Consider the following 56628-nt stretch of genomic DNA (forward strand, 5'->3'; position numbering starts at 1 on the left):
AACCTCAACGAAGACGCCGAATAGATTTGAGCAAGCCCGAAACATCGTTGAACCCAGCATTGCAAAAATGGGGGCGACCATAGATTCTGACTAACAACAAACAGGAAGTGATGGAAGTGTTGACGGGGCCGGAGCGCCAGCGGCGATGGTCAGCCGATGAAAAGCTGGCGATGGTGAGAGAGAGTTTCGAGCTGGGCAAGTCGGTCTCGATGGTTGCACGCCAGCATGGCGTCAATCCGAATCAGCTGTTTCACTGACGCAAGCTGTATCAGGACGGCAGTTTGTCAGCAGTTAGCGCCGGCGAGGAAGTGGTGCCCGCTTCCGGGTTGAGCGATGCACTGAAGCAAATCAGGGAACTGCAGCGCTTGCTGGGAAAGAAAACCATGGAGAACGAGATTCTTCGTGAGGCGGTGGAGGTGGCGAAGTCGCGAAAATGGATTGCGCGCTCGCCCTCATTGCCGGGGGACGAGCAGTGAAGCGGGTCTGCGACGTTCTCGGTGTAGCGCGCTCAAACGTGGCAGCAAGGCTGGCGCGTCCGGATGACTGGCAGGATGGACGCAGCGCCAGGCAGACGGACGATGCCGGCCTGGTCGAAGAGATTCGGCTGACCGTCACTGACCTGCCGAGCTACGGATATCGCCGGGTCTGGGGCATGTTGCGCCGTGAAAGGGAGCGCCGGGGTATCGCTCCAGTGAACGCCAAACGCGTGTATCGGGTGATGCGCGTTCACAGCTTGCTGCTGCAACGCAGACCTTCGCCACCACGGCCGCAGCGTCGGCACGATGGCAAGGTCGCGGTCGCGAAGCGCAACCAGCGCTGGTGTTCTGATGGCTTTGAGTTTCGCTGCGACAACGGTGAGCCATTGCGCGTGACGTTCGCTCTGGACTGCTGTGACCGTGAAGCGATGAGCTGGGCGGCGACGACAGGCGGTCACAGTGGCGATGTGGTGCGCGATGTAATGCTCGCAGCCGTCGAGAACCGATTTGGAAATGTCTTGAAGACGCCGGCTGAAATCGAGTGGCTGACAGATAACGGCTCAGGCTACACGGCGCACAGGACCAGAAGCTTCGCGTCGTCCATCGGGCTAAAGCCGTTGACCACACCGGTCTGCAGCCCGCAAAGTAACGGAATGGCGGAGCGCTTCGTAAAGACGATGAAGCGTGACCATGTCGCCTTCATGCCGAAGCCCGATGCAGCGACTGCGGCGCGCAATCTTGCCGTCGCGTTTGACCACTATAACGAACATCATCCTGACAGCGCGCTGAAGTACCGCTCGCCACGCGAGTTCAGGCGCAGGACCGATTCATCAACTCAAGTGTGAGGCGGTGTCCGGAGGTACAGGGGCAAATCCAGGGTGCGGCCCGCCAAGTAAATGTGAGGTTGACCACATAGCCGCGAGAGAATTTGCTCTAGTGTGTCTTTATAGCAAGCGCGTCGGCCAGTCGATCGCACGGCAAGCGTACAGCGAAACGTTGGCGATTGACTCCTCGTCGCGTCACGACCAACTCCGAAGCTAGCAATTTTGTCTTAGATGGCTCTATAACGTTTGTTTCAATCGTGAGGCTTGCGTTATGAAGGTTATTGTTGATGGCGGTTCACAAGATGTAAGGTCGGCTTTACCAGGAGGAATTTCTCTTCCTCCAAGTCTAATTAATATCGACGCGGGTGAACTGGGCAGACGAATCAATCAGGCGATCAAGGAGATATCAGATCCTTTGATACTCGCATCTGAAAATCTGTCCTCCGTTGAAATTGAAAAGATAACTCTTTCTCTAGCCATCACTGCAACCGGCGAAATCGCATTACTTTCTCTTCTGAAAGGCGGTTCGTCGATCCAGTCGACGATCCAGGTGACCTTGATACCGAAGAAGAAATCGCAATGAGTGATGCCAGAGAGTTCCTGTTGGAATTGGTTGCGTGGTACAAAAATGATCCTAAATATCGAGACTATTATGAGATTGTTACATCTGACAAAAAAGCCGTTTTGGAAAACATTGATAGAACCACTGCGAAGCAATTAGGTGCTCACAGTTACACAGGAAAATACCATCTACGATCACTCGGTGCGAGCGTTACATTAAAATATAAAAACTCATTTAAAAAACTATTATCTGCTTATCGCAAACATGTAGAGGAAAATATTGATGAGCTTACCGATTGGTCCTTGGGTGATCCAGAGCTTCACGCGGTTTTCACACGAATAATAGAAATTATTGTTAAAAATAATGCATTTCTCGGATCGGCTGAGAATTACTTAGACTTTTGTTTCCTGCCAGTTCCGATTCCAAATGCATGTGCCTTTCTCACTCCCATTGATCGGCGGCCGGTAATGGCTTTTCAAGAAGGCATGCCGTTATTTTTGCATAAGATGTCGAAAATAGTGATTGAAATTTGCATGAGGATGCCCGTGGAGGCGTACGATAAGATCGCCAACCAAGCGCTTTCCTCTGATCAAGCCACTGCTTCCGATGCGACACAAAAGCTAGCTGGCCTGGTCGACAAAGCCGTAAGAGAAAGCGCAGATATCGGCGCCATATTTGTTACGACTGTTGCGGCACTGGTGTTCAATGGAACATTGAGCGGAACGGGGTTTATTCCAAGCAACGAGTTCACCGTAGTTCCTGGAGGGACGCTGCTACAGGGCATGGAAACATTCTTGGTCGGCCATGAAATAGCGCATATTTTCCACGGCGATTTAACGCGGAGCGAAAAGCAAGAAGAGGTAGTGATCGATGGCCATGAAACCGATCTTATTATCCCGGCTTCCGACGACGAGCTGGCGGCGGATATTCTCGGCTTGACATTACTATGGAATATCGTGGCCAAGGAAGGTCGGGATGGATGGTTCGGAGATACGAACAGCGCAATAATGCTAAGTGCGCCAGATGTATTTTTTTCTTTGTATGATATGTTATATATTTTTATCGAAGCAGCTGCTGGGTTCTCTGTCTGTGAAAGGTATGATTCCCATCCTTCGCCGATCAGGCGGAGGGAGGTCATTCGGCAGTATCGACAAGTGCTTTTTGCGAAATCTGGGGCAACTGAAACGTCCTTATCACATTTTTTGGGTTTGAAGTACGATTACGTAATTAAGTCGTTAACCTATTATTCAATATCAATTTTCAGAAATATGCTCGCTGACGGAAATAAAATCTCCCCCGTCTGGGTGCCAGAATGGAATTCTTAATTCTATTTATCCAATAATTTACTGCGCGATCGCTAAGAAGAGCGATAGACAAGTTTGATGAGCTATATCGCGGGCACGAATGAGCCTCAACAGTCACACGAGAAGCGACTGTATTCGAATCCCCGGCGGTTGTTTTGACGCATCAGAGCAGCATCTTTGCGAATACCGAAACAGTGGAAATTCGCGACGAGATGCCCCGTCGTGCGCTAGCGTGTCCTATTTCTGCGTCTCACTTATCCGTCAAGGTGATCGGTCGAACGGTAGATGAGTTTTCAAACTTGCCGTCCGGCGCTCGAATCCGACCCGAAGCATCCGTTCATCGACGATCCATTCGCGCGAATGGCCGCTGTGGTCTGATTCTGTTGAAAAACTAGTTTTCGTTGGAAACGAAGCCAGTTGGCTAAAAATCGACCTCTGAGATCGCGCTACAAACCGCTCGTAATTATCGGTCGAGGGTAAGAGGACCCCTGAAACACCGGCTGAACCCTTCTGTGAAGAGTTTATCAACAAAATCGTCTCGAAGCTGCCGGGCAGTGAGGTCAAATCGTTGTCCGCTCAGAGTCGAAACTGTGAGTTGGCGGATGCAGGAAACGCCCGTCCCCACTGCGCGACGCCTGCACGGTCAACACCCGCCACATTGCTGGCGTCCAAAAGAACCTCGTCGAACGTCGGCTTACGACGCGTCGGCGAGGACCGGGAGCGACTGGCCGTTGCACTTCGATCACAGCCATTGGCAACGAGAGGTCGCGCTGTCTGAGACCAAACTGACGTTGACTGATTAGGTTTCGACTTATACACCTGAGTATTTTGTGTGACGGTATCGCGGTTCCGCCGCTGCATGTTTCGCTAACTGCAGTGAAGCGTTGGCGGCCGGGACCGCGAAACGACAACTGGCATTCGACCACATCTACGTGACGGTCTGCGGCAATGCGATGCGAAAGAAGATTGGGAAACGTGCGTACGACGGGGCTTTGTCCTTCCATGTGTCTGGCTCCCGGTCTATTGGACCTCATCGGCACTGTAGCGAGAACAGCGCATGGAATGTCATGCTAAATCACACGTCTCTTCTGTTTATCCTGCTTTCGATGTCGGCGCATGTCTGCATGAGTTGATCGAAGGGGGCAGCATCCACGAGCAATATTGAGTCGTCCAGCATGGCGGCGTAGTCCTCCGCAAGGGCTTTGCGCGCATCGTCTTCAGGGACCAGCCGTAGCCGTCCCTGTGCTGCGTTGGCGTAGTCGATGACTGTGCCATTAGCGTCTTTCTCAATGAAGAAGATGGACTTGTGTTGGGCGACCATGGTCGCGACAGCGCGATCGGCAACGACTTCGTCGAAGTGCGGACTGCGCGCAATCGCCGCCAGATCATGCCAATGCCGGGCATAGCGTTCGCCACGGATGCGGCCTTGTGCGCAGTACACATGCGCTGCAGTCGCTTTCTCCCAAAAAGTCCGCGCGAGGCTCATGACCAGCGGCGACGCTGTTGGAAACGACACCTCGGGGACATACCCGTCCATGTCGCACGTGACCGACATGATCTGATGAGGTTCTCCAGTAGCACGGGCGCCAAATTCCAGGGTGATCACCGGTGCCACGTAGCCAGTCCCCTCGGCGAGGGGAGGGTAACTCAAGAGCAGTTTGTCGTTATCCTGTCCCCCAAGCTCAACCCGTGCATTCAGCTGATCGTGTTCCAGCGATGCCTGAATGACGGGCTGGACGTTCGTTTTGATCCAGTCAGGAAGCCGGTGGCGTACGGCTTGCGTCCATTTGCTGGCTTGGCTGCGGCTGGATGGCAGTTCGCCACCGTCGTTGATCAGATCCGGTATCAGCTTGCGAATGTCGTAGGTCAGGTCAATATCTTCGGAGAAGCGATCGATGATCTTGTAGGCCTTGGACAAGGACGTACCACCTTTAAAGGTGAGATCGGCGGACAGGCTCGACTCGAAGAGCGCGCGGAGTGTCCACACGACCCACACGTCTTTTTCAAGCAGATGCGCAGGGCGCCCCGTTTGATCGCGGGCGTATTCCAGCGCTTCGCGCCGGTCGTCCGTGCTGAGACTGAAAAAGTTCTCAGCCATGCGCGGCTTCCTGACCGATCGCCTGAGCCATCCACGACGGTAAGATGGCTCGGGCGGACGTCAGCGTTTGCCATTCCGTTTCCGGAAGGGTGCGGTGCAGTGCCGCTAGAGAGCCACTGGCATGCGTCGGTCCCATCCAGGCCAGTGCGCGGATCGCGGCGCCAGCTGGCCCGTTACCCAAAGCCAGCATCCAGCAGGGGGCGTGTTTGACCAGCAACTCCGAGCGACCGAGTTTCAACTTCCGGGTACGTCCTGACGTCAGATAGACCTCCCGGGTCGGTACCTGCTGGGTCAAGCCGAGTGCATTCGCAGCACTGGCGCCGTGCGGGGCGATGGTTTCGCCGCTCAGCTCCGCCATGGCCTTTACGACCTTCTCCGACGCAGGGGCGCGCGAGCCGAACCGGCTGGAAACGGGGGCCACATAGGTTCCACGCGCTACGCGTATAAGCTTGCCGGCTTTGCTGAGGCGCGAAAACGCCTGGTCAACCGCAGCGCGGCTTCCCAGATGCAGGAATTCTTTGGGCGACAGCACGCCGCCCTCGGGGAGGGAGCGGGAGTGGAGCAGTATGGCTTCGGGGAGCGTGTTCATGGATACCTCGCATGTCAGAAATTATACTTTATTTCTGACATGCGAGCAACGCTGCCGCCGTGCATGGGGGCAGCGGGTGTTGTGGAGGGGCTACCGGGGATCTCTGCCGGTGGGTAACAAATCTTCCGCCTTTTGGCCGGTTAGCTGATGAGGGTGGTGAGCAGCTAAATTGGTATCGTTGGTTGTACGCTGACGGTGCGGCACGCTCATACGAGGCGAGAATACGGCTCGTGACTCCGTCGCCCCGGCTCTGCGACAATAGGATCTCGTCGCCCCATCACGCTCACCATGAAGCATTCGGATTTCTATATCGACCTCGAATTTCTCGGTCCGGCCGGCTTCCGTTGGCGCTGCTCCGATGTCGGTACACGCACGATCGTCGCTGTGCGTCTCGAGCACGACGATCCGAACTGGTATCGCGGGCCACCGTACGTCGCGACGGAAGAGGTGTTTGACGAACGGGAGATGGAGCGTTGCCATCTCACGCCGGAGGATGCAATTCGCGCGGCAATCGAAGAGGCGGATACGTCGGGCCATCCTGGCTATCCACATGACGTCGTCAGTCACATGATGCATGCTCGCTTCGAAGCGGCAAGTTCCTACCCGAACGGGGGCGTGCTGCGCTTCGATCGGTGCGGATTCGATGGCGAGATCCTGCACCCGTACGCTGGACGCAAAGATGACGAACAATGGATCGTGCAGCTCTATCTGCCGTTCCAGCAGGCATTCCTCGAAATGTCGGAGCGGGAGTTCATCGCCTTGCCGATCGCCACGGCTGCGAATGTGCGGGAACGCGCCAATCGGCAAGCCATTTGACCAGAAAACGTCGACGACTGTGGCCTTTCGCACTCGGCCGCGAGGGACATCACACGCGGCGACCGCTCGCCAGTGAGTCCCGTGGACGCAGGGTTGGCGACGTGTGTCGAGTTATTGCGTCATCTGTACGCTGAATCGACTAGATAGACGCCGCCTCTCGCGAAGGTTCGACTCGGTCGGTCCCGGGGCTGACAGGGGGCCGTGCCTCAGCTGGTGCTGTATTGATGTAATCGCACCAGGCCTGCATCATTTCGCGTCGCTTCTCGAACATATCACTGCGGAAGTAGGCAGCTTCTGCCTTGTTGCTCAACGTATGCGCGAGCGCTGCTTCAGCGAGCTCGCGAGGGTAGGTGGTCATTTCGGCGCACCAGTCACGGAACGTCGACCGGAATCCGTGAACCGTCAGGTCTGAATAGCCGACCTTGCGCAGAAACTGAAGCATGGCCATGTTCGAAAGACCCGTTTCCGCTTTCCATCCTGGGAAGACAAAGTCGCTCTTGCGTGTTTTCTTCATCTGCCTCAGAAGTTCGACCGCGCGATTGGACAGGGGAACCCGGTGTTCGCGCTTTGCCTTCATCCGCGTTTTGGGAATGATCCATACTGCCTCGCGCAGATTGATCTCCTCCCAGGTGGCAGCGATGACTTCACCTGTGCGTGTCGCAGTCAGGATGGTGAACTCGAGTGCTTGCGCGGTCACGCCAGGCTGTGCCCGCAGCTCAATGACAAACGAGTGGATATCTTTGTACGGCAGGGCCGCGTGGTGTTGCTGCCGTTGTACCGATGTGGGTCGGGGCAAGAGGGTATCAAGATGATTGCGCCAGGTCGCTGGATTGTCGCCCGTACGCAGGCCGCGGGTTTTGGCCCATGCGAGCACCCGTTCCACGCGACCACGGATCCGGGATGCCGTCTCGTTTTTGCTGAGCCAGATCGGTTCAAGGATCTGGACGATATGCCGGGTATCAACGAGGGCGACATCAAGCGTGCCGATGATAGGCATCGCGTAGGTTTCGAGGGTATTTGTCCACTGGTCAACATGCTTTGGGTTTTTCCACCCAGGACTATGCATGGCGATGTACTGTTCCGCGCACTGCGCGAACGTAAGCTTGGCTGCGACAGCTGCCTGTGCCGCGATGCGGAGGGAGAAAGGATCCTCGCCGCGTCCGAGCACATGGCGCATCCCCTCGGCCTTTTGTCGGGCGGTGGCGAGAGGGACGTTCAGATAGGAACCTACAGCCGTTGCGACTCGTGGAGGTCGTGACAGGACTGGCGCTCTACCAGCCTGTCCCGACCATCGCGGCAGAGCCCGGTTACCAGAGTTCGAACGCATTCATTGCGATGTTCAGGAAAACGTCTGGAGACACGCCACAGCGCTATCTGAAACGGGGAACAGGAGAGGACGCGCACTTTACATTCATATAATTGATTATAAAGGGAGTTTTTGGTTGGCTTGAAGTGGGGTGTACTCATTGATGTACTTAATGGACGTTGGCTCATAACGGACTTAGCGAACGGTTGTGGACATGCAACGCAACGGGCGCTGACGTTTGACCGGCAGGTGGGCGAAAATCGGACGCTAGGTGAGCGTACGGCAGCACTTATCTGTCGAATGGCCGGCGTCATTGCCCCGAGAGCAAGTTCGACTTACACTGTCTATTAATGGATGTTGTACGAAAAACGTTAATGGAGGTGGCGATGAGCTTGCGAGCGTGTGATGTGGTGCCGATTAGTGAAGCGCGGGCGCGGCTGACCGAATTGGCCGACGAAGTCGTAGGCGGTGCGGAGAAGGTCCTCACCAAAAACGGCACGTCCTTTGTTGCGCTCGTCGATGCCAAGAAGCTTGACTACTACCATGCGCTGGAGGTTGAGCACGCGAACTTCGTGCTGCTCGATGAGGCGGAAGCAGGTTTGCACGAGTTGCTGGGTGGCCAAGTGGTCGGTACCGATGACTTGATGCGCGCGTTGACGACGCCGACGAAGCTGTGACGGTCCGGGCAGTTGTCGAGGCGGCGCCCAACTTCCTTGTTACGCTTGATGAAGCGCGACGTTTCCTTGTCGAGCAGGATGTGGACACGGCATCGAGACGTTTTGCGCGGCTCCAGGCGGAGCTTGTTGAGATGGTTCAGATGCTCGGTTGGTCGCCGGGATGTGGTCGTCATGTGCGGTTCCTGGCTGCGCGCTCGGCCCAGGCGAGGTTGCGCCTAGCACGCGTGCAACGCCTTGCGGCCGAGGCCGCGTTGCCGGATCTGCGTGAATTTGTCCTGGAGCAGTACGTGGTGCTCTATGCGCACTCATCGGAGCGCGTCGCGCTGTTGGCCATCAAGCATCAGCGTCAGCTTACCTATTTCGCGTGAGACGTCAGGAACGCGAGGACGTTTCAGGTGCCCCGAAAAGCAAGAAGCCCGCAAGAGCGGGCTTCTTCGCCAACATTATTCAGAAAAATGATCTGGATCTGGCCATGACACAGAATATACGTATTTGTATACGCAAAAACAGTAGATTTCTCAGGACGATGTCAGTACTGAATCGTCGCCTAAGGCAAGTCCGATCTGCTCGATGAATTAATCAGTGGCAAGGTCACGGGAAATTTAGAGGACGCATGGGGCAGGCGGCATCATTCGCGTGGCACCTTAAGGTTTAAGTCGACTGCTGAATACTTTTCGATACCTCACGGGCGATAGCGAATATTGCTTCTGGAACTGATGCCGCATGGCGGAGGTAGATGCATACCCAGCAATGCGCGCAATTTCTTCCATAGAAACATCGGTATTCTCGAGGAGATCTACCACCTTGGAAAGACGCTCGGCATTCAACCATTTCGCAGGGGATGCACCTACTGCTGTTTCGAAGCGCCGCAAGAATGTGCGTTTGCTCATTCCCGCCATTTCCGCCATGACAGTGATCGAGTAAGTCACGGTAAGATCAGAGCGTATTTTATCGAGCAGTGCTCCGAGTTTCCCGCTTTCATGCATGGGTGAAACAGCACGGTCGATAAATTGCGCTTGTCCACCGTCACGGTGTGGTTGCACGATCAGTCGACGCGCAACCATATTGGCTGCTTTGGTGCCGAAGTCGCGTCGAATCAGATGGAGGCAAAGATCGATTCCAGCCGCACCGCCTGCGGAAGTCAACACGTCGCCGTCATCGACATAGAGCACATCAGGCATGACGGTAACGTTAGGGTAACGCTCGGATAAGTACGGCGCGTCTTTCCAGTGAAGCGTCGCCTTGCGACCGCTGAGTAGTCCTGCAGCAGCCATGACCATGGCTCCCGAGCAGATCGACATGATGCGCGCGCCATTTCGATGTGCGGCGCGCAAAGCGTGGGTGAGATGGTCGGGTACGGGCACATCGAGTCCTTTCCATCCCGGAACGACGACTGTCCCGGCTTTCTCGATCAACCGGCAATCTCCATCAGCAAGAAAGCGAATTCCGGCCGTGCCACGCATAGGTCCCTGATCTACTGCAGCGACGGCGAACCGATACCAGTTCGCGCCCATTTCCGGGCGTTCGAGCCCGAATATTTCCACTGCGATAGCAAACTCGAACGTACATAGACCGTCGTACGCAACGACGACAACCAGAGGGTTCGGAAGCTCTGGCAGATCAACGGACATTGGCGTGAATCTGCCAAAATTTGGCACTAAGCTCACTTTTTTAATCTTCCTGCTGAGGATAAAATTATAAGAACGATATGTATAGAAAGTACTGCTTCCATTTAAGATTATTATGAATTCTAGTGGATAAAGGCTGATTGCACATTAATATTTTGAGATGGCGATGACTGGGTATGGTGGTTCATTGCATCACTTGTTTTTTTGTGCTTTCGGATTATCGGCTCTTAACATTGAAGGCGAGAATTCATTGGCTTAAAGATAAAAAATTGACGAATGGTGAGTGATGCCTTGGTCGTGTAATTAAAATGAAAAATATGATGCGACTGATCTTGCGGTAATCTTATTGATATGCAGGGGCATATTTTACATGCATAATCGTGCGGTCACTGTTTTAATGAGTTATTAGAATAATATATAAATAACTATTTCTATGGCCATAAAATGTGTCCCGAATTCGTTTTTATTTTTACAATAGTGATGGCTATGGGTCTGGCAGTCCTGATCGGGGTAAGAATAGGGCTTAGGCATTTGCGAAGGAAGACTTTCTCGCATGAAGCGACACGTCGGCTGGATCTTGCAATTGAAATGACGAGGCATGCCAGTTGCTGTCGATGCGCGCAGGCGCCGGTAGGATCGCCAAGCGCATGCGACCCGCATGAGGTTCATTGCGGGGGGGACACTGAGTTGGCATCGTCCGGTGAATCGAAGGCAAATATGCTAATTGTGCGAGCTCCAGGTACAAGGCTTCCTATCACATGAAGGGAAATATGTAATGCTCGCTCGTGGTTAAACCCGGTACTTGTCGTTTGCTTACTACTGGTTGCCAGCCTCGCGTCCTACACCGCTCTGGATTTGCCTTGGAGAATTGCTACCGCAAAGAGGCAAGCCGCATAGCGGTGGCTTGCCGGCGGCGCATTCGCATGCGCACTTCGTTGACATGCTGGCGTTCACCATGTCGATTCCGCAGGTCTGTGACCCGGCGATCACGCTGCTGTCGCCGCTGATCGCTATTGCGTCTTCGGCCTTCGCACTGCGGCTGGTCTGCCAGAAAACGCTGCCATGGTCGCGGCTCGGAGTCGGTGCGTTGCTGATGAGGCCAGCCATCCCCAGCACGCACTATACGGACATGGTCGCAATGCGCATGACTCCGGGTATCGAGTATGACTTGCTGCTCTTTGTACCGTCCGTCGTGATTGCTATCACCGCATCCGATGCAGCGCCGTGGACTGTGTTCCACCTGCGGCTGGAATCTTGGACCGCAGTACGGCAGCATATCTATGATGCGTGCCAGCACTATGACAGACAGCGGATCCAACAACGGAAAAACGGGAGTACAGCGTGAAAGGAATCGTCTTCAACCTGTTGGAAGAGCTGGTGCGCCGCGAGCACGGCGAGGACGCATGGGATGACCTGCTTGACGCGGCACACGTGCAAGGCGCCTATACGTCGCTCGGCAGTTATCCCGACGCGGAAATTGCGAGGTTGGTCGCGGCTGCCTCCGTACGACTGGCATTGCCGCCGGCAGACGTGCTTCACTGGTTCGGGCGTCAGGCGATGCCGCTGCTGGCGGAAAAATATTCGGTGTTCTTTGCTGGGCACAACACGACTCACAGCTTCGTGCTGACGCTGAACAGCATCATTCATCCGGAAGTATGCAAGCTGTATCCGGGTGCCGTCACACCCGTATTCGACTTCGACACCAGCACGCCGGGAGTGCTGACGATGGGTTACCGGTCGCCGCGCAGGCTGTGTGCGCTCGCACACGGCTTCATCGAGGGCGCGGCCGATCACTACGGGGAGCGCCTCGTATACCGCCACGTGCGCTGCATGCACCACGGCGATGACCAGTGCCTGTCTCACTTGCAGTTCGAGCCCCATTCACACTGAGTCGATGATGACGGAGTTCGTATCCATAGACGAGAAAATTGCACGCCTGACACGTCGGCTCGAACGCGAGCGCCAGGCGCGCGTAGAAGCCGAAGCGATTGCAGAGCGCGGTCTGCGCGAGCTGTACCAGCGGCAGCAGGAAATCGGCTTGCTGGAGACAGTCGCCACGGCCGCCAATCAGGCGTCCGGAATCGACGATGCGCTGTCGCTGGCGGTCCGTGAGATTTGCGGCTACACGCAGTGGCCGGTCGGACATGCGTTTCATGTACATCGCGATCACCGAGATGCGGTCCCGGCGCCCGTTCCGTCCCGAATCTGGCATCTTGCAGAGCCGTCGCGGTTCGAATCGTTTCGCGACGCGACCGTCGTGCTGTGGGATGCGGCAATGCACGGGCTGCCGGGCCGCGTGCTGGCGAGCGGCGCGCCGGCGTGGATCCCCGATGTCGCCGGCGATGCCGATTTCCCCCGCGCCGCTGCGGCCCGGGCGGCCGGGCTGTGTGCGGCGTTCGGATTTCCGGTGCTGGTGGATACCGAGGTGGTCGCGATTCTCGAATTCTTCTCCGAACAGGTGGCGGAGCCTGACGAGGTCCTACTGCGCGTGATGGCGCAGATCGGCACTCAGCTTGGCCGGGTGGTCGAGCGCCAGCGCGCCCGTGATCGGCTGCTGCACGAGGCGTTCCACGACGCACTGACGGGACTGGCGAACCGAGCACTCTTTCTCGAGCGGCTGGAGCTGGTACTGGACCACAGCCGTCACAACCCGGATTACCGCTTCGCGGTGCTATTCCTCGATCTGGACCGCTTCAAGTCAGTCAACGACAGTCTCGGGCACCTAGCCGGCGATGCCCTGATCGTCGAGACCGCGCGGCGGCTGTCGTCATGCCTGCGGCGCGACGACACGCTTGCGCGTGCCCCTCGGCTCACGCACGGAGAGAGGCTGTCGGCCGCCGATGAGGGCATGGTCGCCCGGCTGGGCGGCGACGAGTTCACCGTCCTGCTGGAGGGCATTCGCGACGCCAGCGCCGCAGTGCGCGTGGCCGAGCGTCTCCAGTGCGCGCTCGCGGCGCCCTTCGTGCTGGCCGGTCAGAAGTTGTTCACCTCGGCGAGTATCGGCATTGCGCTGAGCACGACGGGCTATGGCGCCGTGCATGACATCCTGCGCGATGCCGATATCGCGATGTACCGCGCGAAGGCAGGTGGCCGGGCCCGTCACGCAATGTTCGATGAGGCGATGGGCGCGCAGGCTAGCGCAGCGCTGAAGCTCGAGGCGGACTTGCGGGAGGCAATCGTCAACGGCGAATTCACTCTCGTCTACCAGCCCATTGTGTCGCTGCAGGACAGTGCGATCCACGGGTTCGAAGCATTGCTGCGCTGGCGCCACCCAACCCGCGGCATCATTTCTCCCGCAGCGTTTCTGCCAGTCGCCGAGGAAACCGGCCTGATCTGCATCATCGGCCGATGGGTGCTGGAAGAGGCCTGTCGGCAGCTCCGGCGCTGGCACGATGACTTCCCGTATCAGCCACTGCTAACCGTCAGCGTGAACGTATCAGCCAGTCAGTTCTCCGAAGCGGATTTCGTCAGCCATGTCGTGCAAACGTTGCGGACAACGGGTATCCCGTCGGGCTGCCTGAAGCTGGAACTCACGGAAAGCACAGCAATGGTGGATACCGGGCGCACCGTGGCGCAGCTTCTCGAACTACGTGCGCTGGGCATCCAGATCAGCCTCGACGACTTCGGTACCGGCTATTCGTCGCTTAGCTACCTGCGTCGCCTGCCGATTGACACGCTCAAGATCGACCGCTCGTTCGTCAGTGGCATTGAGACGAATCCGGAGAACCGGCATATCCTTGAGACGATCACGCTGCTGGCCCGCACGCTGGGGATGGAGGTGGTTGCAGAAGGCCCCGAGACCGCTGATGAGGTCGCGAGCCTCCGTGCGATCGAGTGCGGGTACGCACAGGGCTATTACTTCTATCGCCCCTTGGACCCGGCTGCTATCGCGACCGCCCTGCGCGCCCAGACCACCGAAAGCGGTTGCGACCGCACGCTCCACCCGAGCGCTGTAGGGCATGACCAACCAGCGAAAACATCATGAACGAACCTGTCCGTACGACAAGTGCTGAGGGCGCGAGCCATAAACTCAGACCGGATGACGTGCCAGTCGGTACACCGCTCGCGTGGCCAGTTGTCGATACCGATGGCGCTCTGCTGTTCGGGCAGGGGACGACACTCATCGATACGGCAGAGCGCGAGTTTCTGTTTAAAAACTTCCAGCCGCAGCGCGGCGATTTACCAGTTTCGCGTCCAGTTTCCGCCGCCGCCGGGCCAACTGCACACGTCGGGCAGCCGATCACGCCTGCTGAGATGAAACTAGGAATTGGTGCGCTGCTTGGACTGCGGCCGCAGATCGGCATGGGGCGCGCGATGCATTCGAGCCGGGTGATCGGTTTCGCGCCGCATCAGGCGCTGTTCGTGACACCACCCTGGTCGGACGGCCAGCCGGTACCGCTCGCCCGGGGCGAACAGGTCGAGGTGGTCGCAATCGCCAGCCACGCGGTATTCTGGTTTGTCTGCACAGTGGACGCGGTGTGCCGGGACCCGTTCAGCTATCTCGTACTGTCGCCGCCAGGTACGATCCGGCGGCTGCGCGAGCGCCGCGCGCAGCGCGTACCTGTACGGCTGGCCGTGCGCTACGGCACCGATGTCGCCAGCGCCAGTTGCGACAGCGTGGGCGTCGCCCGTGATCTCAGCGTGCTCGGGATGTCGCTTGCAGCATCCCGTTCTCTCGGCGAGCCGGGTGAGCGCCTGTGCGTGGCGTTCCGGCTCCGCATGGATGACACCGACGTCGAGATCCAGACGGCCGCTGTTATCCGCAATGTGCATTGGGACGCGTCGAAGCCGGGCGATGAAACAATCCATGGCCTCGAGTTCGCATCGCTCCAACCGTCGCAGCAGACGGCACTGAAAAATTTCGTGTTCGACCGGCAGGACGTAGTCTCCGTGCATGGGCCGGGACTAACCGGATGACGCTGAAGGGCGTTGTCACGTTAGCGGGGTACTCGCCTGACATATAGCGCAATGGAGAAGACGAAATCGCGCTATCACAGTCACCGATTCTCGGTGGGCGTCATCTCTCAAATGATGCGCAGATATTTCCGGTTCCAGCTCAGCCCGCGCGATATCGAAGAGCTGCTGTTCGAACGTGGCGTGATCGTTAGCTATAAGACGATCGTTTCAACTGCCGCTTCACGCGGCTTCGGGGAAAACTGTAGTCGCCGATTCATGTCTGCAATGTACATATAGCGACGAATCAATTGACGGACCATAAATCACCGATGCAGAAGGCGATTTGATCGCTGCGCGCATGACAACATGATCGTTGATCACTCGAAGTTTTAGCTCAAGGTCTAACGCTTTGTTCGGGGTTGGAGTGGCGATCATGCGGGGCAGTGCGGCTGTGCCCCGCGGGCATCGTTGAAACTCAGGGTGCGGTGGGCTGCCAGGACGGATCAGGATCGAACGCCCTGATTGCCGCCGCGATGCGCGCGCCGTTCGGTCCGAGATTCTTCTGATACAGCTTGCCGTCCTGGTTGACGATGAAGCTCATCACACCGGTCTTGCCATAGTCGGCCGGCTACGCGATCAGAGCGAAGCCGCCTTTGAGCTGTCCGTTTCCGGCATAGCTGCGCGCGCCGCCCTCCGCATGCGGGCCCTGCGCCGTGAGGATGCGGAAGTGGTAGCCGTGATAACCCTCCTTCGGCGTCACCTTCGCGTCATGCGGCATGGTGGCCGCGAGCGGGTCGAGCGGGCTTTCGGTTTCGCCGGACCCGGCCGGCCAGTAGAGTCCGTCATGCGTGCCGGGCGTGCTCATGAAGCGTTGCGCGTAGTGTTGCATCATGCCGTGATACTCCTTCTGCGCATCGACATAGGCGAGCGAGGTGAGCATCGCGGCGCGCTCGTTGCGGCCGATGCGGCGTGTGAGGATCTCGCCCGCGTCCTCGCGCGGGTCGAAGCTCCAGCCGTGCGCGCCCTGCACGATCGGCGTCGCGTTTATTGCCGATAAACTGGGGCGCCGCAAGGTGTTCGTGGGTGCGCTGCTGTGTTACACCATCGCGGCAGCCATCATGTCGTTGCAGACGGACCCGGTCTGGATCGTGTTCTGGCGCGTGATCGCGGGCATCGTCGTGGGCGCCGAACTCGTCACGATCGACGCATACGTGTCGGAGTTTGTCCCGGCGCGCATCCGCGGGCGCGCGTTCGCCTTTCTCCAGACCATCCAGTACACGTCCATTCCCACTATCGCATTCCTTTCATGGCAACTGGTACCGATCGCACCGTTCGGATTCGACGGCTGGCGATGGGTGGTATGGATCGGTTGCGCGGGAGCGATTCTCGTCTGGATCGTGCGGCTCGGATTGCCGGAAAGTCCTCGCTGGCTGATCCAGCAAGGTCGTGGCGAGGAGGCCGCGAAGATCGTCGCACGGATCGAGGCGAAGATTAAAAAGATAACCGGTGAACCGTTGCCTCCGGTTCCTGCCACCGTACCGCCGGTCAAGGCAGTTGCGTCCGATGGAACCATCGGCTCGTGGTACGCCCGGTATCGCAAACGCACCATCGTGCTGCTCGTCTTCAATTTCTTTCAATTGATCGGATACTATGGATTTGCCAGCTGGGTACCGACGCTGCTTGCCGAGAAGGGCGTGGCGCTGACTCATAGCCTGATGTATTCCTTCATCATTGCGATTGCCAGTCCGTTGGGCCCGCTTGTCGCGATGCTATTCGCCGATCGCGTGGAGCGGAAATGGCTGATTGCAGGATCTGCCGCCAGCATGGCGGTCCTGGGAATCATCTTTGCCCAGCAACGCGATCCTGTGATCGTCGTCGCAATGGGGCTGTTGATGACGTTGGCTTTTTCATACAGGCCTTATCAGGCGGAGCTGTTTCCCACTCACATGCGTGCACGCGCTATCGGCATGGTCTATTCGGCCAGTCGTGTCAGTGCCATGTTGTCGGGGTTCCTGATTGCGTTCTTCCTCCGACACCTCGGTGTGCTGGGCGTATTCTCGCTCATCGCGGGTTCCATGCTGATCGTGTTCATTACGATCGGCGTTTTCGGCCCGCGTGTGCGCGGATTGAGTCTCGAACAGATTTCGCAGTGAACAGCTCCGGCAACTATCTCCCCGTTCGCGAGGCGTGGCTCGAATCCGGCGCTGAGGCCGCGCTCGAGCCCGACCTGCCCATCGTCGACGCGCACCATCACTTCTACGATCGCAAGGGATGGACTTACCTGCTCGACGAATATCTTGAAGATGCGCGGTCTGGACACAACATCACGGCGTCGGTTTATATGCAGGCGCTCACGCGCTATCGACGGTCGGGTCCCGAGGAGTTCTGGCCCGTGGGCGAAGTCGAGTACGTTGCTGAAGCGACTGCCCACATGCAAAACACAGGAATCCAGGTCGCAAAAGGTATCGTTGGTTATGTCGATCTTCGACGCGGTGCGGCGTTCGGGACGTAATCGAGAAAGAAGTTGAACGAAGCGACAGGCGTTTGCGCGGAGTGAGGCATCTGGTGGCCTGGGACCGTGACCCGACTCTCGTGAATCCGTTGTCCGCCGCGCCGCGCGGTCTGCTGCTCGATCCACACTATCGGGCAGGTGTGGTGCAACTGGGCTCGCTCGGTCTGTCTTACGATGCATGGCTCTTTTTTCCGCAACTTCCCGAAGTTTCGATCTGGCTAAGGCGCATCCGGATATTCCAGTCATCATCAATCACTGCGGCGGGGATCGTGCGAATATCCAGCTATCGCGATCGTCGCAAGGAAGTATTCGAGACTTGGGCGAGATCGATGCGGCAACTGGCTCGATTGCACAACGTGTATGTGAAGTTGGGCGGGTTGGGTATGCGTATCAACGGCTTCGACTTTGAAAAAGGCGAGCGTCCACCGTCGTCGCTGGAACTCGCGGAAACCTGGAAGCCGCGGATGCATACCTGTATCGAAGCTTTTGGCGTAAATCGCCGTATGTTCGAGAGCAATTTCCCGGTGGACAAGGGCTCTTATCCCTACAGCAACGGCTGGAATGCGTTCAAGCGGCTCACCAGGCAAGCCAGTGCGGAGGAACGCGCGGCCCTTTTCCGAGGCACTGCAACGACGGTCTATCGTCTGTCTTCGCCCGTGTAGACGCTGGAGGGAATGCGATTGCAGCTGCAGAATAGGACGCCAATCTTGGTCTGCCGGTAGCGTCCGCAGTGTCTGCGGAGCGCGTCATAGGCCGCAATCTGATCTTGTGCGACGAACTCTTACAGGGCGGTCAGAAGCCGGAACGTCCTTCGGTCAGCCGAAGGACGCAATGGTCGCGCTTTTAGCGGGGCGCCGTTGAGACATCCCTCAGTAACGCCGGATGTGCGATTACTGAACGACGTTGACCGGCCCGTGGTCGTCGCAATGATTGCCATGAGAATGATGGAGGTGATCGTCGACCAGATAGTCGACGTGATCGCCGTGAGGCACGGCTTCGTGTCCGCAACCAGGACCGTGCACGTGTCCCGGCGCGTGTCCACTGCATTGGTGATCGGGCGTGCAGCGATCCGGGTTGGTTGCGGTGACCTCCAGACGGTGTTCGTCCACGTGATCGCCATGCGGGTGATGGAGATGGCCGTCGTGGAGATAGTCAACGTGGTCTCCGTGCCGGATAGCCGTATGGCCGCAGGCCGGGCCATGCTGGTGATCATGATGGGCGTGATGCGGTTCATTGCAGGTTGTCATGGCTTTTCCTTCAGGATGTTGATGGACTATCCCTGCTCGGCGGCGTGTGCCAGCACGCTGTTGAGCAGTGTCAGAACGTGGTCGTCGGACAGGGCGTAAAAAACATGTTTCGCTTCCCGCCGCCGCTTCACGAGACGCGCGGCATACAGGACCTTCAGCCTCGCCGAGATACTTCCCAGCTTCGCTTGCTCGGCTTCAACCAGTTCCGTGACGTTTCGCTCGCCTCGCGACAGCAGAATGAGCAGCCGCAGTCGCGATGGATCGCGTAGTGCGTGAAACATCGTGCCCGCCACCTCAAGCTGGGCAGGTGAGGCGACGACGGTAGGTGGAGCAGAAACGCAGGGGCTACCGGTAGGTTTCATTCTCTATCATTCTAAAGTTTTATTGAATGATAGAAAGATTCACAGCTCTGTCAAGTGGACGCTGAACGGCGCGGCCTGACTGCCTGTGTCAGGATTCGGGATTTTCCACAATCCAAATTAATGCAACATGGTTGCGTTAACTGGTATATTGCAACTATGTTGCGATATTGATGATATTTGATATCGATCCGGATCTCCTGGCGACGGTCCTCTGCGAGGTCATGGATAGCCAGTTCGAGAGGGTGCGCGTCGATGTCACGACACAGAGGACCTGTCTGCCGGCGACGCACATCAGGACTTGGTGCTGATCGGCGTTGATATGGACGAGCTAGGATTGCGCCAGCACCTTGACGCCTGTCTGCTTACCGATGCGGAAATGGCTGAGGGTCCGCAGGCATGGACCCGGTACGACGATCCTTTCCCTGCATGGGGCGGCCGTCTACCCGAGGCAGAAGGTACGGCATGAGTCCGAGGCCTGACGCGGGCGCCGGCCGGGCATCGCGAAGACGGTGCAACTGCCGGATCCTGGGAAGCTGGATCAGCGAGATCAACGAAACGGGGAGTGTGCGATGGACATGATACCTGTCACCCTGCTGACGGGGTTTCTCGGCAGCGGCAAGACGACGATGCTGAACCGGCTGGTGCAGCAGCCGGAAATGGCGGATGCGCTGGTGCTGATCAACGAGTTCGGCGAGATCGGGCTCGACCACCTGCTCGTCGCGCACAGTCGTGAAGACATCGTGGTCGAGATGAGCAGCGGCTGCCTGTGCTGCACGATTCGCAGCGATCTGGTCCGCACGCTCAAGGACATCCACTGGCGGTTCGCGCGCGAGGGTCGCCGACAGTTCAGCCGCGTGGTGATCGAAACCACCGGGCTTGCGGATCCAGCGCCCATCGTGCATACCTTGGCGACACACCGCGACCTGCGGGATCGCTACCGGCTCGATGGGCTGGTGACGACGATTGACGTACGCAACGGCGAAGCGACGCTCGACGAACATGTCGAGGCGGTCAAGCAGGCCGCGATGGCCGACAGACTGCTGTTGACGAAGACGGATCTCGTGGATGCCGACGCATTGGAACGGCTCGCCAGCCGTCTGCATTCGATCAATCCGGCCGCGACGCTCATCCGTGTCAGCCATGGCGAACTGGCGGTGAGCCGGATACTGGATCTGGGTCTTTTCACGGCGGACGGCAAGATCGCGGACGTGGAACGCTGGCTTGCCGAGGAAAGATACCGTCAGGACGATGACGAGCATCTTCATGGAGAAGATCATCACGATCATGACCACGGTCATGACGATTCGCATGCGGAGGCACAAGGCCACGAACACGGTTATCGCGATGCACATCATGATGGTCATGCGCACACGTACCACCATCACGGGCACGGGCACGAACACGACGTCAACCGTCACGACGACCAGATCCGGGCGTTCTGCTTCACGGTCGACGAGCCGATTCCCGAGCAGGTGCTGACGGACTGGCTGGACGTTCTGCTGTCGCTGATGGGCCCTTCGATGCTGCGAATCAAGGGGATCCTGAACGTGCAGGGCGAGGACAGGCCGATTGTGATCCACGGCGTGCAGCACGTGTTCCATCCGCCTGTGCCGCTCGATGCGTGGCCGGGCGAGGACCGGCACTCGCGGATCGTCTTCATCACGCGCGCCGTCGAACGCGAAACGGTAGAAGAAACGTTCCGGCTGTTCAGCGAGGTGGGCGCGATCCGTGCACAGGAGGCCCGGTCCGGATGACGCTGCCTACCATCATGCTGTACAACACGCTGACCCGTAGCCGGGAGCCGTTGCGAACCGGTGTGCCGGACGCCGTCACAATGTACGTGTGCGGCCCGACGGTCTACAACTATGCGCATATTGGCAATGCCCGGCCGGCGGTCGTGTTCGACGTGCTCGCCCGATTGCTGCGCAGGCGTTACCGGTCCGTGCTGTATGCGCGCAACCTGACGGACGTCGACGACAAAATCAATGAGGCTGCGCGTCGCGACGGAGTACCGATCGCGAACGTCACGGCGCAGTACATCGATGCATACCATGCGGACATGCAGGCGCTGGGCGTTCTCCCGCCGGATATCGAACCGCGCGTGACCGCACATATTCCGGAGATCATCGCGCTCGTCGAGACTTTGATCGAACGTGGACATGCTTACGTCGCGCAGGGGCACGTGCTGTTCCACGTGCCGTCCTTTCCGGAATACGGCCGGCTGTCAGGGCGCCGCACGCAGGAGATGATGGCCGGCGCCCGCGTCGAGGTCGCGCCGTTCAAGCGCGATCCGCTCGACTTCGTGCTCTGGAAGCCTTCCACCGATGATCTGCCCGGCTGGGCCAGTCCGTGGGGCCGTGGGCGGCCGGGCTGGCACATCGAATGTTCGGCGATGATCGGACGTCATCTGGGCCGCACGGTCGACATTCACGGCGGTGGCCAGGATCTGATCTTTCCACACCACGAGAACGAGATCGCGCAGGGCGTCTGTGCCCACGGTGGCGAACCGTACTGCCGGATGTGGATGCACAACAGCTTCGTCACCGCCGACGGGCAGAAGATGTCGAAGTCGCTGGGCAACGTGCTGCTGGTGCGGGATCTGCTGGCACAGGCGCCAGGGGAGGCAATCCGGCTGGCATTGCTGTCGGCTCACTATCGCCATCCGCTGGACTGGAGTGCCCAGCGGCTCGATGCAGCCCGCAGGACGCTGCAGCGGGCCTATACGGCGCTTGCCACCGCTTCGCAGGTACCGGACGTGGAAGTCGAACCGGACAGCGAGGTGGAAGCGGCGCTGGCGAGCGATCTGAATGTGCCGCGCGCGATGGTTCGCCTGCATCAACTGGTGGCGGATCTGGAGAAGGCGGCAGACGGGCCGGCGCAGCAGGGCGCGAAGGCGCGGCTGCTGGCGTCCGGGCAACTGCTCGGTCTGCTACAGCAGGCGCCGGCGCAGGCGATGGACGCATTGCGCCGGCACGCCGGTGAACGGCACGCACCGGACGACGCATGGGTGGAATCGCATGTAGCCCGCCGTACCGAAGCACGCCGTCGGCGAGCCTTCTCCGAAGCCGATGCGCTGCGCGACGAACTGGTGCGCGCGGGTATTCAGATCGAGGATACGCTGCAGGGAACGGTCTGGTATCGGAGTCAAGGAGTACCGGCATGATCCGCAAGAATCCACGAGGTGATCTGCCGGTCGTCCACGAAAGTGCATTTGTCGATCCGACGGCCATTCTCTGCGGGAGGGTGATCGTTGAAGAGAACGTGTTCATCGGCCCGTATGCGGTGATCCGCGCGGACGAGACAGATGCCACGGGCGGCATGGAGCCGATCCATATCGGCGCGCACTCGAATATCCAGGACGGTGTCGTGATTCACTCGAAGTCCGGCGCCGCGGTGACGATCGGCTGTCATACGTCGATTGCTCACCGCGCGATCGTTCATGGCCCGTGCGAGGTCGGCGACCGGGTATTCATTGGCTTTAACAGCGTGCTGTTCAACTGCACGGTCGGCGAAGGCTGTGTCGTGCGCCACAACGCCGTGGTCGACGGTTGCAGCCTTCCGCCGGGCTTCTACGTGCCGTCCACGCAGCGCATCGGTCCGGGCACCAACCTGTCGGGCATTCCGAAGGTGACGGCGAGCGCATCCGAGTTTTCGGAGGACGTCGCCCAGACCAACGTGAAGCTCGTTCAGGGATACCGCCGCATCGCGAACGAACTCTGACATTACTGGAATTCCCATGCTTATCCGCAAGCTCTTTTCATTCGAAGGCGCACATGTTGTGCGGCATGCGTCGTCGCACCGTTGCGCGTGGTCGATCCATGGCCATTCATACCGGGTCGAGATTGTCCTGGAGGCCGATGCACTGGATCACGGCCAGATGGTCTATGACTTTGGCCTGCTCAAGGGTGAGGTCCGCGAGATCGTCGACGCGTTCGATCACACACTTGTGTTCTGGAACAGCGACGATCCGCAATACATCGCGATGTGCCGCAGTCATTCGCAGCGCTGGATCTCGCTGCCCGTATCGCCAAGCGCGGAGCAGCTCTCTCGCGTGTTCTTCGTGCTGGTCGATGCAGTGATGCGCGCGATGCCGATGCGTAACGGCGAGAAGGACGTGAGGGTCCACTCGGTCATTGTGCACGAGACGGCGACGGGCTACGCGCAGTGCTTCCGGCGCGATGCGTACAACGCGCGCATGGGACGGGTCAGTCCCGGTGCGATCGAATTCTCCGAGGCTGTGCGCCGCGAAGCGGCAAGCGGCATCGTCGACGAACTGGCGAGTGCCGCGGTGTGCGTGCCAGCATGCTGACGAGAACAATGGACGCGCTCGGGCGTCATGCCGACCTGCTCGTTCGAGGCGGCACGGTGGTGACGCCGCAAGGAAGTGGAAAGACGGACGTGGCCTGTGTGGACGGCCGCATCGTTTGCCTCGACGCGCATGGCTGGAGTGCGGACCAGATCATCGACGCGAATGGCCTGCATGTGCTGCCGGGCGTCATCGATACCCAGGTGCATTTCCGCGAGCCAGGCCTTGAGAACAAGGAGAACCTGGAAGCCGGCACACGCGGCGCGGTGCTGGGCGGCGTGACGGCGGTCTTCGAGATGCCGAACACCGACCCGCTGACGTTGTATCGAGCTGACCTCGAAAGGAAGAGTGCGGCAGCATCGGGCCGTGCCTGGTGCGACTTCGCGTTCTACGTGGGTGGCTCGGCACTCAACGCTGGCGAACTCGGCCATCTGGAGCGGTTGCCGGGATGTGTGGGCGTCAAGGTGTTCATGGGCAGCTCGTTCGGCGATCTGCTGGCGGACGACGATGCCGTGCTGCGCCGGATTCTCGCGCACGGCCGGCGGCGCGTGGCCGTTCATGCGGAGGATGAGGCGAGACTGCGTTCACGCAGACGGATCGCGGAGGCATCGGGCGACGTGCGGGATCATCCGCACTGGCGGGACGTGGAAAGCGCCCTCAATGCGACGCGCAGGATTGTCACGATGGCCGGCGAAACGGGACGGCCGCTGCATGTCCTGCATGTTTCGACGGCGGAGGAACTCGCGTTTCTGGCGTCGTACCGGAACCGGGTAACGGTCGAGGTGCTGCCGCACCACCTGACCCTGTGCGCGCCCGAATGCTACAAGCGGCTGGGCACGCTCGCGCAGATGAATCCACCCGTTCGCGACGCCCGGCACCGGGAAGCACTGTGGCACGCGCTGCGCGAAGGCAGGGTGGACGTGCTCGGCAGCGATCATGCGCCGCATACGCTGGAGGAAAAAGCGCGGCCGTATCCGCAGTCGCCCAGCGGCATGACGGGCGTGCAGACGCTCTTGCCGGTCATGCTGGACCACCTCAGCCACGGGCGATTGTCACTGCTGCGTCTCGTGGAGCTGACCAGCTCCGGTCCGGCGCGAGTGTTCGGAATTGAGGGGAAGGGACGGATCGCGGTGGGCTATGACGCCGACCTGACGCTGGTTGACCTGAAGGCGCAAAGGGAGATCACGAACCGGTGGATCGCCAGCGTCTGCGGGTGGACGCCGTACGACGGCCTGCACGTGACCGGCTGGCCAGTGGCCACGATCATCCGGGGTCACGTCGTGATGCGCGACGATGCCGTGCTGGCGCAGCCGGTGGGAAAGCCGGTCCGGTTCAGCGAGGAGATGGCCGTCACGTCGGCATGATGCCGACCGTCTCAAAGCCGTGTGGGATTGGACACGTCGCCGTAGACTGCAATCGGGTCGAAGGTCTTTGCACTTTCCGTGAAGCGCAGTGACGTATTCGGCAGATTGACTGCCCGGTAGAAGCAGCTATGGTAGCCAACATGGCAACTGGCGCCATTGCCGTCCACCTCGACGCGAATCCACAGCGCGTCCTGGTCATCGTCGATGCGCATCTCGACCACGCGCTGTGTGAGGCCACTCGTAGCGCCCTTGCGCCAGAGCAGCTCCCGACTGCGACTCCAGTAGTGGGCAATGCCCGTCTCGATCGTGCGCGCGAGTGCCTCACGGTTCATGTAGCCGACCATCAGGACATCAGCGCTTCCTGCATCGCTGACGACACAGGGGATCAGGCCGTCGGGGCCGAATTTGGGTGCGAACGAGTCGCCTTCCTCAACCTCGGCAACGGACGTACGGGGCGCAAAAGCAGACGGAGAAGTCATGGCGGCAGGGTTTCCAGAGAAGGGCAGTCTGGTGGGCGCGCGGGCGTCAGGTTTCACGCGTGAACGGATGTGTTTTCCAGGGCCCGGGAGAACCAGTCCAGCACACGCTGCCTGCGCGTTTCGCCGTACAGGCGCACAAACCGGTGCGTCTCGGCATGGTCTGCATCGCCGAGCACCGCCAGACGCTCGCGGATGAAACCGGGCATCAGCGGGATACCACACTCGTGCTCGATGCAGTGCTGCCAGGCATCGAAAGTCTGCGGGATCGGTGCAGTCATGGGTACTCCTTGTACTCGAACAGGGCTTCATGTTAGCGAGGTCAACCCATTAATGCAACACAGTTGCGTTAATGGGTTGATATCCGCAGCGGTGCTGGATACTGGGAATATGCTGATCAACGTCTGCGCTGGCAGGTCTGGTACGAAGGCGACAACGGGGCAGACCATGCGTGGCTACGCGGTATTCACGCGCCTTCGAGAAAGACGACGCGCGCGATGGCAGTGACGGTCAATGCCGCGCGGTGAGGAGCGTCGGGGCGCCGGTTCCGGTGCCTCAGCAGCGGGCGGTTGTTCCAGCCTGTGGGTTACGTGCTGTGGCTCGAGCAGTCCCGGCAGGTGCCGTGGATGGTGACGGCGGAGTTCGTGCTGTGTACGCCACGGCGACTCAGCTTGCGCTCGATGCGCGCCAGTACACCGGCCAATTCCGGATCCGCGGGTAGTGCGGAAATACTGTGGCACTGGTCGCACTCGAAATAGCCGCTCGCGCCCTGGCGCTGTGCGAGCGCATGGCGCCAGGTGCGGTCCGATCCCTGGAGACGGATGAGCAGCCCGGCTGCGGTGAGCCGGTCGAGAATCCGGTACAGCGTCACGCGGTCTACCTTTTCTCCGTTTGTTGTGGCGGCCAGATCCCGCGCGAGTTCATCGTGTGACCGCGGCAGGTCGATCCGTTCGAGGCATTCGAGCACGGCAACGCTGAGTGCCGTCGAGCGCAGTCCCGCCTCCCGCAGCCGGGAAGGCCAGTCGGTAACAGGTTGCGGCGCGGACGGACGGGCAGGGCGGCGGGTCGGCATGGATAAAGGTAACGGGATACGGGCTGATAGCGAAATCATACATCGTCACGCCGGCGGAGCGGGGAAGGCTATCGTCAGGCAGCGGGGTCGGGTTACGCACCAGCGTCCTGAATGATTCGAGGTCGGTAGCCATGCCTTGCTGTCCAGGTATATCCGAATTCATGGCCTGGTTCATCGTGTAGTGTCATGACGCGATCGGCGCCAGCATCGTATGCCGGCAATTCCACGAACGGCAACGGCACAGGTAATTGCGGCGGTCTTCGTCCGTGGCCGGGCGATCGAGCTGGAGACGGTAGTCGAAGCTCAGTTCCTCGCCTGTGCGGATTCCGCGTTTCGCGTGGAGATACACACGCAGGACACCCTCACGGCCGCGTTCCTGGGGGCACAGCGGTGATTGATCCAGCGGGCCGCGTTGCCACCGTTGCGCGCATCGATGCAGTAGCGACCGTCGCTCAGGGCAAACAAAAACGTGTGAAACGGATTTTCGGGATTCGCGGGATGCTGGCGCAGCGCCGTGATGTGGGTGATCCGCGCACCCTTGTACTCGATGATGCGTGTACCCCGTGGAATGTCGACAAGGGCAAAAACACCCTTGCCGTGGATGGGACTGCGCCGGACCCTAGATTCGACGGGGCATGGGAGAAGGTGGGCTGACGTAACGTGATCTTTGCTGACAGTATAACGCCGTCGGCGGATATTAATGCAACAATGTTGCATTAAAGTTTGATCATGAAAAGGACAATACGGCTGGCTGCCAATATGACCGTCACCGGATCGGTCCTGCGTTCGCTGATCTGGCGTTATGCGAATCATTCTGGGGCTCTGCCGCGAGAATGTGCAGCCGGATCCTGCCGGCCATGATCGCGATGGTTGCCCTGGCCATGTGCAGCGGAAATGCGAGCGCCGTATCGCCAGGCGAGATCAAGGCAATTGGCGTGGAGAACGAGTATGCCGACCTGATTTCGCAGATCGGCGGCAAGTACGTCCAGGTGATGGCGATCGAGACGGATCCGAACACCGAGTGCATACGACTTCAGTGAGGGGAACGAGATGCGGGGGATTCCACCAGTGTGTGTCGACGAGGCGAAAGCGAGCCTGCTCGCCGAGGTGTGCGCCGATTTCGGTTATGGGGATGACAGACGTATTGCTCGCAAGAATCGATCAGTGCACAGTGAGTACGTTCTTGGAGTTCGAACTTCAATGTACTCAAAAACGTACTCATTTAACGACGGCTTATCCTTTAAAGTGTGAATCTGCCGGTGCCTGGAATGCAAAAAAGCCCACTAAAAAGTCGGCCTTGAACAATTCGTTTCGGCGCGCGGATGCGGTCAGGCTGCCGACGGCATAACGGTTTTGAAGCCGAGCGACGCGACGAGAATCAGCGCGTAAAAAAGCCGCAGCTTCCGGAGAATCATCCTCAGGTTGTGGCCTGCGCCGCACCGCATGGATCGCATCACCCAGCGTCCCTTTCAACCAGTTCCGATCGAGCTTGCCGTCGGCCTTCATATGACCGATAACTGGCTCGATCGCGCTGCGTCGCCGGATCATCGCGCGCAGGCCGCGCGTGATGCCACGTCGCAAACCCGGGTGATAGACCTTTACGCCATCGACGGCAACGCCCTTATAGCCGTGGTCGACGACGGCGATCTCCGCTTGAACGTCGCTCAGGATCGCCGCCTGTTCCAAGGCTTCGGCCAGCGTATGCCCGTCGTACGGATTGCCCGGCATCGAGCGCGCTCCCACCACCAGGCCCTCCCGGTGCGTCGTCGTGATCGACACCTTGACACCGAATTCGTAGGGCTTGCGCGCTTTGCCCTTCGCCGGGCACTCGACTTCCGGCGAGTGCAGCGCGTACAGCTTGTTCTTGTCCTTTTGCTTCTGCGACAGAATCCGCTTCGTGCGGCCGATCAGGTCTTCCAGTGCCGCGCGGCTTTGCTGCGCGACGTCATCGAGTTGCCGTTCGACGTCACGCATTACACGGCCCACACGCGAACGCAAAGTCCGCAGCGCCTTCCTCATCCGCTTGTACTGCTTCGCGTGTGCGTAGCGACCAATCTGGCTCTCCAGACGGGGCGCCTCGCGGTTGTAGTTCTGCCGCAGCTTCAGACCGTGCCGGGCGGCTGCCTTCACCAGATGTTCACGGCAGCGCTCCAGCAGGCGCGAATCGGTCGGATGCGCGATTGCCTTCTCCATCACCGTCGTGTCGACAATCACGTGCTTCAGGCTTGCGCTCTTGATGACGTTCGCCCGTTTCGCCACTTCGATCGTCTCCGCCAGCAGTTCTTCAACGCCGGCTTCACCGAGCCGCTTGCGCCAGCGCGTCAGACTCGACGGATCGATCGGTGGCTTCGTTTGCAGGTACGTCTCGCCGGTGAACACCTGCCAATACGGATTCTCGAGCCATTGCCAGACCACGTCTTCGTCCGACAGGTCGAATGCGTGCTGCAAGTACAGCAGTCCCGCAATCAGGCGCGGCGAGGTCGCCGGCCGGCCCCGCTGCGAGACAAAGCTCGCGCTCATCGCCGTGCCCAACCGATCCCAGTCGATCAGATCGGTCAACCGCACCAGCGGATGCTTCAAGTTGATCTGCTCGCGCAGCGGTTGGCGGAAGAAATCTCCCTCGGTCACAGGCGTCTTCGGACCCATCCAAACCTCGTCGAAATTTGCAGGAAACTCGCACCAATATGCCTGTGCCTTGCAAATCCCACAACACCGTTTCAGCTCATCAGCCTTGATGCATAGGCTTCGGCAGATTATTCAGGGCCGACTAAAAAGCGGGCTTTTTTGCATACATAAACTGACCAAATGATCTAGTGCTAATTTTATGGCGCCTAGGAGAGGACTGGAATTTAAGTTTTAATTGATTGATTTAAAACATATTTTTATATTCTGTCTATTAGCAATGTACATCATTGATGTACTTGCCTGCGGTTGCCTTGAAAAAAACGACGGCCTGTCGTATAAGCGCAACTCCGCCGTGACGGCGACACCCGATGTTGTGATGTGACGTCTCCGCCAGTAGGCGGTCCGGGAAAATCCGCCCGGTTCCATCAGACCCCCAAAGCCCTGGAACAGCAAGGTTGGGGGCTTGTTGCTGCTTTCGCCTCATACCGACGGAATCAACCCATCAGGTCGGGGTGAAAGTGGGGGGAATTGCGGAATCTCAATCTAGGCAACTTCATCGGCTGTCGACACTGCGCTCCGCCAAATTGGTCGATTCCGGTTATTACGCTGACGGCGGCGGCCTTTATTTCCAGATTTCCAGTTACACATTTATGCGGAGCGGGGCAGTGCGGCTCCACTCCGCAAGCATCGTTGAAACTCAGGGCGCGGTAGTCTGCCAGGACGGATCGGTGTTGATTTGCACGGAATCCTGACCCACGGGCTGCCTTAGGTTTTCCGCTTATTGCCCCCTCTTCGTGTCCGTGGCATTCACTACACGGCACTACAAGCAGCAAATTGTTCAACGAACTTCTAACTCACGACACTGGAGATGGGGTTCAAAACCCTGAGGAGGAGATGCAGTTGAAACTGTCCGGATGCCAGCTTCGCCAGTCTCAAATGGTCGGTGTTGAGGGGGGTTCGTTGCACAATGGTTTAAGCGTGGATTGAGGGGGTTCGTTGTACAATATGGTGCAACGAACCCTCTGGCCCACTGATAAAATCCGAACACGTTGCCTGATTCGTCGACGGGATTCGCACTATTTATTATGTCGCCTTCGGCGACCAATTTTACGCTCGAGAAACCATCTTGACAGTAGTGTTGTCTCTTATGTTGTCCCCGTCGCAGCCTGACGAACGGCCGCTACGAGCGCCTATGTACACTGCACAATGCACATATCGCAATGCGCAGTGTACATATCGCATTGCGCATAAGACAATGCCACCAATCTCCGTGAGCATCACGGATCAAAAAGAACACGTACTGATAATGTAAAAATAGATTTCCGATACAGATTATTAGTTGGGTTAATTTATAATTTAGAAAACCGTCACTGGCGCAAAACCATACTCCACCCGGACAAAATCCGATTCATGCAGTGCCTCCAGCAGGCAGCCACCTATCAGTACTTCTTCTACACCTCGGGCCGAACCGATCTTTCAGGTTTCGAGCGCCGGCGAAGAAATTCGCCGATGCGTATGGTACGGATCCCAGCCGCCAGACCAAGCACAAACGTCGACGGGTAAGTGTTTAACGCATGCGTGGCCTGCGCTGATTTCTCGCCATATCTTTACTGTTTCCACGCAACGTTCGAGCAGGAATACACACTTGTGCAATGAGGCGAACGTGACCTCAGGGGAGAGTGGAATTCAATGCAAAATGAATCGGAAACCTCAAAAAAATCCTCGCGCTATCGTGTCGATCTACGCTATAAATATTAAAAAGGGTCGGCATTAACGGCTTACGTCGAGCGACGCAAGGAGACGAGATGGATAATGCGTTTGTGAATTTAGTGAATTCATGTGGACCATCTCAGGCCGATACGCAATTTTCATGCAATGCGTATCGAATCGCGTGCTCAGTCGAGATACTCTCATGGTAAATTTCAATGCTGCTATGCATGACTATATGCATGATCCATAGCAGGTAATCACTAGCTCGAAATACGTCAAGCCTTTCAATTGCAACCGGAATGACTGGAGAACAAGGATGCTTTTCTTTAATGATGGTTTCACCTTCCCGAATTTCCTGGCCGACGTTTTTTCCATCTTCATGTTTATCCTGTGGTTCTGGCTGCTTATTACGGTCTCGAGCGACCTGTTCCGCCGCCACGATGTTTCGGGATGGGGCAAAGTTCTCTGGGTGATTTTCCTGATCATCCTGCCGTATATCGGCATCTTCGCGTATCTGCTCACGCAACATCGCGGCATGGCCGAGCGCGATCAGGCGCGTGCCAAACAGGTGCGCGAAGACCTGCGCCAGGTCGTCGGCTTCAGTGTGGCGGACGAACTGGAAAAGCTCGACAAGCTCAAGGCGTCCGGTTCGATTTCGGCTGAAGAGCACGCGCGTCTGCGCGCCAAGCTCGTGCAGTAAGCCTCGCCTGCTGCATAACCGCCATGGGTGCGCGGGGGTTCTTCCTGTCATTCATGGTGGGGTTCGTTGCCGGCCTCGCGCCGTGCCAGCGCGATCGTCGAGGGCCGTCATGAGGCCTAGCACGAGACCTGTCAGGTGGCGTGACTTTCACACACATCACACGCCTCTCATGCGCGATCTGCATGACTGAGCGTAACGGGAGAAATCCATGTCGATCCGCCGCCTTGCCCACGTTCCCGACTTTGTCACGCGTACCGCGCGCGCGTCCGTGACTTTGCGTCGCGCGGCAGTGACGTGCATGGCAGCGTTGCTGCTGGCGGCCTGTGCGCAGCCGTGGCAGCAATTCGAGGCCGGTCAGGATCAGTCCGCGATCATTGCGAGGATGGGGCCGCCGCGCGAAGTCTATGAGTTGCCGAATGGCGGCCGCCGGCTCATGTGGCCGACGCAGCCGATGGGCTCGACCACCGTGGCCGCCGACATCGACGCATCGGGCAAGATCGTGAACGTGCGTCAGGTCTCGCAGATTCGCGAATTCAATCGCGCGGAAATCGGCAAATGGACGCGCGACGACGTGCTGATCAATTTCGGCCGGCCCGTGCAAACGCAGTTCTTCCGCCTCTCGCAACGCGAAGTGTGGTCGTACCGTTACACCGAAAACAACATTACGCAGCTGCTGTTCAATTTCTCGTTCGATACCAGCGGTGTTTTGCGCGAAACGGCGCGCACGCCTGACCCATTGCGTGATCCCGATGTGCGGCGCTTCTGAGCGTTCGTCATGATTCTCGCGATGCAGCGGTTCAGTGATGATTCAGAGGCCAGGCATTTGGCGAAATGCCTGGCTATATTGATGATGATCCATCGCGCTCGTGCATCTCGCTGAGTCTTTCCGCGAGTCTCTGCGCCGCTGCTATAGCAGCGATTCGATCGGCAGAACCGATAGCATCCACACCCCGAGCCGGCCATACCAGGTCGTATTCGGCTCGACGTCATGGCGGATTTCGGTGTCGCTGTTGCGTTCGATCCAGTAGAGCTTGCCGTTTTCGTCGAGCTTCACGACGTACGCGACTTTCGGCAGCAGCGCGAGAAACGTCTTGTCCACCTGAGCCGCCAGTTCGGGGCTGTCGATCACGAGACCGAGTTCCGTGTTGAGGTAAGCCGAGCGCGGGTCGAAATTGAACGAGCCGACAAAAACCCGTTGCGAGTCGACCACGAAAGTCTTCGCATGCAGGCTCGACCCCGAGCTGCCGAATGGCCCCGGTGACGGTTCTTTCTTGCTGGGCGTGCCCGGCACGCGCCGCAATTCGTACAGGTGGACGTCGTTCTTCAGCAATTCGACGCGCCGCTTCATATAGCCCGAGTGAACGGCGGCCACATCTGTCGCTTCGAGCGCGTTCGTGAGCACGCGCACCTCGACGCCTTTCGCGGCGAGGTCGGTCAGATACTGTGTGCCGGTACGCGCCGGCACGAAATACGGCGACACGAGGTCGATTTCCCGCGAGGGCTCGCCGAGCACTTCACGCATCTGATTGGGAATCAGGGCTTCGGGCGGCGCGTTGTTGAGACCTTTCGCGGGGTCGTCGCTGATCATGTGCGTTTTCGCCCAGTCGAATCGCAGCGTGTCGTCGAGCATCTTCTGCACGACGTGCGGGCCGCGCAGCGCGTCCATGTAGGCGGCCGCCGCGGGTTGCTGCTCGATGGCGTGTGCCTTGCGTTCGAGTTCGGCCAACTGGTCGACGCTCTCGTGCGGCAGAATCCGCTCGACCGGATAAGCCGACGCGCTCGCCCAATAGCGGTCGAAGTCGCGGGAAACGTCGGCCGCGGCCGGCCCGACGGCTAGCACGTCGAGGTCCGCGAAGACCACGCCGTCGGTTGCATCGAAGTACTCGTCGCCGATATTGCGGCCGCCGAGAATCGTGGCGGTGCTGTCGGCCGTCAGCGACTTGTTGTGCATGCGCCGGTTCGCGCGCGAAAAGTCCGTCAGAAAGCCGAGAAATTTCGGGCTGCGCACGACGAACGGATTGAAGAGCCGCACCTCGATGTTCGGATGCGCGTCGAGCGCCGCGAGCGTCGGGTCGAGCGCGGAAGGAATGCCGAGATCGTCGAGCAGCAGCCGCACGCGTACGCCGCGGTCCGCGGCCTCGTGGATCTGTTCGAGCAGCAGCGTACCGGTCAGATCGTCGCGCCAGATGTAGTACTGGATGTCGAGCGTACGCTGCGCCGAGCGGATCAGGTCCATGCGGGCAGCGAACGCCACGTGTGCATCCTCTAGCGGATAGATGCCTGCGAAGCCAGCATGCGCGGCCAGCTCGGGAGCAACCGCGCGGCCCAGATCGGTTGCGGCAGCTTGCGTGGGCGTCAACGCGCTCGATTCCGTGCGGTTGTCGAGCGACGGCAACGCACAGCCGCCGAGCAGACTCGCACATAGCAGGAGCGTGGGCATGACGCCCGGCCAGTGACGAGACGGGCGGCGCGAATAGGACGGGTCATGTTTCTGCCGTTGCATGGAGTTCAGGGATTCCTCTGGATCATCGTGACCCGCTGGTTTTACACATGAAAACATCGCGCCAGCACTGCCTGCCGCACCCGGCGCCTTGCATGCATGTTCCGCATGCCGTCTTGCCGGGAACGAGCAGAATACTATGGCCGCAGAGCAATCGGTGCCGGCAAAACGGTCTTGTTGCGCGGACCGGTTTGTCCGATGATACGGGCAGGCCGTGCGAATTCGAACGGGGAGCAACCCAGGTAACGTTCGAGCCGCTGCGCGTCAATGTTTGCGTGAGCGTCCATCGAGCGTTTCGCCCATTCCGGAGTCGAGCAACGTGAAGATTTCCCGCTTGCTGCTTGGCAGCGTCATGCTATTCGTGGTGGGCACGGTGTTGCAGACGATATGGCCGCTCGCGCAGCCCGCCGCCTATCACCACTTTGCCGATCAACGTTCGCTTGGCTCACTGCATAACGCATCGGACGTATTGTCGAATCTCGTCATTCTGCTCGCCGGCATTCTTTGTCTTGGCTGGGTGAAGCGGCATGCGTCGAATCAGCCGGCGCAATTCCCCGGCATGGTCGTCGCCGCGTTCGGGCTGCTCCTGACGGCATTTGGTTCGGCCTACTATCACATGGCGCCGACCGATGCGACGCTTGTGTGGGACCGTCTGCCGATGACGATCGTGTTCGCCGGCATCCTCGCGATGCTATGGACCTCGGCCACCGGAGAGCGCGTGGGCTGGACGCAGATGCTGATCATGGTCGTCGTATCGCCGGCGACCGTTGCCTACTGGCTCGTCTTCAGCAGCCTGTGGCCTTATGCGATTCTGCAATTCGGCGGGCTCATGCTGATCGTCGGCATGACGCTCACGCGCAAGGTGAACGGTGTGTTCGCGTGGATGCTCGTGATCGTTTTCTATGGCATTGCGAAAATTTTCGAAAGTCTCGATTGGCAGATCTGGGAGCTGACGCATCACATGATCGCGGGCCATGCATTGAAGCATGTGTCGAGTGGGCTTGCCGGTGCATCGATGATTCTGGTCGCGAATGTCGCGTCGCGTTCTGCCACGGGGATCGGCTCGCGGCGTCCGGGCGGCATCGGTCGCACGGGCCCGCCGCGTTGATGCCGCGCACGGTCGCCACGCGCTCGGCCACGCAATTTGCGGCGTAATTCGCCGGGCTTTTGCCCTCGAGCGCGTCTTGCGCACGCCTTTGCGCCCGCAGCGCGGCGGCGAGTTCGCGATGACGATCGCGCGTCGGCGTATCGGGTACGGCTGACGTTGCGGCATCGTGTACTCCGTGCCGTGTCCGTCATCGTTATATGCGAATATCGGTGCTGTCCGCCGTTCGACAGCCATGCGAGCCGATCGTACCGTGGACCCCGAAGCGAACCATTTGCGGATCAATGGAGCACTGACCGATGACCGACAGATTGCAGGCGTCCGTATGCGTGGTGGTGCTGCTGCTGATTGTGGGCTGGGTGCTGTATATCGGCCGCGCGGTGTTCGTTCCTATCGTGTTCGGCGCAATCGCGGTCTATGTGGTCGTCGATTTCACACGTCTGCTGCAACGCATTCCGGTGATCGGCCCGCGCTTGCCGGTGCAGTTGCGCTACGGTCTTTCGATGTTCCTGATCGCGGCGGCGATCTTCTTCGTGGTCGACATGCTCGTCGCGAATTACGATGCGCTCGTCGCATTGGCGCCGCGCTACCAGGACTCGGTTCTCGTGATGATCCACAAGATCTCGGTGCTGCTGCAACTCGACAGCGAGCCGACCTGGGAGTCGCTGCGGCGGAACATGCTCACGCAGCTGAACATTCAGGCGGTCGTGACCGGCATGCTCACGTCGCTGTCGTCGGTCATCATCGACCTCTTCGTGATCGTGCTGTATGCGAGCTTTCTGCTGGTGGAGCGCAGCACGTTCGGCGAAAAGCTCGCGAACATGACCGCGAATTCGACCAACGCGGCGCGGATCAGGGCCGTCGTCACTGACATCAACCGGCGCATCGGTGCTTATCTCGCGCTGAAGACGTTTCTCGGCGTGCTGCTCGGCGTGATCTGCTGGTTCGCGATGCGCAGCGTCGGCCTCGAATTCGCGGGGCTGTGGGCTGTGCTGACCGCGCTGCTCAACTACGTGCCGTATATCGGCTCGGTACTCGCGATCGTGTTTCCGGTGCTCATGTCGGTGCTGCAGTTCGGCGATCTGAACTCGATACTGATCGTGTTGCTTTCGCTAACCGCGATTCACTTTGTGATCGGCAACATCCTCGACCCGTATATGACGGGCAACTCGCTGAACCTGAGTCCGTTTGCGATCCTCGCGAGCATGGCGATGTGGTCGGCGCTGTGGGGTGTGCCGGGCGCTTTTCTGGCGGTGCCGATTACCGTCAGCGTGACGATCATTTTCTCCGAGTTCGACATGACGAGACCGGTTGCGGTGTTGCTGTCGAAGAACGGCCGGCTTGCTTATGGTAAGGGGCAGCGGACGGCTTGAGACGAGCTAAACTTACCGCTTACTGTCAGCGTCGCTCGTTCGAACTCATGCCCCGTCGTCGAGACCATCACGATCTTCCACCGTCCACCGAGGCACAGGCCAGCGCCGGCGCGCTCGAAGCCCCGGCGCTGTTGCGCCGGCTGTTGCGCCGGCTGTTGCGCGCCAAAGACCGCATGGACGCCGCTTCGCACGAGGCGTGGCCGGTGCGGCGGCTCGCCGAAGTCAGCGGCGTGTCGGAAGCGCATTTCGCGCGCTCGTTCAAGCGGGCTTTCGGCGTTCCGCCGCATCGCTATCTGTTGACACGGCGTATCGAGCAGGCGGTCACGCTATTGCGCGATACCGACCTCGGCATCACCGACATCGCTTTCGCGACCGGTTGGGAAAGCCTCGGCACCTTCGGCCGTATCTTTCGCGACATCACGGGCCGCAGTCCCGGCGAGATGCGCGTCGAGGCGAGAGCCAGCCAGTCGCGGCTCGAATGTGTGCCCGCCTGTGTGCTGAAGGCCGCGCAACGTCCCGATCTCACGATCGCAGTTTTGGAGAAGCGCCGCCGCGACGCCGACGATACAGTCGAGCCCTCAACCAGGGAGGTGTCATGAATCAGGGTATCAATGTGGTCGGCCTGTATGTCGACAATCAGGACGAAGCGCTCGCTTTCTACGTCGACAAGCTCGGATTCCGCGTTCACACGGACGTGCGCAACGGTTCGTACCGCTGGCTCACTGTCCAGCATCCGGAGCAGCCATCGTTTCAGCTCGGCCTGTTCACGCCGGGGCCGCCGATTCACGATGAGGCCACCGCGCAAACGCTGCGTGCGATGGTCGCGAAAGGGGCAATGCCGCCGCTCGTTCTTTCCGTCGCGGATTGCCGCGCGAGCTACGAGCAGATGAAAGCGCGCGGCGTCGAATTCACCCAGGAACCGACGGATCGCTTCGGCAGTGTCGATGCCGGTTTCCGCGATCCGGCCGGCAACGGATGGAAGATGGTCCAGGCGCCGGCGGGCACGAAGTGAGCGCGAGTCGCGCGTGGATGCCTGGGTGCCGCTAGTCGGATGTTGCTGACCACGCAGGCGGTCAGCGGATACGGTATGGCCGGCGTCTGACCGTCGCGCGCCGTTCGTCGGGGCGTTGGCAGCGTTGGTCGCTGGCGCTGCTGCGGGAGAGGGGCGGGAGTGAACAGACCGTGTATCTGCGCCGATCGTCAGGCAGAGATCGGCGCAGGTGCGTGACCCGAACCAGATTCAGAAAGTTACTGCGCGACAGGCTGGGTCACGTCGGTGCCGAACCAGTGCATCGAGATCTTTTTCAGCGTACCGTCCTGCTTCATCTGCGTTAGCGCATCGTCGAGCGCTTTCGCGAACTTCGGGTTGTCCTTGCGGAAAGGGATGCCCATCTCCTGATCGGCTCCTTTCAGCACCGCACCCGTGCGCAGCGGTAACTGCGAGTTCTTGATGATGTACGGCAGCATGAGCCGGTCGTCGATCGTCGCGTCGATACGTTTGGCGGCGAGATCGCGCAGCTTTTCGGGCGCGCCCGGATAAGTCAGCACGTTGATGCCCGGCACGGCTCGCGCCATCTGGTCGTAGTTCGTGCCGAGCGTCACGCCGATCTTCTTGTCGCCCTTGAATTCGTCGAGCGATTTGAACTCGCGCTTGTCGTCGGCGCGCTGGATCAATTGCGCGGCCGAGTACGTGTACGGCTGGCTGAAATCGACAATCTGTTTGCGTTGCGGCGTAATGGTGACCTGGTTGACGATGACGTCGAACTTGCCGCTTTGCAGCGCCGCGATAATGCCGCTCCATTCGGTCGGAATAAACACCGGCTTCACGCCGAGCTTCGCTGCCACGGCCTTGGCGACGTCGACGTCGAAGCCTTCGAGCTCGCCGTCCTTGTTGCGCGAGTCGAACGGCGGATAGGTGCCTTCGAGACCGATCTTCAGAACGCCAGCCTGTTTGACGCTATCGAGCAGGTCTTCGGCATGAGCGGCAACGGCGGTAAAGCCGAGGGCCGAGAGAGCCAGCGCGTTGATGAGCAGCAGCTTCGAGAATTTCATGGAGTGTCTCCTCTGTGCTTGACTTTGCTTGAGTATCGGGCTGCACGACGCAACGATTCCACACGTTGTGCGGGAATACGGCGAGTCACGGGATTTATCGTAGCACTTTAAAAATAGGCGGCCTGCGTTGGGAGCCTCAAGCGCTCCGGCTATTCACCGGCGGATGAAAATCCGGCTTCGAAAAGTCGCAGAATTCGCGCGTGAGGCTCGCCACATGCGAGTAGAGCGGCAGCGGCCCGTCATTGCGATAGACCGCGTAGTAGCGCACGGCCGGCAACTCGGGCGTCGAATGCAGTACCGCGAGTTCGCCTTGCCGAACGAAGTCCGAGAAATAAAGCGATGGCAGATAGCTGATGCCGACGCCCGCGATCGTCAGCGAACACAGCGAGATCAGGCTGTTGCCCGCGAACGCGCGGCGAATCGATACGTTGTGAGATTCGAACCAGCGCTCGTAGATCGCATCGACGCCCGACGTGCCCGCCTGCATCAGGATCGGCCACGCGGCGATTTCATCGAGTGACAGCGTGCGTGCTTCGCCGACGAGCGACGGACTCGCCATCCACGCGAGATGCAGTTTGCGCAGCGGTATCGATGAGAAGCGCGCTGTTCTGATCGCGGTCGGTGCGATGATGAAATCAATCTCGCCGGCCAGCAGCCGCGACGTCAGTTTCGTGCTGACGTCGATTTCAGGCTCGAACGAAACCGCCGGATAGGCGAGCCGCATCTCGCGCACGAGTCGCGGCAGGAACGTCAGCGCGATCAGCTCGGTAATGCCGATGCGCAAACGCCGCACTTCTTCGACCTGCTTGCCCATCCGTTCGAGCAGGCGGTCACGCGACTGCAGCATTTCTTCCGCCGTGTCGAGCAGATCGCGGCCTTTCGGCGTCAGGCGCGGCGTGCGGTGGCTGCGGTCGAACAGCGGCGTCGAGAAAAAAACCTCGAGTTCGTTGACGCGCTTCGAGATGGCCGATTGCGTCGTATGAAGGCGATCGGCGGCGGCCGCGAACGTTCCAAGGCGAGCCACCCAGTAGACCGCTTCGAGCTGCTTGAGTGTGATCACTGAGGTCGGAATACAGGGTGTGGGGCCGGCGTTCGCGCCGGTTCGGCAATGATGCACAGTATCGGTTGCCGAGGGGTTTTCTGGCAAGTGGCGAGGCCGCGGCCATGGCCGCAGGCCTTGCCGAACCAGGAATTTTTTTCATGGGTCGCGATGCCGATTACTCCGTGTTCCCGATGGGTGTCTTTGCGATACTGTGCCCATGTCGCGTCGACCGTCGGGTCGATGCTGAGTTTATCGGCGAGATCGAGCTATGTCGGGAAAAAACCTGTCGGAAAAGATTCTGTCGGCGAAATCGGGCCGCGACGTGAGCGCGGGCGACGTCGTGATCTGCGAGGTCGATTACGCGCTGGGCACCGACGGCTCGATTCCGATGGCGATGGACTACTTCGCCGCGATGGGCGGCGAACGTGTGCACGCGCCTCGCAGGCTGCTTTTCGCGCTGGATCACTACGCGCCTGCGCCGAGTCCGAAAGCGGCATTGCTGCAGGCCGGCATCCGGCGCTTTGCGAAAGAACAGGGCATACCCTTATTCGATGTCGGCGAGGGGATCGGCCATCAACTCGTCGTCGAAAAGGGTTTTGCCGCGCCGGGCCGCCTGCTCGTCGGCGCGGATAGCCATTCGGTCACGTATGGCGCGGCGAACTGCTTTGCGACCGGGATCGGTTCGTCCGACCTCGCGGGGGTGATGAAAACCGGCAAGGTCTGGTTGAAGGTTCCCGCATCGATTCGCGTGAGATTGCATGGCCGGCTCGCGCAAGGCGTCTATCCGAAGGACCTCGCGCTATATCTCGCGCAATTGCTCGGCACCGACGGCGCGACCTACGAGACGCTCGAATTCGCCGGCGACGGCGTGCAGAGCCTCGATTTCGAGGATCGTCTCGTGGTCGCCAATATGTCGGTCGAACTCGGTGCGAAGAACGCGATTTTTCCCTACGACGAGGCGTGTCGCCGTTACCTCGAAGGCCGCGTGGATGATCTGTCGGGCGCGCTGCACGCTGACGCGGACGCAATCTATTCCGGCACGCTCGACATCGATCTCGCGTCGCTCGAACCGTTTGTCGCGGTGCCGCATCAGGTGTCCGGCAACGTGCGTGTCGAAACGCTCGACGCGACGCCGGTGCAGATGGTGTTTCTCGGCACCTGCACCGGCGGGCGCACGAAAGACTTTCGTCAGGCGCTCGGCGTGTTCCGTGAATTCGGCCAGCCGGCGAGCGGCGTGCAACTGGTCGTGACACCGGCTTCGCGCGAGGTGCTGCTGGAGCTGACGCAGGGCGGCGAACTGGCCGAACTGATCGCGCTCGGCGCGGTGATCGTCACGCCCGGCTGCGGCGCGTGCTGTGGCACGAGCGGTGCGATTCCCGAGGACGGCGCGAACGTGATTTCAACCGCGAACCGCAACTTCAAAGGCCGCATGGGCAATCCGACCGCGAATATTTTTCTTGCGTCGCCCGAGGTGTGTGCGGCAAGCGCGATCGCCGGCCACATCGCGAGCCCCAGAATGCTCCTTGCCGGACATCAATCACGATGACAACTTCGATCAACGGCATGGCGCGGCGCTTCGGCGACGACGTCAATACTGACTACATCATTTCTTCGCGACGCAAGCGGGAATCACTCGATCCCGCGGTCCTGAAACAGTATCTGTTCGAGACGATCGCGCCTGAATTCGCGGCGTCGGTGCGTGCGGGCGACATCGTCGTCGCGGGCAAGAACTTCGGTTGCGGTTCGGCGATGGAAGTCGCGGTGACGGCGGTCGTCGGTGCCGGCATCAAGGTCGTGCTTGCACAGAGTTTCGCTCGCACCTATTTCCGTAACGCGGTGAACAACGGGCTTTATCCGATCGAGTGCGACACGAGCCGCATTGCCGAGGGCGCCGCGCTGTCCATCGAACTGGGCGAGCAGGTGATCGTGCGATGCGAAGGCATGACGGAACCTTTGCAGGCGGCGCCGATCGCGCGAGACATGCTCGCGATTCTCGATGCGGGTGGACTCGTGCCGTATCTGCTGCGAAATCCGAGTTTCTGATTTTCCTATTCGAGCGTATTCAGGAGTCAATCCATGAGCCATTCCAACAATTTAGGATTCCGGATATTGCCGATGTCGGCATCGATTCCGGCTGCCACGATCGAGGCGTTCAGAGCGATCGTCACGCCGCATATCAGCGACAACATGTACCGCTTGTGCGGCGTGATCGGATTGCGGCGCTATCACCGCGAGAAAAAGCTGGTCGGCCGCGCGCTGACGGTCAAGGTGCGTCCGGGCGACAACCTGATGATTCACAAGGCGATCGATATCGCCGAGCCCGGTGACGTGATCGTCGTCGACGGCGGCGCGGAGGTGACGCAGGCGCTGGTCGGCGAACTGATGCAGATGCACGCGCAGGTACGTGGCGTGGCCGGCTTTGTGATCGACGGTGCGATTCGCGACGTGGCGGCCTTCCATGCCGCCGATTTTCCGTGCTTCGCGCGCGGCAATACGCATCGCGGTCCGTTCAAGGAAGGCCCTGGCGAAATCAATGTGCCGGTCGCGATCGGCGGTCTCGTGATCGAGGCGGGCGATCTGATCGTCGGCGATGAAGACGGACTCGTCGCCGTGCCTGCGAATCGGCTCGACGCGGTACTCGAGGCGGCGCGCGCGCAGGCAAAGCGCGAACAGCAGCGCAAAGAGGCGATTCTGGCGGGGCAGGACAAGCGCGGCTGGATCGACGCGTACCTGAAAGAGCAGGGTGTGATCGCATAAGCACGCAAAGAAAAAAAGCATCGACATGAAGGAATCGACATGAAACTGATTGCAGCACGCCTCGAACGGATCAAACCGTCGCCGAGTTCGATGGCGACCGCGCGGGTGAAAGAGTTGCGGGCAGCGGGACGCGAGATTATCGGGCTGACCGTCGGCGAGCCCGACTTCGACACGCCGCCGCATATCATCGAAGCGGCTTATGACGCGATGAAAAGCGGCAAGACGCGTTATACGGTCGTCGACGGTACGCCTGAATTGAAGCGCGCGATTCGCGAGAAGTTCGAGCGCGAGAACGGCCTGGTGTTTGCGCAGGATGAAGTGAGCGTCGGCAATGGCGGCAAGCAGGTCATCTTCAATGCGCTGACCTGCACCGTCGATAAGGGCGACGAGGTCATCGTGCCGGCACCTTACTGGGTGTCGTATCCGGACATGGTGCTGCTCAATGGCGGACGTCCCGTGATTGTCGAATGCGATGTCGGCAGCGCCTACAAGATGACGCCCGCGCAACTGGAAGCCGCGATCACGCCGCGCACGAAATGGCTCGTGCTGAATTCGCCATGCAATCCGACCGGGGCGTCGTACACCGAAAGCGAACTGGCGGCGCTCGGCGAAGTACTGAGCCGCCATCCGCACGTCTGGATTCTGACCGACGACGTCTACGAGCATCTGATTTACGATGGCTTCAAATTCGCAACGTTCGCGCAGTGCAACCCTCATCTTCAGGAACGTACGTTGACCGTCAACGGCGTTTCGAAGGCCTATGCGATGACGGGCTGGCGCATCGGCTTCGCGGGTGGCCCGAAGGCGCTGATCGGGGCGATGGCGAAGCTGCAGTCGCAAAGTACAACCAACCCTTCGGCGATCAGCCAGGCCGCCGCGCTCGCGGCGCTCACTGGTCCGAAGGATTTTCTCGCCGAATGGCGCGCGCAATTCCAGCGGCGGCGCGATCTCGTCGTGGAGCGTCTGAACGCCATCGACGGCCTCTATTGTCCGAATCCCACGGGAGCGTTCTATGTGTATCCGTCGTGCGCAGGTGTGATAGGACGACGCACGCCGGACGGACGCGTGATCGAAAACGACGGCGACTTCGTCATGTACCTGCTGGAGACGCAGGACGTCGGCGTGATTCAGGGCGCGGCGTTCGGTTTGTCGCCGGCATTCCGGATCTCGTTTGCGACGTCGTACGAACAGCTTCAGGAGGGCTGCCGGCGCATCGCGCTCGCTTGCGAATCGCTGCGGGCATAAGCATGAATTGAAACTGATAACAAAGCTGACAAGGAGACAACATGCATACGCTGATACAACGCGCGATTCCGGCACTGCTGCTCGGCTGCCTGACGTTTGCCGCGCACGCGCAGGATCTCACGGGCAGGCTCGCCGACATCAAGCAGCGCAATACGATCGTGCTCGGCTACCGCGAGTCGTCGCTGCCTTATTCGTACTACGACAATAATCAGGCAGTCGTCGGTTATTCGCGCGATATCGCGCAGGAAATCGTCAAGGAGATTCAGCAGGCAATCAACGCGCCGTCGCTACAGGTGCGGATGATTCCGGTCAATGCGCAAAACCGCATACCGTTGATGCAGAACGGCACGATCGATCTGGAGTGCGGCGGCACGACCAATAACAAGGAACGGGCTCAGCAGGTCGGCTTCTCCAATACGATCTCGGTCACGGAAACCCGGCTGCTGACCAAAGCCAATTCGGGTATTCATTCGTTCAACGACCTGAATGGCAAGACGGTCGCAGTGACGGCCGGCACGACGTCGGAGCGCTATCTGCGTAAATACGTCGAGGAGAAGCACGCGAATATCACGATTATCTCCGCCCGCGATCACAGCGGCTCGTTCCTGAATCTTGAGACGGGGCGCGCGCAAGCGTTCTTTATGGACTCGGACGTGCTGTCTGCCGAGCGGGCGACTTCGGGTAATCCGGCTGACTATGTGGTGATCGGCGAGCCGCAGACGCATGAGGCGATCGCCTGCATGTTGCCGAAGGGCGACACTGCGATGAAGGCGATCGTCGACCGCACGATCGCGAAGATCGAGCAGAACGGCACAGGCGCAAAGCTCTACAAAACGTGGTTCATGTCGCCGATTCCGCCGAAGGGAATCAACCTCGATATGCCGATGAGCGATACCATGAAGGCCGTGTTCGAGCATCCGAACGACCGGCCGATGGATGATTGAGCAGAACGGAACGGCGCGCGCGATGAGTCCGTTATTTCACGGCTCGTCGTGGCAGCATAGGCAGAGCTTGTTGTTATCGGCATCGCGGAAGTACGCGCCATAGTAGTGAGGATGGTACTGTGGCCGCAGGCCAGGAGCGCCTTCGCAGGTCGCTCCGTTGGCGATTGCCCGGGCGTAGGCGCGATCGACCGTGTGCCTGTCACGTGCGAGCAACGCGATCATTTGACCGTTGCCGCTGCGTGCCGCGTTTCCGTTATAGGGCTTGCCGATAAGGAAGAGCGGTCGTGGTGCATCCGTTGCCATCCAGCCGGCCCAAGGTTTATCGCGCTCGCAGAATTTCAACGAGTGTCCGAGTTCCTGCATCAGAGCCGAATAAAACTCGAAGGCGTGGTCGAAGTCGTTGACGCCGATAAAAATGTGCGAGATCAATGTGCGGCTCCGGGTGGGGCGGTGGCAGTCGACGTTTGTTGCTGGCAATGCGACAGCATGCGTTGGCGTTCTCGACTATCTTCCTGTGCAGATAATGCGCCGTCAACCAACACCCCGCCGATACGCCCAACCGCCTATCCCGTCCCCCCCATACGCCGCTGCGTCTTCATAAACTCGACGAAACGCAGTGCAGCCGGATTGTGCCGGATCACTGTCGGGTAGGCGAAATACAGCGGCGCAGTCAGTTTCGCCGCTTCGTTCAGACGGCAGTACACGGTGCTCGCATGCTCGTAATGCTGCATCGAGGCGGGCACCAGGGTGACGCCGAAACCCGCTGCCACCATATGGATGCCCGTCAGCATGCGCGGCACCTCGCGGGCCACGCGCGGCAGAAACCCCGCACGCTTGCAGGCTGCGAGGATGTCCGCATACATGCCCGGCGCGCCAGGCCGCCGCACGAGAATGAAGTCCTCGTGTTCGAGCGCCTTGAGCGGCAACTCCGGCGGCGTCTTTTTCATGCCCGCGAGTAGCCGGTGTCCGACCGGCAATACGACCACCATCGGTTCGTCCAGCAGCGGCTCGAAGGTCACGTCCTCGGGTGTGTCGACGGGCTTGCGCAGAAAGGCCACATGCAACTGCTCCGACGACAGCCGTTCGATGATCTCCGCCGCGTTCAGTTCGGCCAGTTCGATCTCCACACCCGGCTCGGCGGCGCGAAAGGCGCGGATCGCCTCGGTCGTCGCCGGATGAAAACCGGCTGAACTCGTGAGTCCGACGGAAATCGTGCCCAGCTTGCCCTGTGCGATCCGGCGCGCATGCGCGAGGCCCTGCTGCAAGGTATCGAACACCAGTTCCGCGTTTTGTGCGAAGGCCTTGCCCGCCTCGGTGAGCTCCACGCCGCGCGGCAGTCGCACGAACAGATCGAAACCGACCTCCTCCTCCAGCAGGCGGATCTGCTGCGATAGCGGCGGCTGTTGCATCGCCAGCCGTTCGGCCGCGCGCGTGAACTGGCCTTCCTCGGCCACGGCCAGGAAGTAGCGCAAATGTCGAAGCTCCATCAACCCGTCTCCAGAAACGATGCGTCGCGAGACATATTTAATAAATATACGAACCTCATTAAATATGTATTTTACATCTATATCTGCCGACGCTAGGATGGCTGCGATTTTGTGAACTCAAGCCCGCGGCAGGCGTGTCTGTCGCGGCATCCGATAACAATTCAAGGAGATCCCCCGTGAAAAAGACCTGTATCGCTACCGCTCTGGCGCTCGCCGGCTGGGCCGTCGCTCCGCTCGCTCATGCCCAGGCCGAGGAGACTGATCCGGCGCTGGCGCTCGCCAGCGGTTCGTCCGAGGCAGGTCCCGGCTCGGTCACCCTGTATGGCGTGATCGACGCCAACGTCGAATTTCTGTCGCATGCGGGCAGCAAGGGCGGCTCGCTGGTGCAGATGAATTCCGGCGGCATCCACAATTCGCGCTTCGGCATTCGCGGGACCGAGCCGCTCGGCGGCGGCAATTCGGTCTGGTTCGTGCTCGAGTCGGGTTTCAATTCCAACGACGGCTCCTTCGCCAGCGCCAACACGATATTCAACCGCACGGCGGCGGTGGGTCTGTCCAACGACCACTACGGCTCGTTGTCGTTCGGTCTGCAGTACACCCCGATGTACGACATCCTGCTGCGCTACGATCCGATGATGTTCGCGCAGCAATACACGTGGTTTCCGACCACCGGCTCGCAGGACAGCTTTGCGTTCCGCGCGCGCAACAACAACTCGGTCAAGTACGTGGGCAGCTTCCGCGGTCTCACCGCGATTGCCGCTTACAGCTTCGGCGGCGACGCGGCATCGTTCCAGAGCAGCGCGGCCTACGGCGCCGGTCTCGACTACGACGGCGGCTCGTTCGGCGCGGCGGTTGCCTACGATTACCGCAACGGCGCGATCAATTCGAGCAACACTTGGACCCGCTCGCGCAACCTGAGCTTCTCGGTTCGCCAGGACATCGGCCGGGCTCGCCTGCTGGCCGGCTACGAACACTATCTGTACACGCCGACGAAGAGCAGCTCGCAGGTCCAGGCGCTGTGGTGGGGCGGTGTGCGTTATCCGGTGGCGCGTCGCCTGAAACTGACCGCCGCTTACTATTACGAGCAGAACAGCGTGCCCGGCACGTCGAATGCGTGGATGGGCGTGCTCAGTACACAATACGCGCTGTCCAAACGCACCTCGCTCTATGCGACGGTCGCCTACGCGCAGGCCACCCGTTTTGCGGACGGCAGCTATACGCCGGTCGGCACGACCGATAACACCGCCTTTGGCCCGAACCAGACCGGCGTGACGATCGGCATGTTCCACAAGTTCTGATTTTTTGCTCGTCGTCTGGTGCGTCCTGCCTGTCGCGAGACGCCTCGAAGGAGTTAGCCCGCATGATCCGCGTTCCATTCCATCGTCGTTCGCGTCGTCTTTCGCCTCGCCGTTTCGCCGCGTCGATGACGGCAACCGTTGCCGCCGCGGCCGTACTTGCCGGCGCCTACAGCCTGCCTGCCCGCGCGGTGCTGGCCGACCCGGCTCACGTCTACAACCCGCATCTGCGCCCCGTGTCGCGCATCGCCGACACGCGGATGCCGGTCGACCTACCCGGCACGCCGGCCGGCCGGGCGGAATTTCCGCTCTATCTGTCGCTCGACTGGAACCAGCCGCAGCCGCAGGTGACGCGAGCCGTGATCGTCATTCACGGCAAGCTGCGCAACGCCTACACCTATTTCCGCAGCGCGGAGAAGGCGCGCGAGGCGGCGCGGGAGAGCGGCGCGAATGTCGACGGCACGCTGCTGATCGCGCCGCAATTTCTCGCCACGCTCGATTTCGGCATGCGCGACGAACCCGCCGATCTGCTGCGCTGGGACCAGAACGGCTGGATGGCCGGCGACAACGCCGTGGCTCCGGCGCCGCTCAGCTCCTATGCGGTGCTCGATGCGATTGTCGAGCGCCTCGCCGACCGCACGCGCTTTCCGAACCTGCGGCACGTGGTCTTCGCCGGCCACTCGGGCGGCGGCCAGGTGGTGCAGCGCTATGCCGTGGCCGCGCGCGAATCGGGCTTGCTCGCGAAGGAGAACATCGACGTGCGCTATGTGATTTCGAGTCCGTCGTCGTATGCCTATTTCGATGCCGAGCGGCCCGATGCCGACGGCAAGCCGGCGCCCTTCGGCAACGCGGCGGCCTGTCCCGCGTTCAACGACTGGAAGTACGGCATGGAAAAGCGTCCCGCCTATCTGAGCGAGCGCACCGCCGCGCAACTCGAAGCGACTTATGCGACGCGGCGCGTCTACTACCTCGTCGGCGGCGACGATAACGATCCGCAACAGAAGGCGCTCGACCAGAGCTGTTCGGCCGAGGCCCAGGGGCCTCAGCGCGTCGCGCGCGCCGAAGGGTATTTTCGCTATTTGCAGATGCGCCATCCGCAGGGCCTGAACCAGAGCTTCCACGTGGTGCCCGGCGTGGGCCATGACGGCGCGCGCATGCTCGGTTCGGTCTGCGCGTTGGCGGCCATCTACGATACGCCGGGGTGCAAGCCATGAGCGCCGCCAGCAATGAAGCCGGCATCGCATCGGCGGGCACGGCGTCGGGCAGCGGCGCCGCACCCATGTCGCGGGCCATGGTGCGGCGGGCCATCTTCGCGTCGGTGCTCGGCAACGGTCTCGAATGGTTCGACTTCCTGATTTACGGCTATTTCTCGAAGATCATCGCCCAGGTGTTCTTTCCGACCGGCACCGGCTATCTGTCGCTGATGCTGACCTTCGCCACCTTCGCGATCGGCTTTTGCGTGCGGCCGCTCGGCGGCATCCTGCTGGGCATGTATGCGGACCGTGTGGGGCGCAGCCGGGCGCTCTCGCTGCTGATTATCTCGATGGCGAGCAGCACCTTGCTGATGGGGCTGACGCCAGGCTACGCCCGCATCGGCCTTGCCGCGCCGGCGCTGGTCGTTCTGGCACGCGTGCTGCAGGGGCTTTCGGTGGGCGGCCAGTTCGCGACCGCGTCGGCCATGCTGGTCGAGTACGCGCCGCCGGGCCGCAAGATGTTCTACGGCAGCTTCAACATGTCGGCCCAGGCGTTTGCGCTGCTGCTGTCTTCGGGGGCCGGCTATCTGTTGACTTCCTGGCTGAGCCATGAGCAACTGGTGGCATGGGGTTGGCGTGTGCCCTTTCTGTGCGGTGTGCTGGCCGGACCGATCGGTTTCTATATCCGCCATCACGTGGCCGAATCGCCGGAGTTCCAGCAGTTGCGCGAGAACGGAGCGCCGCCGCCGCGCGTCTCGTTGCGGCAGTTCTTCCGCAACAACGGCCGCGCCGCGATTTGCGCGATGGGGGTGATCGCGGTGGGCGCCGCCACCAACTACGTGTGGCATTCGTACCTGGCCGTCTATGTCGAGCGGCAGTTGCATCTGCCGCTGGCGGTGGCGTTGCGCGGAGCGTTCCTTAGCGGCGTGCTGAACCTGTTCCTGTTTCCGCTGTCCGGGCGACTCGCTGACCGCTACGGCCCCTACCGGCTGTTCTATCCGGTCACCATCGCGTGGATGCTCTGCGCGTGGCCGCTGTTCGCCTTCGTGGTCTCGGCGCCTTCGGCCGAGCGTTTGCTGTTCGCCCAGATCGTGTCGACGGTCTTTCTCGCGGCGATGTCGGGCGCGCATCCCGGCATGCTGGCGATGCTCTTCCCGGTGCGCAGCCGCTCGTCCGGCGTGGCGCTGTCGTACAACGTCGCGGTCACGCTGTTCGGCGGCCTCGCGCCGCTAACCGTGACCTGGCTCACGCGGCTCACCGGCAGCAGCCTGACGCCCGCGTTCTATCTGATCTTTGCCGGCTTCGTCTCGCTTGCGCTGGTCTACGGGGCCCGGCGCGGCCCGTACGGCGCCAGGCTCGGCGAACCGGACAGCCTGACCGCTTCGGCGGCCAAAAGGAGCCCTCCTGCATGACCGAGTTTTTGTCCGCGAACGACGAGCGCGCGCCCAACGAACGACCTGTTAGCGTCGTCGCTCCCCAGCACCTGACCGTCGAGGCGAGGGGCGGCAGCGGCACGGTGCCGCTGTTTGCGACCGGCGAATGGAATGCGCCGCAGCCGGGTGTCGAGCGCGCGGTGATTCTGATTCACGGCCGTTTGCGCAACGCGGATGCGTATTTCCAGCTGGCGCATCGCGCACGGACGCGCGCGGGCCGCAATTCGGTGGACACGCTGCTGATCGTGCCGCAATTCCTCGCTGCCGCCGACGTCGACGCACACCATCTGCCGGCGTCCACGTTGCGCTGGGAGTGGATCGACTGGATGGGCGGCGGCACGGCGCTGGCGCCAGCCCCGCTCAGTTCCTTCGACGTACTCGACACGGTGCTGGCCCAACTGGCCGACCCGCGGAAGTTTCCGGACTTGCGCGAAGTCGTGGTTGCCGGCCACTCGGGTGGCGGCCAGGTGGTACAGCGCTACGCGGTGCTGGTGCGCGGCGACGCGGCCCTCGCCGGGCGCGGCGTGGCGCTGCGCTATGTGATCGCCAATCCGTCGTCCTATGTGTACTTCGATACGCAGCGCCCGCTCGGCACGAGCTGCTTCGCCCGCTACGACGAGGCGCATTGCGCCGGCTTCAACCGCTGGAAATACGGCCTCGACGAACTGCCGGCCTATGCCCGCGACGGCAACGCGCTGCCGGATGCCGCCGCGCTGGAAGCCGCCTATGTGCATCGCGACGTGACCTTGCTGCTGGGCGCTAACGACTGCGATCCGGCACACCCGGCACTGGACCGCTCCTGTGCCGCGCTCGCCCAGGGACCGCATCGCCTCGCGCGCGGCCGCGCCTATACGCGCTACATGGGCGAGCGGCACCCGCAGGGTTTCGCTCACCGCACGATCGAGATCGACGGCGCGGGGCACGACGCCGACGCGGTATTCGGCTCGCCTGCCGGGCTGGCGGCATTGTTTGGGGAACCGGTTCGAGGGGCCTGAGGGTCGCTACTTGAGAGGCGCTACTTGAGAGGCGCTACTTGAGAGGCGCTGCTTGAGAGGCGCGGCGAAGTGCGTGGTGATGCACATGTCCGAATCCGGCCAGAGTCGTCGCCGCGCTTCCGCTACAGTCGAGTCATGACCGTCCCCGTCAACCCGATTCCGGCGCCATGAACCTTATCGAACTCTTTCTGCTTGCGGCAATCTGGGGCGCTTCATTTCTGTTCATGCGCGTCGCGACGCCCGAATTCGGGCCGATTGCCTTGATCGCGCTTCGGGTCGGCATTGCCGCGCTGGTTTTGATACCGGCATTGCGTGCCGCCGAAGCACGTCAGCAATTTCGTGCGAGATGGTGGCCGTTGTTTATCGTCGGCCTGACCAATTCCGCGATTCCGTTTTGCCTGCTTGCTTATTCGACGCTGTATCTGAACGCCGGGCTCGATTCGGTACTGAACGCGACCACACCGCTGTGGGCCGCATTGATCGCCGCCACGCTGTTCCAGTCTCCGATGATGCGCGGGCAGCTTCCCGGTTTGTTGCTGGGCCTCATCGGCGTCGTGATTCTGGTGTGGGACACGCTCAGTGCGGGCATCCAGGGCGCCACGCCGGCGATTGCCGCGGCGCTGCTCGCAACCTTGTTCTACGGCTTTGCCGTCAACTACTCCAAACGTCGCCTCGCGGGTATTCGGCCGCTTGTCGTGGCTTTCGGCAGCCAGTTCTTCGCCTCGATCGTATTGATTCCTCTGGCGCTGCTGTCATGGCCGCGGCATTCGGTCATGCCGCTGACGTGGCTGTGCGTGGCCGCGCTGGGCATGCTTTGCACGGGCTTTGCCTACGTGCTGTTTTTCCGGCTGGTCGAGCATGTCGGGGCGGCCTATGCGGCGTCGGTGACGTTTCTGATTCCGCTCTTCGGCGTGGCGTGGGGCGCGTTGTTTCTCGACGAGAAGATTACGCCGAGGATACTCATCGGCTGTGTGATCATTCTCGTGGGTACTGCGCTCGCGACAAGGAAGCTTCGGCTGGCTTGGTGCGTAGTACGTAAGCGTGCGTTTCGAGCGTGTCCGGCTGATCGCCCTGGTTCGCGCGCTCCCGGCGCAATCGCATCGCACTTGCCGTGCGGAGACACCTTCATGTCGGAGCAGAACAACGCGAGTACCTTGAGGCCATTCGCCTATGTCCTCGCAGTCCAGGACCTCGACCGTAGCGCGGCGTATTTCCGTGACGTGCTCGGCTTTCGCGAGGAATGGGCCGACGCATCCGACTGGCGTCTCGTGTCGAGAGGGCAGGTGCGGATCATGCTCGGCTCATGTCCAGGCGCGCTAGCGCCGTCCGCGATCGGCGATCACAGCTACTTCGGTTACATGGAAGTCGACGACGTGGACGCTCTCCATGAAGAACTCGTGCAAAAAGGCGCGCGTATTCTTCAGCCGCCGATGGACCGTCCGTACGCCATGCGTGAATTCGTCGTCGCGACACCCGAGGGACACCGCTTCGTGATCGGGCAAACGCTCGCGCGGAATTAGACGCGCGTAAGACGTATCTACGGGTTTCTCCTGGTCTTCGCGGTGTCGATCTCCGCAGCGCCGGCTCGTCGTGAGAGTATGTTCAACCCCTCTCGTGAAAGGCGAACTCATCATGGCTACCGGAACCGTTAAATTCCATCGCGTCTTGCGCTCGACGCCCGAACGGATCTATCGCGCGTTTCTCGAACCCGATGCGATAGCGAAGTGGCTTCCACCGTACGGATTCACGTGTCAGGTTCATCACATGGATGCGCGGGTCGGCGGCACGTACAAGATGTCTTTCCGCAATTTCGGCTCGGGCAACGGCCACTCGTTCGGCGGCGAGTATGTCGAGCTGGTGCCGTTCGAGAAGATTCGCTACTCCGATCGTTTCGACGATCCGAATCTGCCCGGCGAGATGAACACGACGATTTCGTTGCGGCAGGTGTTGTGCGGCACCGAAGTCAACATCGTGCAGGAAGGTATTCCCGAGGTTATTCCCACCGAGATGTGCTACCTCGGCTGGCAGGAGTCGCTGGCGCAACTGGCGAAGCTGGTTGAGCCGGAGATTCCTGATTGATGTTGTCTGCAGGTATCAGGTGCTGTTCTACTGGTCGCGGTAGATGACGCGGTTCTATTTGTTTTCGTCGATAGGCTATATGAGGACTACTGCACTGCTGTGTCGCGCGGCGGCTTATCGCTAATCGCACAAAGAAGTCTGAAAAATCATCCTGCGCCCATTCCATACCCCTGTGCCTGGCGGCTAATGTGGCTGCCTGAATAACGACAGGGGTATGTGAATGTCAAATGAGGACTCGAGTGGCGTGAGTGTCGTACTGAGTGCACCTCAACTGGCGGCAGTTCTGGCTCGCCAGTCGATCAGCCAGGCGGAGATGCTCTCCAATCGGCTCTGGGGCGGACTTCAGATCGTCGGTGGCGCATTGGAAATGGTCGGGGCGGGAGCGCTATGCGTGCTGCCGGAGCCGACAATGGCAAGTAAGGCCGGATGTATTGTGTTCGGTGTGCATGATTCAGACACGGCAGCGGCAGGTTTGCGGCAAGCCTGGACTGGTCAGGATACGGCACGCTGACTCAACGAGGTACGGCGAAGCTGCCTACACAGACCAGCGTGCCGCCCAACTGCAGGACGGAATCAATTCGACCGCGCGCTATGCGTATGCCGGCATTGTCGCGGCGACGGCCTTGACCATGATTCCCGAAGTCGATCCGGGCAAGACGCTTTCATTGGGAGTGGGCACCGCCGGCTATCGGGGATATCAGGCCGTTGCCATTGGCGGAACGGCTCGCATTTCCGAGAGCATCAAGGTCAAGGCCGGCTTTGGCACCAGCGCGGCGGGGACGACAGTTGGCGTGGGGGCGGCGATGCAGTGGTGAGCGGCGTCCATTAATCGGATCACAAGCCAGGCCCGGTGCACCAGTCGACGCGCAGCAAGGGTTGCACGTCGACTGGCGTTGCGAGTTTTTCCGGGCATCGGCAAGCGTGTCGATTTTTCACGGATTCTTGCGAGCTTGTCTGCGTGAGAGATCGAAGCCGATCGAGGCCGTCAGCAGTGCGTCGCATTCGGTCGCGGCATGGGCCTGATCTGAGAGAGCCAGGCTCGGTGCAGATCGCCCCTGACGACACATGGCATACCAGTCGAACAGTGAAGGGCATCTATGGGGGGCAAGAGACGCTTACTTTTTAACGCAACTAACGGTCAAGCCCGCTATGCGTCAACCTCAAACTTCCCCATCCAACCCCAAGCTTGCAAAGAAGATTGCGAAGAAAGCGGGCCCCCCCAGATTGCACAGACCGCGCGCCGACGCGTGCATGCGTCAGCATTCGGGGATACAGCGCACGGTCGCCGTCGAGCCCTCGCTGGTCCCACGCGCCACTACGCGTAAAACGCCGACGGCACGACCCCGAAGTGCCGTTTGAACATCGCGGCGAACGCACTCTGGCTCGTGTAGCCGTGATTCATCGCGACTGCGATGATCTTCTCTCCATGAGCGAGGTGCTTCAACGCGAGCAGCAGACGCGCCTGCTGACGCCAGCGTCCGAACGTGATACCGGTTTCGCGCTGAAACCAGCGCTGAAAAGTCTTCTCCGATACGTCGAGCGTGCGTGCCCATGCGCCGATCGTGCGGTTGTCGTCGGGGGCGGCGAGCAGACTGTCGCAGACTTCACGCAGCCGACGCTCGGCGGGCCACGGCAAATAAAGCGGCAGCAACGGCACCGCATTCAACTCCGCGAGCAGCAACTGCATCAGATGATCGTCGCGCGAGCCTGCCGCGTAGTCGAGCGGTATGTCGATCGCCGCGAGAATCAGCTCGCGCAATAGCGGATGCACTTCGACCACGCAACTGCGCGCCGGCAGATGCGTGGCCGCGCCCGGCTCGACGAATACCGTGCGCATCTTCACGTCACCGCTCATCTGTACCGAATGGTCGACTTCCGGTTCGAGCCACACGCCGCGCGTCGGCGGCACGACCCACGAGCCGGTCGCCGATTCGACCTGCATGACGCCTTCGATTGCATACAGCAACTGCGCGCGCCGATGCCGGTGCGCGGCAATCACGGTGCCGTGCGGATACCAGGCCGCCATCGCCGAGACCGGCATCGGCGTGCTTTCGAACGGCACGTGAGCGTTGGGCGCGACAGGCGTGTCGGTCGCGCCGCGCGCATCGGAATGGGTTCGCGTGTTCATTCGTGCTGGCAACAGGGTATGGAAACAGGCAGATGGATGCGCGGTCGAGTGCGCTTTCGATCGCCCGCGTGATCTCTCATTTGACTGCTTATTTGACCGCTCACTTGACCGTTTCACGACAGGTAAAGACTTTTTGACGTGAGACAGCCGCGAGGCCGCGGGCGCACGATGGTACTTCACCCTGAAGCCGTGCGCGAGCCGCGTCCACGAGCGATCAACGCACCGCTTCGATCCCGTCTCAACGATATCAATCAACGACATCAAAGCAGAGCAAGACATGAAGAGATCGTATTTCCTGTTTCCGTTTGTGGCAATCCTGCTGTGGGCCGGCAACGTGATCGTGTCGAAGCTGTCGGCGCACACGATCGACCCGTCGGCGATCACGTTTTACCGTTTGCTGCTGGCCGTCGCGCTGATGAGCGTATTTATGCTGAAGCCGGCGTGGCGCAACCGCGCGGCGATCGTGCCGCAACTGCCGAAACTCGCGGTGCTCGGCTTTCTCGCGATGGCGCTGTTCCAGAGCCTGTCGTACGAAGCGGCGAAAACCACCACCGCGACCAACATGTCGATCATCACCGCGCTCGTACCGCTGATGACGATGGTCGCGAGTACGGTGCTGCTCGGCGAAACGCCGACGTCCGGTATGGTCGGCGGCGGAATGCTGTCGTTGCTCGGCGTGGTCTATCTGATTACGCAAGGCAATCCGGCGACGCTGCTCGCGAACGGCGTGCATCTCGGCGATCTGCTGATGATCTTCGCAGCGCTCGCCTACGCGCTGTATGGCGTGCTGCTCAAGCGCTGGCACGTCGGTCTGCCGACCTGGCAATCGACGTACCTGCAGGCGCTGTTCGCGCTCGTCTTCATGCTGCCGATGCTGCTGTGCCTGCCGGCCGCCGAAGCGTTGCCGACGCGCGCGAGCGTGCCGCTGATCCTGTATGCGGGCGTGCTCGCTTCGGTCGTGCTTCCGTATCTGTGGATGCAGGGCGTCAGGCATCTCGGCCCGAACCGTTGCGCGCTGTTCATGAACGTGCTGCCGATTGCTACCGCGCTGATCGCGATCGTGTTGCTCGGCGAAAACCTGCATCTTTATCATCTGCTCGGCGGCGGTACTGCCTTGCTCGGTGTGGGCGTTGCGCAGGGGCTCGGCCGCTCTGTGCTGCGCCGGTCGGCCGTCGTGCGGGAGTGATGCGTTCGGGCTTCACGCGAGTGGTCGATGGCGCGAAACGTGTTGAATCGACCACTCGCCCTGTACGAGCCCGGTTAGACGGATCGCTTCGTTCTCGCTTCGTCGGCGCGCCAGAGCCAGGTCTTAATCCCGTGGGACCACGTCAGTACCGTCAATAGACGAGTACGGTGCGCAAGTCCCGCCTCACTGCCCGCCCGAATTGCTGGAACGCAGGATACTGGGCGGGCTCGATCAGCGCGGTCGGCAGACTGATGTCGAGGTTGC

Annotated in this window: 53 protein-coding genes and 8 pseudogenes (1 of these 61 only partly in view); 43 read left to right on the plus strand and 18 right to left on the minus strand. The window is 60.4% G+C overall.

Features of this window, described 5'->3' with window-relative positions:
- Positions 1–110: 110 nt before the first annotated feature.
- The 3 genes and pseudogenes from F3J20_RS11040 (at position 111) to F3J20_RS11050 (ending at position 3187) form a co-directional block, all read left to right on the plus strand.
- Positions 111–1321, plus strand: a pseudogene (locus F3J20_RS11040) (IS3 family transposase).
- Between the two features lie 250 nt (positions 1322–1571).
- Entirely contained in the window at positions 1572–1883 is a 312-nt protein-coding gene (locus F3J20_RS11045) for a hypothetical protein (RefSeq protein ID WP_167037914.1), read from the plus strand.
- Entirely contained in the window at positions 1880–3187 is a 1308-nt protein-coding gene (locus F3J20_RS11050; RefSeq protein ID WP_167283384.1) for a hypothetical protein, read from the plus strand. The genes F3J20_RS11045 and F3J20_RS11050 overlap by 4 nt, the downstream gene beginning before the upstream one ends.
- 1054 nt (positions 3188–4241) lie before the next feature.
- Here F3J20_RS11050 and F3J20_RS11055 read toward each other — a convergent pair.
- Together F3J20_RS11055 and F3J20_RS11060 are read right to left on the minus strand one after the other, a co-directional pair.
- Positions 4242–5264: a nucleotidyl transferase AbiEii/AbiGii toxin family protein gene (locus F3J20_RS11055; protein WP_167037924.1), complete on the minus strand. Its 1023-nt coding sequence runs from the start codon at positions 5262–5264 to the stop codon at positions 4242–4244.
- Positions 5257–5853: a DUF6088 family protein gene (locus F3J20_RS11060; protein ID WP_167037927.1), complete on the minus strand. Its 597-nt coding sequence runs from the start codon at positions 5851–5853 to the stop codon at positions 5257–5259. Before F3J20_RS11060 ends, F3J20_RS11055 begins: the two co-directional genes overlap by 8 nt.
- 384 nt (positions 5854–6237) lie before the next feature.
- Between F3J20_RS11060 and F3J20_RS11065 the strand changes: the two genes are divergently transcribed.
- Positions 6238–6669, plus strand: a complete 432-nt coding sequence (locus tag F3J20_RS11065; RefSeq protein ID WP_345889863.1) for a hypothetical protein — start codon at positions 6238–6240, stop codon at positions 6667–6669.
- Positions 6670–6808: 139 nt separating this feature from the next.
- Here F3J20_RS11065 and F3J20_RS11070 read toward each other — a convergent pair whose 3' ends face one another.
- The gene (locus F3J20_RS11070) at positions 6809–7846 is read right to left on the minus strand and encodes a site-specific integrase (protein WP_167283386.1); all 1038 of its coding nucleotides are present in this window, start codon (positions 7844–7846) and stop codon (positions 6809–6811) included.
- A 503-nt stretch (positions 7847–8349) separates the two neighbouring features.
- Between F3J20_RS11070 and F3J20_RS11075 the strand changes: the two genes are divergently transcribed.
- Together F3J20_RS11075 and F3J20_RS11080 are read left to right on the plus strand one after the other, a co-directional pair.
- A complete protein-coding gene (locus tag F3J20_RS11075; RefSeq protein ID WP_240158695.1) occupies positions 8350–8652 on the plus strand; it encodes a type II toxin-antitoxin system prevent-host-death family antitoxin in 303 nt (100 codons plus the stop codon).
- Positions 8649–9020 carry a hypothetical protein gene (locus tag F3J20_RS11080; protein ID WP_167283387.1) on the plus strand — a complete coding sequence of 124 codons (372 nt, stop codon included), beginning with the start codon at positions 8649–8651 and terminating at the stop codon, positions 9018–9020. The genes F3J20_RS11075 and F3J20_RS11080 overlap by 4 nt, the downstream gene beginning before the upstream one ends.
- A gap of 276 nt (positions 9021–9296) precedes the next feature.
- Here F3J20_RS11080 and ftrA read toward each other — a convergent pair whose 3' ends face one another.
- A complete protein-coding gene (gene ftrA, locus F3J20_RS11085; protein WP_167050390.1) occupies positions 9297–10283 on the minus strand; it encodes a transcriptional regulator FtrA in 987 nt (328 codons plus the stop codon).
- A gap of 952 nt (positions 10284–11235) precedes the next feature.
- Between ftrA and F3J20_RS11090 the strand changes: the two genes are divergently transcribed.
- From F3J20_RS11090 to F3J20_RS32065, 5 genes and pseudogenes are all read left to right on the plus strand, one after another.
- Positions 11236–11625: an MHYT domain-containing protein gene (locus tag F3J20_RS11090; RefSeq protein WP_345889864.1), complete on the plus strand. Its 390-nt coding sequence runs from the start codon at positions 11236–11238 to the stop codon at positions 11623–11625.
- A complete protein-coding gene (locus tag F3J20_RS11095; protein WP_167050391.1) occupies positions 11622–12170 on the plus strand; it encodes a heme NO-binding domain-containing protein in 549 nt (182 codons plus the stop codon). The genes F3J20_RS11090 and F3J20_RS11095 overlap by 4 nt, the downstream gene beginning before the upstream one ends.
- A gap of 4 nt (positions 12171–12174) precedes the next feature.
- A complete protein-coding gene (locus tag F3J20_RS11100; protein ID WP_167050392.1) occupies positions 12175–14265 on the plus strand; it encodes a GGDEF domain-containing protein in 2091 nt (696 codons plus the stop codon).
- A complete protein-coding gene (locus F3J20_RS11105; protein WP_167050393.1) occupies positions 14262–15197 on the plus strand; it encodes a flagellar brake protein in 936 nt (311 codons plus the stop codon). The genes F3J20_RS11100 and F3J20_RS11105 overlap by 4 nt, the downstream gene beginning before the upstream one ends.
- A gap of 51 nt (positions 15198–15248) precedes the next feature.
- Positions 15249–15401: pseudogene (locus tag F3J20_RS32065) on the plus strand (IS6 family transposase); the annotation flags it as partial.
- A 250-nt stretch (positions 15402–15651) separates the two neighbouring features.
- Here the strand turns inward: F3J20_RS32065 and F3J20_RS11115 are convergent.
- A pseudogene (locus tag F3J20_RS11115) lies at positions 15652–16212 on the minus strand (DUF2950 family protein); the annotation flags it as partial.
- On the opposite strand from F3J20_RS11115, the gene F3J20_RS11120 reads away from it, so the two are divergent.
- From F3J20_RS11120 to F3J20_RS11160, 10 genes and pseudogenes are all read left to right on the plus strand, one after another.
- The gene (locus F3J20_RS11120; RefSeq protein ID WP_167050394.1) at positions 16139–17329 is read left to right on the plus strand and encodes an MFS transporter; all 1191 of its coding nucleotides are present in this window, start codon (positions 16139–16141) and stop codon (positions 17327–17329) included. The pseudogene F3J20_RS11115 and the gene F3J20_RS11120 sit on opposite strands and share 74 nt — an antisense overlap.
- The gene (locus tag F3J20_RS32525; protein ID WP_345889865.1) at positions 17326–17688 is read left to right on the plus strand and encodes a hypothetical protein; all 363 of its coding nucleotides are present in this window, start codon (positions 17326–17328) and stop codon (positions 17686–17688) included. The genes F3J20_RS11120 and F3J20_RS32525 overlap by 4 nt, the downstream gene beginning before the upstream one ends.
- A gap of 53 nt (positions 17689–17741) precedes the next feature.
- Complete coding sequence (locus tag F3J20_RS32530) at positions 17742–18350, plus strand: amidohydrolase family protein (protein ID WP_345889866.1); 609 nt, start codon at positions 17742–17744, stop codon at positions 18348–18350.
- A 279-nt stretch (positions 18351–18629) separates the two neighbouring features.
- Positions 18630–19034, plus strand: a complete 405-nt coding sequence (locus F3J20_RS31810) for a hypothetical protein (protein WP_205193434.1) — start codon at positions 18630–18632, stop codon at positions 19032–19034.
- 543 nt (positions 19035–19577) lie between these two features.
- Positions 19578–19763, plus strand: a pseudogene (locus tag F3J20_RS11135) (hypothetical protein); the annotation flags it as partial.
- Between the two features lie 103 nt (positions 19764–19866).
- The gene (locus tag F3J20_RS11140; RefSeq protein ID WP_167050395.1) at positions 19867–21051 is read left to right on the plus strand and encodes a GTP-binding protein; all 1185 of its coding nucleotides are present in this window, start codon (positions 19867–19869) and stop codon (positions 21049–21051) included.
- On the plus strand, positions 21048–22460 hold the full coding sequence (cysS, locus tag F3J20_RS11145) for a cysteine--tRNA ligase (RefSeq protein WP_167050396.1): 1413 nt from the start codon (positions 21048–21050) through the stop codon (positions 22458–22460). Before F3J20_RS11140 ends, cysS begins: the two co-directional genes overlap by 4 nt.
- Positions 22457–23017, plus strand: a complete 561-nt coding sequence (locus F3J20_RS11150; protein WP_167050397.1) for a carbonate dehydratase — start codon at positions 22457–22459, stop codon at positions 23015–23017. The genes cysS and F3J20_RS11150 overlap by 4 nt, the downstream gene beginning before the upstream one ends.
- A gap of 16 nt (positions 23018–23033) precedes the next feature.
- Positions 23034–23606, plus strand: coding sequence for a 6-carboxytetrahydropterin synthase (locus F3J20_RS11155; RefSeq protein WP_167050398.1), 573 nt, complete (start codon positions 23034–23036; stop codon positions 23604–23606).
- 8 nt (positions 23607–23614) lie between these two features.
- The gene (locus tag F3J20_RS11160) at positions 23615–24967 is read left to right on the plus strand and encodes a dihydroorotase (protein WP_240159392.1); all 1353 of its coding nucleotides are present in this window, start codon (positions 23615–23617) and stop codon (positions 24965–24967) included.
- An 11-nt stretch (positions 24968–24978) separates the two neighbouring features.
- Here the strand turns inward: F3J20_RS11160 and hisI are convergent, their stop codons facing one another.
- The 4 genes from hisI to F3J20_RS11180 form a co-directional block, all read right to left on the minus strand.
- Positions 24979–25446: a phosphoribosyl-AMP cyclohydrolase gene (hisI, locus tag F3J20_RS11165; protein WP_167050400.1), complete on the minus strand. Its 468-nt coding sequence runs from the start codon at positions 25444–25446 to the stop codon at positions 24979–24981.
- Positions 25447–25499: 53 nt separating this feature from the next.
- Positions 25500–25724 carry a hypothetical protein gene (locus tag F3J20_RS11170; protein WP_167050401.1) on the minus strand — a complete coding sequence of 75 codons (225 nt, stop codon included), beginning with the start codon at positions 25722–25724 and terminating at the stop codon, positions 25500–25502.
- Positions 25725–26029: 305 nt separating this feature from the next.
- Positions 26030–26515, minus strand: a complete 486-nt coding sequence (locus tag F3J20_RS11175; RefSeq protein WP_167283388.1) for a transcriptional repressor — start codon at positions 26513–26515, stop codon at positions 26030–26032.
- Positions 26516–26818: 303 nt separating this feature from the next.
- Entirely contained in the window at positions 26819–27328 is a 510-nt protein-coding gene (locus tag F3J20_RS11180; protein ID WP_345889867.1) for an SET domain-containing protein-lysine N-methyltransferase, read from the minus strand.
- A gap of 44 nt (positions 27329–27372) precedes the next feature.
- On the opposite strand from F3J20_RS11180, the gene F3J20_RS32070 reads away from it, so the two are divergent.
- Positions 27373–27555, plus strand: a complete 183-nt coding sequence (locus tag F3J20_RS32070) for a hypothetical protein (RefSeq protein ID WP_240159394.1) — start codon at positions 27373–27375, stop codon at positions 27553–27555.
- Between the two features lie 25 nt (positions 27556–27580).
- On the opposite strand, the pseudogene F3J20_RS32535 reads toward F3J20_RS32070, so the two are convergent.
- Positions 27581–27673 (minus strand): annotated as a pseudogene (locus F3J20_RS32535) (3-hydroxyacyl-CoA dehydrogenase family protein); the annotation flags it as partial.
- Between the two features lie 170 nt (positions 27674–27843).
- Positions 27844–29161: pseudogene (locus tag F3J20_RS11190) on the minus strand (IS5 family transposase).
- Positions 29162–31166: 2005 nt separating this feature from the next.
- Here F3J20_RS11190 and F3J20_RS11195 point away from each other — a divergent pair.
- On the plus strand, positions 31167–31550 hold the full coding sequence (locus F3J20_RS11195) for an SHOCT domain-containing protein (RefSeq protein ID WP_167048469.1): 384 nt from the start codon (positions 31167–31169) through the stop codon (positions 31548–31550).
- 298 nt (positions 31551–31848) lie between these two features.
- On the plus strand, positions 31849–32316 hold the full coding sequence (locus tag F3J20_RS11200) for a hypothetical protein (RefSeq protein WP_167048639.1): 468 nt from the start codon (positions 31849–31851) through the stop codon (positions 32314–32316).
- A 141-nt stretch (positions 32317–32457) separates the two neighbouring features.
- Here F3J20_RS11200 and F3J20_RS11205 read toward each other — a convergent pair whose 3' ends face one another.
- Positions 32458–34053: a phospholipase D family protein gene (locus F3J20_RS11205; RefSeq protein ID WP_167048471.1), complete on the minus strand. Its 1596-nt coding sequence runs from the start codon at positions 34051–34053 to the stop codon at positions 32458–32460.
- Positions 34054–34369: 316 nt separating this feature from the next.
- On the opposite strand from F3J20_RS11205, the gene F3J20_RS11210 reads away from it, so the two are divergent.
- The 4 genes from F3J20_RS11210 to F3J20_RS11225 all read left to right on the plus strand — a co-directional run bounded on the left by F3J20_RS11210 (position 34370) and on the right by F3J20_RS11225 (position 37540).
- Positions 34370–35158: a hypothetical protein gene (locus F3J20_RS11210; protein ID WP_167283389.1), complete on the plus strand. Its 789-nt coding sequence runs from the start codon at positions 34370–34372 to the stop codon at positions 35156–35158.
- A 296-nt stretch (positions 35159–35454) separates the two neighbouring features.
- Positions 35455–36528, plus strand: a complete 1074-nt coding sequence (locus F3J20_RS11215; RefSeq protein ID WP_167048475.1) for an AI-2E family transporter — start codon at positions 35455–35457, stop codon at positions 36526–36528.
- Positions 36529–36575: 47 nt separating this feature from the next.
- Positions 36576–37127 carry an AraC family transcriptional regulator gene (locus F3J20_RS11220; protein WP_167283390.1) on the plus strand — a complete coding sequence of 184 codons (552 nt, stop codon included), beginning with the start codon at positions 36576–36578 and terminating at the stop codon, positions 37125–37127.
- Complete coding sequence (locus F3J20_RS11225; protein WP_167048479.1) at positions 37124–37540, plus strand: VOC family protein; 417 nt, start codon at positions 37124–37126, stop codon at positions 37538–37540. Before F3J20_RS11220 ends, F3J20_RS11225 begins: the two co-directional genes overlap by 4 nt.
- Positions 37541–37776: 236 nt before the next feature.
- Here F3J20_RS11225 and F3J20_RS11230 read toward each other — a convergent pair whose 3' ends face one another.
- A complete protein-coding gene (locus F3J20_RS11230; RefSeq protein ID WP_167048481.1) occupies positions 37777–38580 on the minus strand; it encodes a transporter substrate-binding domain-containing protein in 804 nt (267 codons plus the stop codon).
- A 136-nt stretch (positions 38581–38716) separates the two neighbouring features.
- On the minus strand, positions 38717–39640 hold the full coding sequence (locus F3J20_RS11235) for a LysR family transcriptional regulator (protein ID WP_167048483.1): 924 nt from the start codon (positions 39638–39640) through the stop codon (positions 38717–38719).
- A gap of 250 nt (positions 39641–39890) precedes the next feature.
- Between F3J20_RS11235 and F3J20_RS11240 the strand changes: the two genes are divergently transcribed.
- From F3J20_RS11240 to F3J20_RS11260, 5 genes are read left to right on the plus strand one after another with little or no spacing between them, the layout of a single operon-like run.
- On the plus strand, positions 39891–41168 hold the full coding sequence (locus tag F3J20_RS11240) for an aconitase/3-isopropylmalate dehydratase large subunit family protein (RefSeq protein WP_167283391.1): 1278 nt from the start codon (positions 39891–39893) through the stop codon (positions 41166–41168).
- Positions 41165–41665, plus strand: coding sequence for an alpha-IPM isomerase (locus F3J20_RS11245; RefSeq protein ID WP_167048487.1), 501 nt, complete (start codon positions 41165–41167; stop codon positions 41663–41665). The genes F3J20_RS11240 and F3J20_RS11245 overlap by 4 nt, the downstream gene beginning before the upstream one ends.
- A gap of 33 nt (positions 41666–41698) precedes the next feature.
- Complete coding sequence (locus F3J20_RS11250; RefSeq protein WP_167048489.1) at positions 41699–42379, plus strand: RraA family protein; 681 nt, start codon at positions 41699–41701, stop codon at positions 42377–42379.
- Between the two features lie 39 nt (positions 42380–42418).
- A complete protein-coding gene (locus tag F3J20_RS11255) occupies positions 42419–43624 on the plus strand; it encodes an aminotransferase class I/II-fold pyridoxal phosphate-dependent enzyme (RefSeq protein WP_167048491.1) in 1206 nt (401 codons plus the stop codon).
- Positions 43625–43665: 41 nt separating this feature from the next.
- Complete coding sequence (locus F3J20_RS11260) at positions 43666–44568, plus strand: transporter substrate-binding domain-containing protein (protein ID WP_167048493.1); 903 nt, start codon at positions 43666–43668, stop codon at positions 44566–44568.
- A 36-nt stretch (positions 44569–44604) separates the two neighbouring features.
- On the opposite strand, the gene F3J20_RS11265 is transcribed toward F3J20_RS11260, so the two are convergent.
- Positions 44605–44997, minus strand: coding sequence for a VOC family protein (locus F3J20_RS11265; RefSeq protein WP_167048495.1), 393 nt, complete (start codon positions 44995–44997; stop codon positions 44605–44607).
- A gap of 134 nt (positions 44998–45131) precedes the next feature.
- A complete protein-coding gene (locus F3J20_RS11270) occupies positions 45132–46055 on the minus strand; it encodes a LysR family transcriptional regulator (protein WP_167048497.1) in 924 nt (307 codons plus the stop codon).
- A 176-nt stretch (positions 46056–46231) separates the two neighbouring features.
- Here F3J20_RS11270 and F3J20_RS11275 point away from each other — a divergent pair, with 176 nt between their 5' ends.
- From F3J20_RS11275 to F3J20_RS32545, 9 genes and pseudogenes are all read left to right on the plus strand, one after another.
- The gene (locus F3J20_RS11275; RefSeq protein WP_345889868.1) at positions 46232–47353 is read left to right on the plus strand and encodes a porin; all 1122 of its coding nucleotides are present in this window, start codon (positions 46232–46234) and stop codon (positions 47351–47353) included.
- 62 nt (positions 47354–47415) lie between these two features.
- Positions 47416–48564, plus strand: a complete 1149-nt coding sequence (locus tag F3J20_RS11280; RefSeq protein WP_240159266.1) for an alpha/beta hydrolase — start codon at positions 47416–47418, stop codon at positions 48562–48564.
- Entirely contained in the window at positions 48561–49955 is a 1395-nt protein-coding gene (locus F3J20_RS11285) for an MFS transporter (RefSeq protein WP_167048499.1), read from the plus strand. Before F3J20_RS11280 ends, F3J20_RS11285 begins: the two co-directional genes overlap by 4 nt.
- Entirely contained in the window at positions 49952–50971 is a 1020-nt protein-coding gene (locus F3J20_RS11290; protein WP_167048501.1) for an alpha/beta hydrolase, read from the plus strand. The genes F3J20_RS11285 and F3J20_RS11290 overlap by 4 nt, the downstream gene beginning before the upstream one ends.
- 167 nt (positions 50972–51138) lie before the next feature.
- Positions 51139–51984 (plus strand): annotated as a pseudogene (locus tag F3J20_RS32080) (DMT family transporter); the annotation flags it as partial.
- A 114-nt stretch (positions 51985–52098) separates the two neighbouring features.
- On the plus strand, positions 52099–52491 hold the full coding sequence (locus F3J20_RS32085; protein WP_167048645.1) for a VOC family protein: 393 nt from the start codon (positions 52099–52101) through the stop codon (positions 52489–52491).
- Between the two features lie 112 nt (positions 52492–52603).
- Entirely contained in the window at positions 52604–53050 is a 447-nt protein-coding gene (locus F3J20_RS11305; RefSeq protein WP_167048503.1) for an SRPBCC family protein, read from the plus strand.
- A gap of 220 nt (positions 53051–53270) precedes the next feature.
- A pseudogene (locus tag F3J20_RS32540) lies at positions 53271–53584 on the plus strand (hypothetical protein); the annotation flags it as partial.
- 95 nt (positions 53585–53679) lie between these two features.
- The gene (locus F3J20_RS32545) at positions 53680–53865 is read left to right on the plus strand and encodes a YadA C-terminal domain-containing protein (RefSeq protein WP_275692082.1); all 186 of its coding nucleotides are present in this window, start codon (positions 53680–53682) and stop codon (positions 53863–53865) included.
- Positions 53866–54365: 500 nt separating this feature from the next.
- On the opposite strand, the gene F3J20_RS11315 is transcribed toward F3J20_RS32545, so the two are convergent.
- Positions 54366–55091 (minus strand): helix-turn-helix transcriptional regulator, encoded by a 726-nt coding sequence (locus F3J20_RS11315; protein WP_167048647.1) that lies wholly within the window; start codon positions 55089–55091, stop codon positions 54366–54368.
- Positions 55092–55455: 364 nt separating this feature from the next.
- Between F3J20_RS11315 and F3J20_RS11320 the strand changes: the two genes are divergently transcribed.
- Positions 55456–56364 carry a DMT family transporter gene (locus F3J20_RS11320; protein WP_167048507.1) on the plus strand — a complete coding sequence of 303 codons (909 nt, stop codon included), beginning with the start codon at positions 55456–55458 and terminating at the stop codon, positions 56362–56364.
- A gap of 151 nt (positions 56365–56515) precedes the next feature.
- On the opposite strand, the gene F3J20_RS11325 is transcribed toward F3J20_RS11320, so the two are convergent.
- Positions 56516–56628, minus strand: partial view of a DUF3857 domain-containing protein gene (locus F3J20_RS11325; protein ID WP_240162758.1) — the end only. The gene runs 1756 nt beyond the window's last position; 113 of the gene's 1869 nt are visible here — the last part of the coding sequence; its start codon lies beyond the right edge, outside the window; its stop codon occupies positions 56516–56518.

It is taken from the genome of Paraburkholderia sp. Cy-641, assembly GCF_011752945.1.
Taxonomy (GTDB): domain Bacteria; phylum Pseudomonadota; class Gammaproteobacteria; order Burkholderiales; family Burkholderiaceae; genus Paraburkholderia.

Bases quoted from the DNA above. Each gene is read 5' to 3' on its own strand.
- F3J20_RS11215 (WP_167048475.1), top strand. From the start codon at position 35,455: ATGACCGACAGATTGCAGGCGTCCGTATGCGTGGTGGTGCTGCTGCTG.
- F3J20_RS11090 (WP_345889864.1), top strand. From the start codon at position 11,236: ATGTCGATTCCGCAGGTCTGTGACCCGGCGATCACGCTGCTGTCGCCG.
- F3J20_RS11255 (WP_167048491.1), top strand. From the start codon at position 42,419: ATGAAACTGATTGCAGCACGCCTCGAACGGATCAAACCGTCGCCGAGT.
- F3J20_RS11305 (WP_167048503.1), top strand. From the start codon at position 52,604: ATGGCTACCGGAACCGTTAAATTCCATCGCGTCTTGCGCTCGACGCCC.
- F3J20_RS11160 (WP_240159392.1), top strand. From the start codon at position 23,615: ATGGACGCGCTCGGGCGTCATGCCGACCTGCTCGTTCGAGGCGGCACG.
- F3J20_RS11170 (WP_167050401.1), bottom strand. From the start codon at position 25,724: ATGACTGCACCGATCCCGCAGACTTTCGATGCCTGGCAGCACTGCATC.
- F3J20_RS11200 (WP_167048639.1), top strand. From the start codon at position 31,849: ATGGCAGCGTTGCTGCTGGCGGCCTGTGCGCAGCCGTGGCAGCAATTC.
- F3J20_RS11220 (WP_167283390.1), top strand. From the start codon at position 36,576: ATGCCCCGTCGTCGAGACCATCACGATCTTCCACCGTCCACCGAGGCA.
- F3J20_RS11075 (WP_240158695.1), top strand. From the start codon at position 8,350: ATGGAGGTGGCGATGAGCTTGCGAGCGTGTGATGTGGTGCCGATTAGT.
- F3J20_RS11245 (WP_167048487.1), top strand. From the start codon at position 41,165: ATGACAACTTCGATCAACGGCATGGCGCGGCGCTTCGGCGACGACGTC.
- F3J20_RS11140 (WP_167050395.1), top strand. From the start codon at position 19,867: ATGGACATGATACCTGTCACCCTGCTGACGGGGTTTCTCGGCAGCGGC.
- F3J20_RS11060 (WP_167037927.1), bottom strand. From the start codon at position 5,853: ATGAACACGCTCCCCGAAGCCATACTGCTCCACTCCCGCTCCCTCCCC.
- F3J20_RS11055 (WP_167037924.1), bottom strand. From the start codon at position 5,264: ATGGCTGAGAACTTTTTCAGTCTCAGCACGGACGACCGGCGCGAAGCG.
- ftrA (WP_167050390.1), bottom strand. From the start codon at position 10,283: ATGTCCGTTGATCTGCCAGAGCTTCCGAACCCTCTGGTTGTCGTCGTT.
- F3J20_RS11320 (WP_167048507.1), top strand. From the start codon at position 55,456: ATGAAGAGATCGTATTTCCTGTTTCCGTTTGTGGCAATCCTGCTGTGG.
- F3J20_RS32085 (WP_167048645.1), top strand. From the start codon at position 52,099: ATGTCGGAGCAGAACAACGCGAGTACCTTGAGGCCATTCGCCTATGTC.
- F3J20_RS32545 (WP_275692082.1), top strand. From the start codon at position 53,680: ATGATTCCCGAAGTCGATCCGGGCAAGACGCTTTCATTGGGAGTGGGC.
- F3J20_RS11180 (WP_345889867.1), bottom strand. From the start codon at position 27,328: ATGATTCGCATAACGCCAGATCAGCGAACGCAGGACCGATCCGGTGAC.
- F3J20_RS11050 (WP_167283384.1), top strand. From the start codon at position 1,880: ATGAGTGATGCCAGAGAGTTCCTGTTGGAATTGGTTGCGTGGTACAAA.
- cysS (WP_167050396.1), top strand. From the start codon at position 21,048: ATGACGCTGCCTACCATCATGCTGTACAACACGCTGACCCGTAGCCGG.
- F3J20_RS11225 (WP_167048479.1), top strand. From the start codon at position 37,124: ATGAATCAGGGTATCAATGTGGTCGGCCTGTATGTCGACAATCAGGAC.
- F3J20_RS32070 (WP_240159394.1), top strand. From the start codon at position 27,373: ATGATCGCGATGGTTGCCCTGGCCATGTGCAGCGGAAATGCGAGCGCC.
- F3J20_RS11315 (WP_167048647.1), bottom strand. From the start codon at position 55,091: ATGCCGGTCTCGGCGATGGCGGCCTGGTATCCGCACGGCACCGTGATT.
- F3J20_RS11150 (WP_167050397.1), top strand. From the start codon at position 22,457: ATGATCCGCAAGAATCCACGAGGTGATCTGCCGGTCGTCCACGAAAGT.
- F3J20_RS11260 (WP_167048493.1), top strand. From the start codon at position 43,666: ATGCATACGCTGATACAACGCGCGATTCCGGCACTGCTGCTCGGCTGC.
- F3J20_RS11175 (WP_167283388.1), bottom strand. From the start codon at position 26,515: ATGCCGACCCGCCGCCCTGCCCGTCCGTCCGCGCCGCAACCTGTTACC.
- F3J20_RS11280 (WP_240159266.1), top strand. From the start codon at position 47,416: ATGATCCGCGTTCCATTCCATCGTCGTTCGCGTCGTCTTTCGCCTCGC.
- F3J20_RS31810 (WP_205193434.1), top strand. From the start codon at position 18,630: ATGATGGAGGTGATCGTCGACCAGATAGTCGACGTGATCGCCGTGAGG.
- F3J20_RS11105 (WP_167050393.1), top strand. From the start codon at position 14,262: ATGAACGAACCTGTCCGTACGACAAGTGCTGAGGGCGCGAGCCATAAA.
- hisI (WP_167050400.1), bottom strand. From the start codon at position 25,446: ATGACTTCTCCGTCTGCTTTTGCGCCCCGTACGTCCGTTGCCGAGGTT.
- F3J20_RS11230 (WP_167048481.1), bottom strand. From the start codon at position 38,580: ATGAAATTCTCGAAGCTGCTGCTCATCAACGCGCTGGCTCTCTCGGCC.
- F3J20_RS11120 (WP_167050394.1), top strand. From the start codon at position 16,139: ATGCGGCGTGTGAGGATCTCGCCCGCGTCCTCGCGCGGGTCGAAGCTC.
- F3J20_RS11290 (WP_167048501.1), top strand. From the start codon at position 49,952: ATGACCGAGTTTTTGTCCGCGAACGACGAGCGCGCGCCCAACGAACGA.
- F3J20_RS11100 (WP_167050392.1), top strand. From the start codon at position 12,175: ATGATGACGGAGTTCGTATCCATAGACGAGAAAATTGCACGCCTGACA.
- F3J20_RS11270 (WP_167048497.1), bottom strand. From the start codon at position 46,055: ATGGAGCTTCGACATTTGCGCTACTTCCTGGCCGTGGCCGAGGAAGGC.
- F3J20_RS11155 (WP_167050398.1), top strand. From the start codon at position 23,034: ATGCTTATCCGCAAGCTCTTTTCATTCGAAGGCGCACATGTTGTGCGG.
- F3J20_RS11250 (WP_167048489.1), top strand. From the start codon at position 41,699: ATGAGCCATTCCAACAATTTAGGATTCCGGATATTGCCGATGTCGGCA.
- F3J20_RS11195 (WP_167048469.1), top strand. From the start codon at position 31,167: ATGCTTTTCTTTAATGATGGTTTCACCTTCCCGAATTTCCTGGCCGAC.
- F3J20_RS11070 (WP_167283386.1), bottom strand. From the start codon at position 7,846: ATGCGCCATGTGCTCGGACGCGGCGAGGATCCTTTCTCCCTCCGCATC.
- F3J20_RS11205 (WP_167048471.1), bottom strand. From the start codon at position 34,053: ATGCAACGGCAGAAACATGACCCGTCCTATTCGCGCCGCCCGTCTCGT.
- F3J20_RS11045 (WP_167037914.1), top strand. From the start codon at position 1,572: ATGAAGGTTATTGTTGATGGCGGTTCACAAGATGTAAGGTCGGCTTTA.
- F3J20_RS11240 (WP_167283391.1), top strand. From the start codon at position 39,891: ATGTCGGGAAAAAACCTGTCGGAAAAGATTCTGTCGGCGAAATCGGGC.
- F3J20_RS11285 (WP_167048499.1), top strand. From the start codon at position 48,561: ATGAGCGCCGCCAGCAATGAAGCCGGCATCGCATCGGCGGGCACGGCG.